Below are 56,641 nucleotides of genomic sequence, written 5' to 3'. Positions count from 1 at the left end.
ACATCACCGTGCTGCGCGAGGAGAGCGACGTCGTCGCCTTCAGCCGGCAGCCGTGGCGCGACGACCTGATGGCCGAGGAGTTCGTCGAGGGGCCGATGTACCACGTCGACGCCGTACTCGGCGAGGACTACCGCTTCGTCGCCTCCTCCCGGTATCTGCGCAGTTGCCTCGGCGTCTTCTCAGGGCAGAACAACGGGTCGGTGCAGCTGCGCCCGGACAGCCCGTTCGCCCGCAGGCTCGAGGCGTACCTCGACCGGGTGCTGGCGGCCTTCGACACACCCGCCACGAGCGCGTACCACTTGGAGGTCTTCCACACCCCCGACGACGAACTGGTGCTGTGCGAGATCGCCTCACGGGTCGGCGGGGACCGGATCCCCGCGCTCACCGCGCTGACCTACGGCGTGGATCTGCACGCCACCGTGCTGCGCCGCTCGTGCGGCCTGCCCGTCGCCCCCGCGCCCCGGACCCCACCGGCCCAGGTGCACGGGTCCGTCTCCGTGCTGCCCCAGGGACGCCCCGTACGCGCGCCGGGCAGGCCGCCCTTCCCCTGGGTGCGGCACTACGAGGTGAACGACACGCTCAAGCCCGGCGAAGCCACCCTGCACAGCGCCCACCATCTGTGCTTCGCCATCGTCAGCGGCGAAGGACCCGAACAGGTCGAGGAGCGGCTGCTGGAGACCGAGCGCTGGCTCATGGAGAACCTCACCGACGACGAGGGCGTCGCGGACAGCGAGAAGGGACACTGACATGCCGTACAAGATTCTCGTCCTGGTGTCGGGAGCGCCGGAGTTCGAGCTCGACAACCAGTCGCTCGTCCCCAGCGCCCTGCTGCGCGACGGACACGAGGTGCACATCGGCACCGTCCACACGCTGGCCCTGCACGACTCGGTACTGGCCTGCGACCGGACGCGGCTCTCTGCCCCGCTCGCGCCGGGCGACCCCATGCCGCCGCCGCAGGCCCCGCAGGGCCCGGTCGAGGACTTCGACCTGGTGTGGGTGCTCGCGGGCCCGCACCCCGACGCGGGCACCGAGTACTTCCAGCTTCTGTGGCTGCTCAACCAGCGGGTCCCGTTCGTCAATGAGGCCACCGCGCTCTACTTCCTCAACTCGAAGACCACGCTCGGGGCCCTGGTCCCGCCGGAGAACCGGCCCAGCTCGTACGTGTCGAACGACTTCGGCTTCCTGAACGGGCTCGTCCGCGGCGTCCCCGACCGCCCGTGGGTCCTCAAGCCGCCGAACGAGGGCTGCGGCGCCGATGTCTACGTCGTCAGCGACGACGACCGCAACGCCGCGGCGCTGCTCAGCTCGGCCACCGGCAACGCCACGTCGCGGTACGACAGTTACGGCCGTGCCGTCATCGGCCAGGCCGAGCGCTACGCGGTCCTGCAGGAGTACCTGCCGCACGCGCGCACCCACGAGAAGCGCGTGCTGCTCGCCGGCGAGCAGCCGGTCTCGGGTTACCTCCGCTTTCCCCGGGAGGACGACAACCGTGCCAACGCCACGATCGGGGCCCGCTACGAACGACTGCGGCTCACCGCGGACGAGGAGAGCCTCGTGCGCGGCATCGGGAAGCAGCTGCGCGAGCACGGCATCCACTTCGCGGGCGTCGACCTGGCGTATCCGCACGTGATCGAGATCAATCTGGAGAACCCCGGCGGCCTCTGCTACCACCGGCGCGTGACGGGGGAGGACCAGTCGACCGACGCCGTGCGCGCGGTCCTTGACTCCCTGCGCACCGCCGGGAAGCTGCTGTGACACGGACGGACAGCCACCCTTGAGGACGTTCAGGGCCCCCGGTCGCCGATGAGGCGCCGGGGGCCCCGGGGCGTTCAGTGGATGCGGCGCACGCCGGGCAGGGAGCGGTGCCGGATGTCCCACAAGTTGCGGCGCACGTACGTCCGTTGGAGCCAGCGGTCCCGGCCGTCGTAACGCGCGGTGTAGCGCGAACGGGCGTGCACGCCCTTGCGGTTGTGGAGCAGCAGGGCCTGCCCGGGGGCGAGCCGCACCTCGTGGGCGACCGCACGGCAGGCGGTCTGGAACGTTTCGAGCGCCGCCCGCCCCGCCGTCGTCAGCGGCCGGACCCCGTTGGCCGCGCTGACCACTTCGGGGAACTCGCCGGGACCGCGCAGGACCGGCACCGGGTCGGAGTACGCCTCGTGGCCCTCCACGAGCGCGCTCACGAACCCGCCGGGTGCGTTCATGCGGAAGACCGGGGAGCGCAGGACGTCGAGTGTCGCCCCGTCCAGCAGGCCGACGACGTCGCGGGCGTCGGCGTAGTACGTGGCCGCCGCGCCCTCGCGGTCGGCCCGCAGACAGTTCAGGACCACGAAGTCGGGGCCGGGCCGGCTGTAGCACTCCTGGCGGTCGTGCACCAGGTCGTTGTGGAACGTGAGGAAGACCGTCGAGCCCTGGCTGGTCTGCGTCGCGGCACCGCGTGCGACGGGGACGACGTCGTGCACGAGGCGTCCTTCCCGCTCGGAGAGGAACCCCACGGGCTCGCCCAACAGCCCGCTCAGGCCGAGCAGTACGCCCTCCGCGACGAAGGTCCGCTTCCCCAGGCTCGGCCCACCGTCGCGCGGGGTCGGTGGCAGCAGCCGGTCGACCGGAAGGTTGCGCACGAACGTCACGCCCGGGGCGTCCGGGTGGCGGCCGAAGTCCAGCAGGCTCCGCAGCGCGTCGAGGGGGAGCTGCGCGAAGGCCTGGTGGCAGTGGGCCGAGGCCTCGTCGATGTCCTCGAACGGATCACGGTCACGGGCCAGCCGGTCGCCCAGCAGGTCGCGGACTTCGTCCGGAAGCCGCACCTCCGCGAAGGTGGCGGTGGAGAATCCGCCGCCGCCCGGTGAGCCGGGGACATCGACGCGGGCCATGAGGTCCTCTCTTCAGGTCTTCAGTAAGGCTCGACTTCAGTAAGGCCGGTCTTCAGTGGAGGCTGCGTCAGCGGAGACTGCGTCAGTGGAGGCTGCGTCAGTAGAGGCTGGAGAAGAGCACGCCGATGAACCTGGCGGGCTCGTCGGTGTCGTTGCGGAACGTGTGCGGGTAGCCGGCCGACCATTGGGCGCAGTCGCCCGCGCGCAGCTCGTAGTCCACACCGTTGTAGCGAGCCACCAGGGTGCCTTCCGTCATCATGATGAGATCGGTCCCCTCGTGCTGGAGTTCCTCGCCGAGCTCGCTGTGCGGCCGGAAGTGGGCGGTGATCACCTGGTAGCCGAGTTCGGGGGAGCGCAGGACGTGGTACGTCACGCCGGGCGCACGCTCGAGCACCTCCTGGGTCTGGAGAGGGAACACGGAGGGTGTGGCCCGGCCCCGTGAGAAGCCGAGGAACGACCCGACGTCGTGGCCGAACACGGCCGCCAGACGACTGAGGCGCTCCAGGGCGATGTCGGTCTCGCCCCTCTCCAGCGACGCCAGGAACGACACCGAAAGACCGCATTCCGCGGCGACCTGACGCAGCGACATGCCGCGCTGTGTACGCAGCCGGCGCAGGACCTCGCCGGGGCGGGGATAGCCGAGCTCGGGCTGCTGCTCCGCGGCGCCGGGGGAGGAGGGGGCGGATTCGAGCATGTGCACGTCCTAGGTCGCTGTGAGTGAGTGCACCGCTCCCGCCTCGCGCTCGCGGCTGGGAACGACTGCGGGCCCAGACGTCGACACGGGCAGGGGCTGCGATGCCCGGGGGGTGGTCGGAACCTGTTCCAGGAGCCCGGATTTGGCGATCATGACACCCAGCTGGAATCGACTGCGGGCGCCGAGCTCCTGGTAGATCTTGGCAATGTGGTTACGGCAGGTGCGGACACTGACTCCTATCCGCCGGGCGATGACTTCGTCCGTCTTGCCTTCGGCGAGGAGCTGGATGATAGCGCTCTGGACGTCGGAGACGAGGGTGCTGACCTCTGTCGTGCGGCACTGCCCCTCGAACTCCTTCGCCACGCGCCAGGTCCGCTCGAAGACCTCCACCATGAAGCGCACAAGGCCGGGCTGTTGCACGACGACGGCGAGGTGCTCCTCCTCCAGCGGGACGATCGCCGTCCGCCGGTCGAGAATGATCACGCCCTCGAACGGTCCCGCCAGCGTCCGTGCCGCGCCTCCGCCGTCGGCGAGGGTCGCCACGAACCTCCGGATCGCGGGATCGAAACGGGTGGCGTGGTGATGGATGACGCGGACGTCCACGTTCCGGCGCTGCAGCACCCCCACGGCTGCCTCGGCGCAGCGCTGCGTCGCTCCCGCCCACCATTGCGTGCCGGGGCGGGCGAGCAGCACCTCTCCGGTGCACTCGGACAGGGCGGTCGAGATCTCCTCGTGCAGGACGTGCTCCCCGGCGAGGGTCCGCAGTGCCTCGCCGAACGGCAACTGCCCCTGCCCGCCCGGCACTTCGCCCACGGGCTCCTCGTGCGCGTGGTGGAAGCCGACCAACTCGGCCTGGATCTCCCGCGATCGCCGTTCCATGCGCTGGATCTGCTGCTGCAGCGGAGCGAGTCGACGGAAGGCCGCCGCCTGCGGGGCGACGGGCTCGAAGGCGTTCTCTTTTCCGGGCAGACGTTGGAGCAGCATGGCCTCGGTCAAGTGCCGTACTGCCCGGTCCGTACGTTCGGCGCTCCAGCCGAGCCGGCCCGCGGCCCACTGCGGCCGCAGTACGCGGTTGCGTGTCGCCAGCTGGTAGAGCTCTTCCTGGTCTTCCTGGTCTTCGGTTCCCCCTAACCCATGGGACTGGTGCGCCTGAAGGTTCGCGTCCATCGGGCCCTCTCCTGTCTCCGGGCGTGCTAAATAAAGCACGTTTGTGCTTCATATCGTACGGCGCATCGGTGTACCGGTCAACGGCAGCCGGATGATCCCGGGGTCCCCTCCATGCGGCTGCAGCTTGCTGCAGACCCGCTTCCCCGCCTGTCGACGGGCGATATCTCGTACTAGCGTGCATTTTTATGAACACTCCCAAGATGCAGTCGCGCGTCGCGCGGGACCGGGAATCGCCGGTGAACGGGGGCCCACCGGAGCCGCGCCCGGTGGGAATCGAGGCCGCCGCGACCGCCCCCGTGGCACGCGGTGGCGCGGCCGCCCGCGCCGCCCTCGTGGTGGTGTGGAGCTCCGGGTTCATCTCGGGCACGCTCGGGCTGCGGCACGCGGCGCCCTTCACCTTCGCCTGCCTGCGGTTCGTCATCGCCGGCGGCCTGCTGCTCGCGATCGCACTCGCCCGGGGTGTCCGACTGCCCCGCGGCCGGCCGCTGTTCCACCTGGCCGTCGCGGGCGTGCTCGTCCAGGGGCTGCAGTTCTCCAGCATCTACGTCGGCATGGACCTCGGCGTCCCGTCAGGGGTCGCGGCGCTCGTCATCGCCCTCTACCCCCTGGTCGCCTCGCTGATCGCCGTACCCGTCCTCGGTGAGCACATCACCAGGGGGCAGGTGCTCGGCCTCGCGCTCGGCCTCGGCGGAGTGGTGCTCGCCGTCTGGGACAGACTGCACGTGGGCGGCGGCCACCTGGCCGGGATCGCCTTCCTGTTCCTCGGCCTCCTCGGCATCTCCGCGGGCACGGTCTGGCAGAAACTGCACTGCCAGGGCATGGAACCGGTCAGCGGCAACGCCGTCCAGCTCATCGCCGCCGCGGCCGCCACGCTCGTCCCCGCGCTGCTCGCGGAGGGATTCGACGTCACCTTCGCCGCCGGGTTCTGGCCGGTGCTGCTGTGGGCCGCGCTCATCAACTCCATCGTCGGCGTCGGCCTCCTCTACCACCTGCTCCAACGCGACGGCACGAGCCAGGTCAGCAGCCTCTTCTACCTGGTCCCCATGGTCACGGCCGCCTTCGCCGCGGTACTGCTCCACCAGGACCTCGGCCCCCTCACGCTGGGCGGCCTCGCCCTGGCCACGGGAGGCACACTCCTGGCGAACCGGATCGGACACGGGGCTCGGCGGTCATCGGGTTCCGGGTGAACGGTCGTCCGGGGGTGCCGCCGTAAGGACGTGCCCTGCCAAATGGGAGTTGGACCGTAGAGCCGTCTGTTCGGAACCCATCCGCAACCGGAGCGGAACCTGCGGTCAGGCCTGTCCGGCCCAATGCTCCTCGTAGTGCCTGGCGACTGCGATCAGTGCGTCATCCAGCCCCAAGAAGTTCCTTCCGAGCGTTCGGTTGACGAATTCATGAGGCATCACGCCGTACGCCGCCCAGTCGCCGCCAAGGGGAGCGGCCCATCCAATCGCCAGATTCGGGTCTTCGGCGCGCCACATCTGGAATGTCTCGCCCTCCGGGTCGTGCCGGAACTTCTCGTTCGTCACGGTCAGCCCCATCGATGCAAGCCGGGCTCCGAGTTCCCTGCTGACTTTCGGCACAGCGCCGCCTCTCTTCGCAGTCCTTCTGGCACGGACCGAAACCCGCGCCAACTCGCGCTATGGGAGCGGTGGTTGGAGCGATCTGCGGTCGTGATTCAACGGAGTGTGGCATGTGTACGGCTCGACCAACACCGTGCCTCACACGCTCCAGTGGGGGCTGGCCCGTGTACGTGACCGATCGACCGACGGTCCCGGCGGGACGGCTGTCCTCCAGGCGGTGCCGGGCGAGCAGTGCGGCGGCGATGAGTGGAATCGAGAGCAGGAACGGGATGCGCCAGCCGTACGACTCCAGCTGTGCGTCGCTCAGTACCGTCGTGACGGTGCCGGCGACCAGGGCCGCGGTGCCACCGCCGACAGCGACGCCGACCGGGGTGAAGGCGCCGAAGAAGCCGCGCTTGCCGGGCGGGGCGGACTCGGCGAGATAGGTGGCCGAACCGGTCACCTCACCACCGGCGAAGAACCCCTGGACGAGCCGGACGAGGAGCAGAGCCAGGGGCGCGGCCGTTCCCACGGATGCCGCCGTGGGCAGCAGGCCGACGGCAGCGGTGGCGCTGCCCATGCCGACCACGGTGACCACGAGGACGGGCTTGCGTCCCAGCCGGTCGCCGAGCCTGCCGAGGACGATGCCGCCGATGGGGCGCATGAGGAAGGCGCTGCCGAAGACGGCGAGCGTGGCGAGGAGGGAAGCGGTGGGATTGTCGCTGGGGAAGAAGTGCGGCCCGATGACGACGGCGAGGTAGCCGTAGACGCCGAACTCGTAGTACTCGATGGCCGTTCCGGCCGCGGCGGCGAAGGCGGCCCGGCGCGGACGCCGGTCGGCCGTCTCGCTGCGGGGCTGGGCGCTGGGCGCCGGTGGGTGCGTTGGTACCGTCGTCATGGGAGTCCTCCGGATCTGACATGTCCTGTGCCGGGATGTGCTGTCAGTCGTGCGGGGCTCGTCTGCTGTGAGGCGGACGGGACGTGCGCGGCCCGGGGCCCTTCACGGAGGTCGTCGGAGGGATGCCAGTCCCTCCGACGACCGCCGCGTCACTGCCGGTTCGGGCCGTGTGCCGGGGATCGCTCAGACGGCGAAGAGCTGTGACAGGTCGGCGAACGCCTTGAACTCCAGGGCGTTGCCCGCCGGGTCGAGGAAGAACATGGTCCACTGCTCGCCGGGCTCGCCCTCGAACCGCACGTAGGGGTCGATGACGAAGTCGGTGCCGATGTCGGTGAGTCGGCCCGCGAGCTCCTTGAACTCCTCGACGGGCAGGACCAGTCCGAAGTGGGGGACCGGTACCTGGTGGCCGTCGACGGGGTTGGTGCCGGCGACGCCGTCACGGGTCTTCTTCGGGGTGCCGTCGCCGACCTGGTGGGTGACGACCTGGTGGCCGCCGAAGTTCCAGTCGATCCACTTGGTGTCGGAGCGCCCCTCGCTGAATCCGAGGACCTCACCGTAGAACTTGCGGGCGGCTTCGATGTCGTCGACGGGGACAGCCAGGTGGAAGGGGACGAGGCTCATGTGCTTTCTCCTTCTGTGAAGTCGTTCCGGGACACGTTCCGGGAACTCGTTTTATGGGTAATTACGGGTCTTTCATTGGCGGTTGGCCGGCCGGTGGTCAGCCAATGGGGAGGAGCCGCAGCTCGTCACCGGGGACGCTCTGGGCAACCAGATCGGTGTCGGCATCGGTGACGACTCCGACGACGGGGTAGCCGCCGGTCACCGGGTGGTCGGAGAGGAAGACGATGGGTTCTCCGGACGGGGGTACCTGGATCGCCCCGCGGACGGTGCCCTCGCTGGGAAGGTCGACGGAACCGATCTCCAGCGGCGGGCCGGTGAGTCGGGCGCCGACGCGGTCCGCCTGAGCCGAGATCCGCCAGCTCGTGTCGGCGAGGCGCCGCAGGTCGGCGGCGTCGAAGAGGTCGTGTCTCGGCCCCCAGCGGAACCGGGCCGTGACCCGGCCGCCGCACGGCACCCGGCTGAAGGCCAGTTCCAGGGGGACGTCGGGGACCGTACGGGCGGAGCCGAGACGCAGTGTCGAGCCGCTGCGGACGGCTTCCGGGCCGAGCCCGGTCAGGGAGTCACGCGCGGCCGAGCCGAGTACGAGGTCCGCCTCGATGCCCCCACTGATCGCCACATACGTACGGCAGCCGACCCACGGACGCCCCAGCGTGAGCCGGGAACCCGCCGGCACGTACACGCGGACGGGATCCGCGACGCGCGCACCGTCCAGCGTGACCGGCACAGGGGCGCCGGTGACGGCGACGTAACGGGAGACGGACAGTGTCAACTCCAGCCCACCGAGCGTGACTTCGAGAGCGGGAGTGTTCTCCGCATTGCCGACCAGGCGATTGGCCAGGGTAAAACTGCGGCGGTCGGCGGGGCCCGCACGCGGAACACCCAGATGGGCCAGGCCCGTTCGGCCGAGATCCTGGATGCTCGTTGCGACACCTGCCCGCACGATGTTCAGTTGGGCGACGGGGCGGCCGGTGCAGGGGGCGGCCGTGGGGCTGGAGGGCGGGCTGAGCAGCGTGGTCATGGTGACACCACCTCGAACACGACGCGGTCGCCCACGGCGAGACGGTTCGGGGGCTGCGCCTCCACGTCCCACAGCCGGACGTCCGTGGTGCCTATCTGGTGCCAACCACCGGGGGTGCCACCGGGGTAGACCACGGTCTGGTTTCCGGCGATGGCCACGATCCCGGCCGCCACCCGTGCGCGCGGGCTCGACAGGCGTGGCAGTCGCAGCGCCTCCGACACCCCGTCCACGTAGGCGAATCCGGGGGCGAAGCCGAAGAACGCCACTGTGTGTTCACCCTTCGCGTGCAGCCGGGCCACTTCCTGCGGGGACAGGCCGGTGCGTTCGGCGACGGACGGCAGGTCCGGGCCGTCGTAGCGCACGGGGACGGTGACGGTACGGCTGTGGACCCCAATCCCGGTGCCCACCCCGGTGTGACGCTCCCTCAGTACGGCGCGCAGATCGGCGGCCAGCCGCTCCATCCGGGCGATGTCGTCCGCCACCACCAGCACCGTCTTGGCGGCCGGGACGACCTCCTGTACGTAGCGTGACCAGGACTGTTCCCGGATCGCCTTCGCCACCGTCGCCGGGGCCCGTTCCGCGCACTCAACGAGCCAGCCGCGATCGCCCGCGCGCCGCAGCGCCGTCATGAAGGAACTCCCGTGCCCACCAACTGTCCGGGCTCCACCAGGTCGATCCCGCGCAGCGCTGACTCCGTACGGACGGCGGCGGCCAGGCCGACCGCTCCGGGAGTGTCGCTGTGCACGCACAGCGCGGCCACGGCGCCGTCGTCCGGGGCGACGCGCACGGTACGGCCGCTGACCGCGCGCACGGTGCCCTCCTCCGCCATCTGCGCGGCCCGCTCCGCGGCCTCGGACGGATCGGTGATCAGCGCGCCCGGGGCGGACCGGGGAACCAGGAGGCCCTCGTCGGTGTAGCCGCGGTCGATGAATCCCTCCGCCAACGGCCGCAGTCCTGCCACGACGGCCCGCGTCCAGACCTCGGTGCGCGGCTGGCACAGCAGCGGCAACTCCCTGTCGTACAGGGCCACGGCCTCCACGAGCGCCTCGGCGTGCCCGGGGTGCCGCGCCGAGACGTTGTAGAGCGCGCCGTGTGCCTTGACGTAGCTGACGCGGCTGTCGGCGAGACGGGCGAAGGCTTCCAACGCGCCTATCTGGTACAGGAGTTCATTGACGAGGGTCGGTGGCGGGACGTCGATGAAACGTCGCCCGAAACCCGCCAGGTCCCGGTAGGAGACCTGCGCGCCGATCGCCACACCGCGCTCGGCGCTCTGCGCACACGTGCGGCGCAGGATGTCGGGGTCGCCGGCGTGGAACCCGCAGGCCACGTTGGCCGCCGTGACCTGATCGAGCAACTCGCCCTCGTCGCCGGGTCCCCATACGCCGAAGCCCTCTCCGACATCGGTGTTCACCGCGACCGCCGTCACCGGTTGGACCCCGCCCAGTACTGCTGCAGGGCGCCGTTGCTGTTCTCCCACGCCGCGTGCAGGCCCTGCTGGCCGCCGTCGATGTGCGCCACGATCTGCCGGGCCAACTCCTCGGCGTTGCCGTCCTTCACCGCCTGCACCATTGCGGCGTGTTCGTGCTGCACCCGCTCGTAGGCCGAGGTGCCGTGCACGTAGAAACGCGAGTAGGGCTCCAGCCGGTGGTACATCTGCGAGATGACCTCGTAGCGCAGCGGCAACCTGGACATGCGATACATGTCCAGGTGGAAGGCGAGATTGGTACGGGACCAGGCGTCGGCGCCCGTCTCGTGGACACGGTCCATGTCGGCGACCATCTCCTCGAACCGGCCGATGTCCCGGCGGGAGGCGCGGTCGGTGACGTGCTCGGCGAAGCTCGGCTCGACCAGTCGGCGCAGCGTGTAGATCTCGTCGATCTCGTCCAGGTCGAGCGCGGTCACGAAGGTGCCCCGCCCCGCGGAGCGCAGCAGACCCTCGCTGATCAGTGTGCGCATGGCCTCCCGCAGGGGGATCCGGCTCACCCCGAACCGGTCCGCGAGCTCCTCCTGGACGAGACGGTGCCCCGGCGGATAGATGCCCTCGACGACCAGCCGACGCAACTCGTCCGTGACGGCGTCCGTGCTCATCGCGTCGGCGCGCCGTGTTCGATCAGCTCCACTCATATCCAATGTATACATTGGATCCGGTGGATACGGAAAGGGGTGCGGGCAGAGTTAACTGCTCAACGTGGTGGAGGGGCCAGGGCCGGGAAGCAGCGGTCACTGGTCCATGACATCGCACACCCCTGCCAGGCTTCCGTCGGTCACCACCGGCGAGAGCGGCGGCACCGACCGCAGCCCGAAGGGAGGATCCACGCATGGAGAGCTCCAACAGTTCGAAGAAGGCGCTGGGTGCGCAGGGCCCGCCACGGCGGTGCACCCTGCCCGCGTCACGGCCGCCCCGTTTCGTCGGACACGGGTGATCACTCAAGCTGGTGAGCGCGCTCGGGACGGGCGGGACCCTCACCTACGAGTCATCAGCAGGCAGGCCGTCGCGTGGGCGCCGCCGGCCCGGACAGTGCCGGTGCCAGCCAGCGGTTGAGGAGGGTGCGTAGGCGGGTCTCGTCCTGTGGGGACTCCCCGGGGTGCTGGAGCAGCGATGTCAGGAGGCGCATGATCATCTCGGCGAGGCCGTCGAGGTCCTCCTCGCCGATGCCCGCGGCGGACCAGTCGACGGGGAAGCGCTGCAGCATCTTGGCGCCGTAGACGATGGTGTCGCTCGTGGTGGCGCCGCGGCCGAATGCGGTGGTGTCGCCGAGTTGCAGCAGAAGGCTCAGGCGTGGCTCGGTGGGGATGGTCCGTACGCAGAAGACCATGCCCTCGACCACGGCTTCGGCCGGGTCGGTGATGCCCTGAAGGTGCGTGATCATCAGGTCGACGAACGACTCGGCGCCCTGGGCCGCCACTTCGGCGATGATGTCGCTGAGACGCCCGAAGTGGCGGTACACGGTCTGGCGGGTGACGCCGAGTTCTCCGGCGACGTCGGACAGGGTCGTCTTCGTGACGCCGTGCCGGTCGACGCAGCGGGCCGTCGCGTCGATGATCCGCTGCCGCGCCTCCGCGTCCGAAGCGGGAGGTCGGCCTCCCCAGCCGTGGTGCCCCATGGCCTCAGGATCCCACAGGCTCCACGGCCCGTTGGGGCCTGGTCGCTCGGAGAGCGGCCACGACCAGGCCGGTCGCGACGACGGCGCACAGGACGGTGTACCAGAGGCTGCCGGTCGGTGTGCCCTGCTCGGTGACGCCGCCGGACGCCGCGACGTAGGCCGGCAACGCGACCAGCCAGAGCACGACAAGGACGCCGAGGTACAGGGCCGGGTAGACGCGTGCGAACAGTGGCGACGCGGACGTGGACGCGGGCGCGGGCGCGCCAGGGGGCGAGGTCGGGTCCGTGCGCCGTGCGCGCCAGGTGTCCGCGAGCAGATAGAGGCCGACGATCCAGACCAGGGCGATCTCGACGCCGAGGACGGCACGCTGGATGCCGATCTGGTCCCCGCCCCGGAAGAGGTTGCTGGGCACACCGGCGATGCCCATCGCCAGGGGTGTCAGGACACCGGCGGCGACGGTGCGCAGGCCGACCTGACGGCCGGTGAGCGTGGCCCGGCCGTCGCGCGCGCCGACCATCCGTACGACGAGGTAGGTCATCGCGCCGAAGGACACCGAGGCGAACAGGAACATGCTGTTCATCGGGACCGAGGCGAGCGCCGGCTCGTTGATCATCTTGTTGCCGGGGTTCCAGGCCCACCACTTCAGCTGCGGCCCGAGCTGATCGAAGATCTCGTAGAACACCTGGCAGACGAACGCGACGGCCATGGAACCGGCCAGCGGGCCGCGCCGGGCGAACAGGCCGAGGACACGGACCAGTTCGTACGCGAGCTGCGACAGCGCCGGGTAGAACGCCACGATGTACAGCGGCAGCCGGTCGTACATGAACTGCACGGTGAACACGTTGTGGGAGAAGATGAACCCGACGTGCTCCTGCAGCCCGAACCAGCTCGGGAAGTAGAGCGGCGGCTCGATCACCGCCAGATAGACGACCGAGGCGAACCACAGCGAGATGTTGACCGGGTCGCCGTCGCGGCGCCACCGCCGCCACGCATGGACGAAGGCGAACAACGCGCCCCCGATAACGAGCAGTTCGAGGAACGGCATGGTGCCGCTCTCGAGACCGAACGGGTTGCGGAAGTCCACGACGGGAGCCGCGTCGTGGCAGGAGAAGCCGAGCCCTTCCGCGAGGCGCTCGGCCGCGGAGTCGCATGAGTAGCCCATTCGTCACTCCTCCAGTCAGTCGAACTTGGTGGCTCAGTCGTTGACGAGGTCGGTCTCGCTGGCGGGCGAGCGGTCGTCCCGCGCGTAGGCGTGGGCGTTGGCCTTGGTGATTCCGGTGAAGTCGGTGCCGGGCGGGTCCTGTTGGTCGTCGAAACCGTGCGGCACGACCGTGCGCCCGAAGAGTTCGCGCACCTTGTAGCGTGCGATACGGAGCCAGAACCGTGGGTCGGTGGCCATCTCGCGGAGCGACTTGTCGAGGTTGAAGACCTGGGTGAACGTCCGCTCCACGTAGTCGTCCTCACGGCTCGTGGCGGTGATGGCGTTGAAGACCGGCCAGCTCAGGCGCGCGGCGATCCTGCGGCGCCAGGCGGGGACGACCTCGCTCCCGGTCGCGAAGTCATAGGCCTGGTCGCGGGCCATCGCGAGCATCCAGGGCACGTCGAGCGACTTCTTCTGCCGCGTGAGGAACTCGCGGAAGAAGGCGGCGTCGAGGGCGTCGCGGCCGCGCAGCAGCTCGGCCAGGATGAGCGCGGAACGGGCCGCCGAGCTCATCCCCTGGGCGTAGAACGGGTTGAACGCGCAGATCGAGTCGCCGACACTCACCAGGCCGAGGGGTGGCCGGTCCAGCAGGTCGAAGCGGCGCCACTTGTTGCCGGTCGAGCGGGTGAGGTGCACCTCGGAGGTGGGTGTGCAGTCATGCATCGCCTGCCCGAAGGGTGCCGCCCGCACGCGGTCCGCCGCGGCCTCGAAGGCGTCGACCTCGCGCGGCATCCGCAGGCCCCACGCCCCCATGCACACGATGGCCCGATCGCCCTCGATCGGGAAGAAGTTGCTGAGGAACTCGTGCTCCTCGGGGTGGTCGCCGGTGTCCTGGGTCGGGGTGACGACCAGGTGCTTCCACCACCACGACGCGGGGCGCCGGTCGGCGGGCGGCAGGTCGTACCACCGTGAGGTGTAGGTGACCTTGGCGTCGAGGGTCTTCTCCGCCGCCGCGGGCCACCCCGCCTCGCTGAGCCAGTCCGCCACGGAGGAGCCGCGCCCCAGCGCGTCGACCACCAGGTCGGCGGGAAGGGAGCCCGATTCGTCGCCCGTACGGAAGTCAACTCCCTCTACGCGTCCGGCCGTTGTGCCGCCCTCGGTGGTACGCAGCCCGGTGACGCTCACGCCCTCGCGGATCTCGATGGCCGGGAGTTCGCGGGCCTTGTCGCGCAGGACCCGCTCGATGAGCACGCGGGAGCTGTAGACCATCGTCATCGAACTGGACTTGCGCGCGGCCCAGCCGTCGTTCTCGCAGTACGCCGCGTCCAGCGACGGCATCAGGAGCATCCCGCCGGCGGCGATCAGCGCCTCCTCGAAGCCGGGGAAGATCTCACCGATCGCGCGGCGCCCGGAGTTGAGCAGGAAGTGCGGGTGCTTGCTCTGCGGCACGCCGCGTCGGTGCTCGGCGTCCGGCGGGAGTTGGTCCCGCTCCAGGACGATCACCTTGTCGAAATGGTTCGCCAGCACTCCCGCGGCACACAGCCCCGCGACGCTTCCGCCGAGCACGACGGCCGTCTTTCCCCGCATGATTCCTCCATTCATACACGTCATGACTGAATGTGTGATTGGTGGCAGCGGAAGCTAACAGGTGCGCCTCGAAGGTGCCAGGCTTTATGCGGGGCCTGTTGGACGACGTGACCGCAACGGTCCGAGTGGGTCGGCGTGGTGGCTCGTGGTTCAAGACGGTTCGGATACCGGTGTTGCCGGGATGTTCGGGCCTCGCGCGGTGCTCAGTGCAGGTTGAAGACGCGTCGTGCGTTGTCGGACAGGAACAGGTTCGTGGCTTCCTCGTCCAGGTCCAGTTCGCCGAGGTGTTCCAACGCCCGGCCCGGAGTGATCATGGGGTAGTTGGTGCCGAACAGGACCTTCCTGCGGCCCCGGCCGCGGAGGTAGTCGACCAGTTCCGGCGGGTAGCGGCGGGTGGTGTACGCGCTGGTGTCGATGTGGACGTTCGCGTGCTTGTCGGCGACCGCGATCATTTCGGTGGTCCACGGGTAGCCGATGTGTCCGCACACGATGGTCAGTTCGGGGAAGTCGAGCGCGACCTGGTCGATGTACGGGATGGGGCGGCCGGTCTCCGACGGGCGCAGCGGGCCGGTGTGTCCGACCTGGGTGCAGAACGGGATGCCGAGGTCGACGCAGGCGGCGTACAACGGGTAGTACAGCCGGTCGGTGGGCGGGAGTTGCCACAGCCACGGCACGATCCGCAGGGCCACGAAGCCGAGTTCCTCCACGGCGCGGCGCAGTTCCCGCACGGCCTGGACCGGCCGGGTGAGGTCCGCGCCGGCCACCCCGCGCAGCCGCCCCTCGGACTCGGCGACGAACGCGGCCACTTCGTCGTTGCTGATCAGCGGCCCCTGCGGTCCGTACCAGGCCGCCGACAGGCCGATCTCGACGTCGGCCGCGGCCATCGCGGCCACCGTGGCCTTGACCGGCAACGGCTCCTCCAGCAGGCCCTGCCCCGTCCACCGGCGCAGCGACTCGAACATCTCGTGGTTGGAGTGACGCAGCGTGGGGTGCTGCATCCACGCATCGATGACCGGCATCAGGTTCCGTGCCCTCTCTTCCGGCGGCTTCGGCGCCACTGCGCCGAAGCCTGCTAAGCGAACGCTTACCCGCACCCTAGTAGGCGCGTTATCGCTCGTCGAGGACACCAGGGGTGTCGTGCAGGACCACGCTCTGTTGCAGCGGGACGCGACCCACGTCGATGTCGTGCATCGGTGATGTCCGATCGCCGACGCCGAAGGAGATACCGAACAGCAGCTTCAGCTCCGAGGGGACACCGAGGGATGCCCGGACCGTGTCGGCGTATTGGCCGACGATGGCCTGCGGGATGCCGTGGTAGCCCCGTGCGGTCAGGGAGAGCAGGAAGTTCTGGGCGTACATGCCGATGTCGCCGGCCGTCCGCACCCCGTCGCCGAGTATCGGCATGAACAGCAGGGCGACATGGGGTGCTCCGTAGAACCTCAGGTTCTCCCGTACGACCTCCCTTCGGCCTTCCCGGTCCGAGCGCTGGATGCCGCGAGTTCCGTAGACGACGGCCGCGTGCTGGTGTGAGCGCTGTTGGTAGACGCCGTTGCCGTAGCCGGTGGCGAAGTCGGCCGAGGGCCGATCCTCTTCGTACGCCTTGAGGAGGGCCTCGCTCAGCGAGTCGCGTGCTGCGCCCGAGGCGATGTGGACGTGCCACGGCTGGGTGTTGCTGTTCGAGGGTGTCGTCCGGGCGTCTTCGAGGATGCCTCGGATGTCCGCGGCGGGCAGGGGGGTGGGCTGGAACTGCCGGGGCGAGTGCCTGGCCCGGACGAGTTCGGTGAAGGACGGAGCAGGGGTGGGCAAGGCGGTTCCCTTCGAATCAGTGATGCCTGCGGCGTCGGGCGCCGTCACCGGTGGGCGGCGCGGTTCATCTCGACGACGTCGTCCACGGTGGGGTTGGCCCCGAGGGTGGCGAAGCGTTCCATCATGCTGTCGCGGACGGCCGCGTCCTTGTCCCGGTCGGCCGCGGCCAGGGCGGCCGGCAGCTCGTCCAGGGTGAGTTCGGTGCAGTACGCGGGGCCCATCGGCTGCTGACGCCAGGAGTCGGCCAGTGCCCCGGCGTCGTACGGGTCGAAGCCGGTGTCGTCCACCAGGGACATGGCCACCCGCTTGGCCTCGTCGGAATCGCCGGCGACCGGGATGGCGATACGGCCCGGTGTGCCCGCCGGGAGGCCCCTGGTGCGCTGGGTCTCGGCGAGGGCCGCGTTCCACGCCTTGACCACCGGGCGGCCGAGGAGTTCGGAGGTGTGCGCGCTCTCCACGGCGCCGTTCTCGACGGCCTCGATCCGGCCACTGAGGTGCGGGTAGTAGTTGGAGGTGTCGATGACCACCGTCTCGGCGGGCACGGAGGCGAACAGGTCGGCCAACTGCCCCGCCACGCCGAAGGGGATCGCCAGGATGACGGCGTCCTTGCCCTGGACGCTGCCCTCCAGCGGCACGGCGCGGGCGCCGGTCTCCAGCACGTCGGGCGCGATGGCCTGACGGCCGCGGGCGTCCGCGACCTCGACGTCGTGACCGGCTCCGCTGAGCTTGCGGGCGAGGTTCCCGCCGATTGCGCCGACGCCGATAACGGTGAGTTTCATGATTTGTCCCTTGGAAAGTTGCACTGCTTCAGGGCAGCGCGAGGCGATGGGTGTGCGAGGCGATGGGTGTGCGGGGTGATGGGTGTGCGAGGGGATAGGTGTGCGGGGGAGGGGCGTCCGGCGGGTTACGCCTGAGTGCCCTGCTGGCGGTAACCGGTGGCGATGAGCGCGCGGACCCGGTCCAGGGACTCCTCGTCGGTGGCGCCCGCGCCCTTGAGCCAGGCGACCGAGACGGCCGCGAGGAACAGGTCGTATCCCCGCACCGACTCGCGTACGTGCCCCGCCCGTTGCGCGGCCCGCACGTACTCCTCCGTGGCGGAGATGACGGTGTCACAGGGGAGGGTGAGTGGATTGTCCGGATCCTGCGCCCTGGCCGCGGCCATGAGTGGCTCCGGCAGCCCGCTGAAGGCGCTGAAGTACTCCTCCAGCGCACGCAGCCACTGCTCCAACGCCGCCACGGGGTCACCGAGTTGCGCGATGTCCGCCTGGCGGGCCACCAGCTCCTCGGAGCGCGTCTGCAGCACGGCCGCCAGCAGTGCCTCCCGGGTGGGGAAGTGCCGGTACAGGGTGCCGGCTCCCACGCCCGCCTCCTTGGCCACCGCCTCCAGGGATGTGCCGACCCCGTGCGTGAGGAAGTGACGCTGCGCGGCCTCCAGGAGGGCGGTGCGGTTGCGCTGGACGTCCGCACGGGGCTTGCGTGCCTGCTGTCCGTTGGCGCTCATGCGTCCTCCCGGGCGGTGCGATGGTGCGGCCTTCACAAAACGGAGGCTGTCTCCGTTCTCATTCGAGAGTAAAACGGAGACAGCCTCCGGTCAAGTTCAAGTCGGCCGGACCTCCGGCGCCGCAGCTCAGGGCCGGCCGCCCGGTCACGGCTTCGCGCCTTTCGCCGCACCGTTCGCCTCAGCGCGCTGTCCAGCCCCCGTCCACGTACAGCTCCGAGCCGGTGACGAAGCTCGCGTCGGGTGAGGCGAGGAAGGCCACCGCGCCCGCCACCTCGTCGGTGCGGCCGAGGCGTCCCATGGGGGTGCCCTCGACCATGGCGGTGTGTCGCGGGGTGCCCTGCCACAGTTCGCGCGAGAGGGGTGTCTCGATGAATCCGGGGTGGATCGAGTTGACCCGCACGCCGCGCTGGGCCCAGTGAAGCGCGGCGTTCTTGGTCATCAGCCGGACCGCGCCCTTGGCCGCGTGGTACGAGAACTGGCTGCCGAAGCCGCCGACCGTTCCGAAGATCGAGGCGACGTTGACGATCGAGCCGCCGCCGGAGCGCTCGATCGCCGGCCCGGCGTGCTTCATGCCGAGCCAGACGCCGGTCTGGGTGACCGCGATGACCTTGTTCCAGGAGTCCTGGGTCTCCGTCTCCACCGTCCGCATCTCGGCGATGCCCGCGTTGTTCACGAGCACGGACAGGCCGCCCAGTTCACGGACCACCCGGTCGACGGCGGTGCGCCATGCCTCCTCGTCGGTGACGTCGAGGGCCAGGCCGATCGCCCGCGCCCCCGCGTCCGTCAACTCCTTTGCCAGCGCCTCGCATCGGCCCGCGTCGATGTCGGTGACGGCCACCGCGGCGCCCTCGGCGGCCAGTCGGCGCGCGACGGCCTCACCGATGCCGCCGGTGGCGCCGGTGATCAGGGCGATCTGTCCGGTCAGTCGGTCACTCACGGGCTCTCCTTGATTCGGGTCTCGGTTCTCGGGGTGGGTGTCCAGTGCCTCGGCGCGGTTCGGCGCGGTTCGACGCGGTCCGAGACGGTGACGTCGGCCGACTCGGTCGCCCGCGTCGGGGCCCGGCCGCGATTCAGTCGGGGATCAGCGCCGCCCGGCCCTGCGTCAGACCCTGCCGCAGGCGGGCGAACGCCTCCGGTGCCGCCGAAAGCGGAAACCGTTCCGTCTCGACCTTGAGTGCTCCCTTGTGGGCCAGCGCGACGACCTCGGCGAGCTCGGCGCGTGGTCCCCAGAAGGGCAGGGAGAGTCGGAAGCCGGTCGGCAGGAACCCCGGCTTACGTACGGTGAGTTGGCCGCCGCCGCTGCCGACCAGCGCGAGCTCGCCACCTGGGCGCAGTGCCGCGACGCCGAGCTCCAGGGTCGCCGTGGTTCCGGCGAAGTCGAGCACGGCGTCCACGCCCGCCCCGCCGGACTGGGCGCGCAGCACGCGTGCCGTGTCCGCGCGCGGCAGCGTGGTGAAGTGTGCGCCGCAGCGCTCCGCGAGGGTCAGGGCCGCTTCGCGGACGTCCACCGCGAGCACGCGGCTCGGGGTCGTCGCGCGCAGGATCTGGACGGCCACGTGGCCGAGCCCGCCGACGCCGACGACCGCGACGGTGGAGTCCTCCGTGAGCAGGTGTCGCAACCCGGCGATGGCGTGGTAAGAGGTGAGGCCCGCGTCGGACAGCGGCGCCGCCTGGTCGGCCGGCAGGTCGCCGATCGGCACCAGGTGGCGGGCCGAGTCCACCAGCACGTGCTCCGCCATCCCGCCGTCCCTGCCCAGGCCGACCCCGTGCCAGGACAACGTGGACCGACGGTCGCAGTAGTTGTCCTGGCCGAGTGCGCAGCGCCCGCAGGCTCCACACCCCCAGGGGCCGTACACCACGCAGCGGTCGCCCAGGCTCAACGCGCCGGAGTCGGCCTCGGGGCCGAACGCTTCCACGTGCCCCGCAACCTCGTGTCCGAGGGTGAAGGGTGGCTCGTAGGGGAGTGTGCCCGCGGGCGCGTCGACGACATGCACATCCGAGTGGCAGAGCCCGGCGGCCTCCACTCGGAGCAGTACTTCGGCCCCTCGGGGCGTCGGTCGCTCGACCTGTGTGAGCACGGGCTCCCGCTCCCATGCGGCAAGGCGTACCGCTTTCATGTTCACCGTCCAGGCTCTTGTCAGTTCGACGCCGGTGACGGTAACAGAGACGAAGTCAGTTCAATAAGGGTCGAGCAGGAGGAGTCCAGGATGAGTGGCGACGCGGAGCAGGCGGGTCGGTTCGCGGGCAAGGTCGCGTTGGTGACCGGGGCCGGCTCGGGCATGGGGGCAGCGGTGGCACGGCAGTTGGCCGCCGAAGACGCGCGGGCGGTGGTGCTGTCCGACGTGAAGGCCGAGGGTGCCGAGGCCGTGGCCGACGGGCTTCGGGGCGCGAGCGTGGTTGCACTCGACGTCGCGGACGCGGCCGCGGTGGAGGCGGCCGTCGAGGGAGTGGTGCGGGAGTACGGGCGGCTCGACGTCCTGGTGCACGCCGCGGGGGTCGACGACCCCAGGGCCAAGCAGCTGATAGCGGACGCGCTGGTGGAGGACCGTCCGCCGGAGATCACCGACCGGCTCGAGGACGCGGACTGGCGGCGCGTCATGCGGATCAATCTGGACGGCACGTTCCACGTACTGCGCGCCGCGGTACGGGTGATGAGGCCGCGAAAGGCCGGGGCGATCGTGGTCATCGGCTCTTCGTCGGTCTTCGACACCCCCGTCGGCTATCCGCACTACGCCGCGTCCAAGGCGGGGGTGCACGCGATGAGTCAGGCCGTCGCCAAGGAGGTCGTCTCCGCGGGAATCCGGGTGAACGTCGTGGCGCCGGGGCCGACGGACACCGGCATGGCGGCGCGTACCCCTGCCGCGCTGCGCAGTGGATTCGCCGACCCGCGGGTGCGCCCGTACGCGACGGCCGAGGAGATCGCCGACATCGCGCTCTTCCTGGCGAGCGACGCCGCGGCGAACCTGATCGGCGCCGTGCTGCTGGCCAACGGCGGCCGGTTCACCGCCTGACGAAGGAGGCGGGCGGCGCTCCGAGGAACTCGTGCACGGGTCTTGTCCGCCGGGGTCGCGCATGCCTACGGTGCATGAATTGAGTTCAGTTTTGTGGAGCGCCTCGGTGGCGCCCTGGCGCGAGGAGACGGTCGACGTGGATCAGCTTCCGCTCGTCCTGGTGAGTGGTCTCGCCAGCGGCGCGGTGTACGGACTGATGGGTCTGGGGCTCGTGATCATTTATCGGGCGACGGATGTGGTCAATTTCGCGCTCGCGAGCCTGGCGACCATCGGTCTCTACGCGGCGTTGGCGCTCCACGACCAGGGCGTGCCCCTGGTGCTCGCCGCCGCGGCCGCGATCGTGGTGACCGCGTCGGTGGGTCTGGCCGCCCGGGAGACCGTGATCAGGCCGTTGGCGCAGGGCGAGTTGCTCTCGGCGCTCGTCATGACGATGGGCCTGTCGCTCATCGCGGAGAGCGTCATCAGCTCGATCTGGGACGACCAGCCGCGGGCCTTCCCGAGCCTGGTGGAGGGCTCCGTCGCCATCGGAGGCTCGGCGATCCCCGCGCAGAGTCTGCTGACCCTCGCGGTGGCGGCCGTGGCGATGGCCCTGGTGGCGTTCCTCTTCGGACGCACCACCATCGGCTCCGCCATGCGCGCCGTCGCCGAGTCGTCCGAGACCGCGCAGATCCTCGGTCTCGGCTCGCAGCGCATCGCGCGGATCGCCTGGGCGCTCGGCCTCGGCCTGGCCGTCATCGCCGCCGTCCTGTACGCGCCGCGGGCCGGGCTGATCCCGACCGTGCTCAGCGCGCCGCTGTTCCGGGCCTTCGCCGGGATCTTCCTCGGCGGCCTGACCAGCATGTACGGAGCCGTCATCGGTGGCCTGACGGTCGGCGTGCTCGACAACCTGGCCGCGAGCTACGTCTCGGCCGGCTACCGGGACACCTTCGTGTTCACGTTCACCATCCTCGTGCTGCTGATCCGCCCGCAGGGGTTGTTCGGCGTGCGCACGTTCCAGCGGGTCTGAGGGAGCGCACCATGTCCGCCATCAGTCGTTCCACCCTCGCCAGAGCGGCGCTCGGCCCGCTCGCCGCGGTCGTACTGATCGCCGTACTGAACTCCGGGGCCATTCCGCCCTATCAGGCCTACTCCGTGGGGCTCGCGGCCGTCTACACCGTCCTCGCCCTCTCGGTCGGGCTGCTCGCCGGCTGGTCAGGAATCTGGTCGATCGCCCATCCCGCGTTCTTCGCGCTGGGCGCCTACTTCGCCGCGTACGGCAGCGGCCACGGCTGGTCGGTGGAGGCCGTGGTGCTCGGCGCGGTCGGCTGCGGCGCCGCCCTCGGGGCGTTCCTGGGCAGCGCGGGCGCCCGGTTCTCCATGCTGTACGTGGCCCTGCTCACCCTCGCGTTCACCATGGTGTCGCTGGAGGTGATGGGGCAGTGGACCGAGGTGACCGGCGGTGACCAGGGCATCCCGATGACGAAGCTGCACAGCGCCCTGGGCCTCGGCACGTTGGCCAGCGCGGGCACCCAGGCGCAGTACATCGCCGTGGGCGTGGCCGGCGTCGCGCTCGGGGTGGGTGCGCTGGCCCGGCCCGGCGCCCTGCGGATGCGGCTCGTCGCGGCCAAGTCCCATCCGATGGCGGCGCGTTCGATCGGCATCGCGCCCGAGGCCCAGTCGGCGCTCGCCTTCGCGGTCAGCGCCGCGTTCGCCGCGCTGGCGGGCGTCCTGCTGGCCCTGGTCGTCGGTTTCGTGAGCCCCGACCCGTTCTCCCTGACGCTGGCGATCTCACTGATCGCCTCGGTCGTCCTCGGCGGAGCGGGCACCTTGCTGGGCGCGGTCGTCGGCGGCCTGTATCTGACGTGGGCGCCGACGGCCGCCGAGAGCGCGGGCGTGCCGCAGCCGATCCTGCAGGGCGTCGTGCTGATCGCGGCGCTGCTGTTCCTGCCGGGCGGCGTCGTGCTCGCCGCCGGACGCCTCGTACGCCGACTCCTGCGACGGCCCGGCCGGTCGGCGGCGAACCCGGTGGAACCGGCCGTGGACCCGCCCGAGGCGGTACCCGCACCCGCGGCCACCGCCCCCGAACTCCTGCGCCTCGACGACGTGGCCGTCACCTTCGGCGGACTCAAGGCACTCGAAGGCGCGTCCCTGTCCGTACGGGCCGGCGAGACCGTCGCGATCATCGGCCCCAACGGGGCGGGAAAGACAACACTGTTGAACGCCCTGTCGGGACTCGTCGGCGGCGGACGGGTGGCGGGCGGCGCCAGCTATCGCGGCAAGCCCCTGCTGAAGAGCCGCGCCACCGCCCGCCGACGGATCGGCATCGGCCGCACCTTCCAGCACGCCGAGACCTTCCCCGAACTGACGGTCCTGGAGAACGTGCTCTGCACCCGGCGACGTATCACCGCGGAGCACCGCGCCGCCGCCACCGAACTCCTCGAACGCGTCGGCCTCGCGCACGTCGCCGACCGCCACCCGGACGAGCTGCCGTTCGGTCTGCACAAACGCCTCGACCTGGCCAGAGCGCTCGCCGAAGAGCCCGAACTGCTCATCCTGGACGAGCCGTTCGGCGGTCTCGACGCTACCGAACGCACCCTCCTGGCACGGCAGATCGTGCGCCAGCAGGAGCGCGGCACCGCGGTCGTCATCATCGACCACGTCCTCGACGACCTGTTCGCCGTCGCCCACCGCGTGGTCGCCTTCGACTTCGGACGGCCGATCGGCGAGGGCGAGCCCGGCAAGATCCTGGGCGACCCCCGGGTGCGCTCCTCGTACCTGGGCGAGGGCGGCGACCGGGAGGAACTCCCGCCCCGCGACGGCACCGAACGCGCCGCGGTACGACTCGACGGCGTGGGCCACAGCTACGGCGGGGTCACCGCCCTGCACGGCGTCGACCTCACGATCCCCCAGGGCAGCGTGATCGGCGTCGTCGGCGCCAATGGCGCGGGCAAGAGCACCCTGGGCCGGATCCTGCACGGCACACTCCCGCCCACCCTCGGCGGGCGCACGGTGGCCGACGACCTGCGCTCGGCGCTGGTGCCCGAGGGGCGCGCCCTGTTCAAGACGCTCTCGCTGCGGGAGAACCTGGAGGTCGCCGCGTACGCCGCCGGGATCAAGGGGGCGGAACTGCGGACGCGGCTCACGGAGACCGCCGAGTGGCTGCCGCCGAGGCTGCGCGAGCGGATGGGGATGCCCGCGGCCGGTCTCTCCGGCGGCGAGCAGCAGATCCTGGCGGTCGCCCGCGCCCTGATGGCCGGGCCCGACCTGCTGATCGTCGACGAACCGGCGCTCGGTCTGTCCCCGGCGATGGTCGACGAGGTGTACGCGCGCCTCGGCCGCCTCGCCCACGAGGGACTGACGGTCGTCCTCCTCGAACAGTCACTGGGTCGCGCCGCGTCCGCCTGCCACGAGGTGCTCGTCCTGCACGAGGGCGGCATCGCCGTCCGGGGCGAGCCCGCGGACCCGGCGTTCCTCGCCCGGGCCGAACAGGCCTACTTCGACGGACAGGACGGTGCCTCCGTCCCCGTCCCGCAGAGCTGACCTCAGCTCGTACCCACCCCCTGAACTCAGGAGAGCCGCATGACCACCGAAGCCGTCGACCTGCTGATCATCGGCGCGGGCATGGCGGGTCTCACCGCAGGCGCCCGCGCCGTCCGGGACGGACTGACCGTGGTGGTCACGGAGACCGGCACGGACGTCGGCGGCTCGGCACGCTTCGCCGGCTACGCGTGGACGGCCCCGGACCACGCCACCATGGACGCCCACAATCCGCACGGAGACACCGCGCTCAAGCGGGCCCTGGTGAACCGCTTCGCCGACGGCATCTCCTGGATCCGCTCCCTCGGAGTGGAGGCCAAGGACGCGCAGCGCATCCTCAGCTTCGGCCGCGGCCACCAGTTCGACACCAACCACTACGTCGACACCTGCCGCCGCCTCGTCCTCGACGCCGGCGGCGAGGTACTCCTGGAGACCGCCACCGAACAACTGGTGGTCGAGAACGGTGCCGTGGCGGGAGCCGACGTGCGGGCGGCCGACGGCACACGCAGGCGGATCCGGGCCCGCACCACCCTCCTCGCGACCGGCGGATTCCAGGGCGACCCCGCCCTGCGCACCGCACACGTGCATCCCCTGGCCGACCGGATGCAGCTCCGCTCCAACCCGCACAGCACCGGCACCGGTTACCGGCTGGCCACGCGCGCGGGCGCCGCCACCGGAGGCGACGACGCCGGCTTCTACGGGCACCTCATCCCCAGCGGCATCCCCTTCGCCGACGGCGCCGACTTCGTGGACATGTCCCTCTACTACAGCGAACACGCCCTGCTGCTGAACCTGCGCGGCGAGAGGTTCGTCGACGAGACACGAGGCGACCACCTCACCGCCATGGAACTGCTGGAACAGCCGGAAGGGCGCGGCCTGTTGATCGCCGACACCCGGGTGTTCCGCGACTGGATCGTCGGCTCGTACGTCGAAGGAGCCGTCGCCGTCGACAAGTTCGCCCTGGCGAGCAAGCGGGGCGGCCGCGTGGGCCTCGCCGAGGACCTCGACGAACTGGCGTACCTGCCCGAGGAGTGGGGCTACGACGCACGCGTCGTCCGCGACGCCGTCGCCCTGTTCAACCAGCAGTCCGCACAGGGCCGCGAGTTGGCCCCCGGCCGGGAACTGGACCACCTGCCGCTCGACGAACCGCCCTACTACGTCATCGAGACGGTCCCGGCCATCACCTTCCCCTTCCACGGCGTACGGATCGACGACGGGGCCCGCGTCCTGGACGAGGACGGCCGCCCCGTCCCCGGGCTCCTCGCGGCCGGGTCGGACACCGGAGGCCTGTGGCACCGCGCGTACGCGGGCGGCCTCGCGTCGGCCCTCGTCTTCGGGCTGACGGCGGCCGAGACCGCTGCCGACAAGACACACCACGCGTGACCCGGCCGTCGGTCACCCGCACACCCGAGCACGTAGGAGACCCCATGCACCTCCGTCACCCCGAGATCGACCCCCAGCTGCTGTCCGAGACCGAGGAACAGCGGCAACTGCGCGCCGTCCTGCGGGACTTCTTCGCCGAAGCGAGCGGTCCGGAGGACGTCCGCAAGCACCTGGCCACGCCACGCGGGTACGACGAGGCCGTCTGGGGGCGGCTCGCGGGGGAGATCGGTGTGCACGGTCTCGCCATTCCCGAGGAGTACGGCGGATCGGGCTTCACTTTCGCCGAACTCGCCGTGGCCCTGGAGGAGTCGGGACGCGCCCTGTACTGCGCGCCGCTGCTGCCGACGGTGGTTCTCGCCGCGCAGGCCCTGCTCGACGCCGGGGACCGGCAGGCCTGCGAGCGCTACCTGCCGCGGATCGCGGACGGCACCCTCACCGCGACCGTGGCGGGCTTCCAAGGCGACGCGGCGCCCGCCATCAGCGCCGAGCCCACCGGTTCCGGAACGGTGCTGCGCGGCGCGGCGGACTTCGTGCTCGACGGCGCCGGGGCGAACTTGATCCTCGTGAGGGCCCAAACCCCGGACGGCCCACGGGTGTTCGCCTGCGAACCGGCGCCCGACACCTGCGTGCGCACCCCGCACCGCGTGCTCGACGAGACGCGACGGCAGGCACGCGTGGAGTTCCACGGCGCGCCCGCCACGCCCGTGGGGGAGTCGGGGAACACGGCGGTGGCGCTCGACGCGGGGCGGGCCGGACTCGCCGCCGAGCAGGTCGGCGGCAGCGGCCACGCACTGGACGCCACCGCCGAATTCGTCGCGCAGCGCCACCAGTTCGGGCGTGCCATCGGCTCGTTCCAGGCCGTCAAGCACCGCCTTGCCGACGTGCTCGTCGCTCTCGAAGCGGCGCGCTCGGCGGCCACGTACGCGACCGCCTGCGTGGCCCTCGGCTCGCCCCAGCTCCCAGTGGCCGCGAGCGCCGCCGCCGCGGTCTGCTCCGAGACCTTCCGCCTGGCCACGGCCGAGTACGTGCAACTGCACGGCGGGATCGGCTTCACCTGGGAGCACCCGGCGCATCTCTACGTACGCCGCGCGCGCAGCGCCGAGGTGCTGTTCGGCACGGCGGAGCAGCACCGGGCCCGGCTCGCCGCGCTCGTCGGCCTCGACCAGCGATCCGCGGCCTGAGCCGACAGGAGAGGACCACATGACCGGACACGACACACCCACCCTCGCCGCACCGTTCACCCTCGGCGGGCACACCCTCCGCAACCGCCTCGTCGCCACCGCGCACGCCACGGCGGCCGTCGCCGACGGCGCCCCCACCGACGCGGACGAGGCCTACTGGCGGCGCCTCGCGCAGGGCGGCGCGGGCATGGTCGTCACCGGTGGCACCGCCGTGGCCCCCGAATCGACCCTGCCACAGCGGTACTTGACGGAGGCCTGGCGCCCAGACATCAAGGACGCCGTGCGCCGCCGCGCCGAGGCCATCACCGACAACGGCGCCGTCGCCATCGCCCAGCTCGTCCACCTCGGCCGGGAGACCCTGGGCGCGGGCACGTACTACGCGCCCGTCTCCGCGGCCGGCGTCCGCTCGCCCCGCGAGGCGAGCGCGCCCCACGGGCTGACCACCGAAGAAGTACGCCATGTGGCCGACGCGTTCCGGATCTCGGCGGCCAACAGCGTGCAGGCCGGCTTCCACGGCGTCGAACTCCACGCGGGGCACGGCTACTTGCTCGCCCAGTTCCTGTCCCGGGTCACCAACACCCGCACCGACGAGTACGGCGACCGGATCGCCCTGCTGGCCCAGATCATCGAGGCGATCCGCACCGAGATCGGTGAACTCCCTCTGGGCGTAAGGGTGTCGGTGGAACCGGGAGAGAACTCCGGGCTCGGCCTCGAAGACCTCGTCGAGCTGTTGCCACGCCTCGGCGCCGCCGCCCCCTTCACGTACGCCAATGTCACCACCGGGGTCCGCAACACCTACGTCCCCGGCATGGCCACCACCCGCCCGCCGCTCCTCGAATCCGTGGCCCGGCTGCGTACCGCGGTCGACGTTCCCCTGCTGATCAGCCAGGGGTTCCGGTCGGCCGCCGACATCGGGCGGGCACTGGAGGCGGGGGCCGATCTCGTCGGCATGACACGGCCGTTCATCGCCGACCCCGACGTCGCCCGCAAGATGGTCACCGGTGACGAGAGGGCCATCCGCCCCTGCACGGGCTGCAACGAGGGCTGCCGCACCTTCGAACCCACCGGTTCCTGCTCGGTCAACCCCGAACTCGGCCCGCCAGGCGCCGCCGCCCGTCCCGCCGTCCCGCTGCTGCTCACCCGGCTGCTCACCCGGCGCGGACCGAGGCACGAATCCGTCGCGGTCGTCGGGGCGGGCCCCGCCGGCATGGAGTGCGCGATGGGGCTCGCCGGGGCCGGCCACGACGTGGTCGTCTTCGAGCGCGCCGCGCAGGTGGGCGGCCAGGCCCGGCTGGCCGGACTCGCCGTGCACCGCACCGGCTGGCGGGCGCTCGTCGACTTCCAGCAGGGCCGCCTCGCCGACCTCGGGGTCCCGGTTCGCCTCGGCACGTCACCGACCGCCGCCGAACTCGCCGCGTACGACCAGGTCGTGTACGCCACGGGCGCCGAAGAGGCCGAGACGCACATCCCCGGCAGTCCGCCGGCGCTCACCAGCACGGACTTCATCGCCCGGTACGCCGACGTCGTCCAAGGCGCCCGCAGGGTCGCGGTCCTCGACGACGGATTCGGCTGGTGGCAGGGGATCAGCGCGGTCGAGTGCGCGCTGGCCGCCGGGGCGAGAGAGGTCACCTTCGTCACCCCCGGCACCGGATTCGCGACCGGCCTCTCGCCGGAGAACCGCACCCAGTTGATGAACCGGCTCGCCGGTGCGCGCCTGCGGGTCCTCCCGATGACGACCGTGACGTCGACGACCGGCGACCGTGAGGTGTGGTTGCGCGGCGTTCTCGACGGCCAGTCGTCCAGCCTCGGTGCCGACGTCCTCGTGACCGTCGGTGAACGCCGCCCGCGCCCCTTCGACCACGTACCCGCCGAAGGGCAGACCGTCCGCGCGGTCGGCGACTGCGTCGTACCCCGCCGCATCGCGCACGCCGTCGCGGAGGGACGCGCGGCGGCAAGGGAGGTGGCGCGGACCGACGGCACGTTCCCCTCCCTCACCTGAGGCGAAGGCATTACCTAAGGAGAAGGCAATGACACGTCGCACAGTGATCGTCGGTGGAGGCTCCGCAGGCTGTGTGCTGGCCGCCCGGCTCAGTGAGGACCCGGCGAACACCGTCGTCCTCGTCGAGGCCGGGCCCGACTATCCGACGACGCAGGAGATGGCGAAGGCCGCACCGGAGCTGCTCGACGCCGACCGGATCGGCGTGCCCACGCACGACTGGGGCTACGCCTCGACCGACGAGGTCGAACGGGCCGACGGCAGCCCGCTGTTCGGGCTCGTCGAGCGGGGCGTCGTCCCCGTGCTGCGCGGCAAGGTCATCGGCGGCTCCTCGGCCGTCAACGGCGCCAACGCCCTGCGGCCCACCCCCGAGGACTTCGCCCGCTGGACCGGACTCGGCAACGACGAGTGGTCCTGGGACCAGGTCCTGCCGTATCTGAGGAAGTTCGAGGACGACCCGGCCGGAGCCGCCGACAACGATCATCTGCACGGCACCGGCGGCCCGGTGCACATCACACGCTTCACCGAAGACGACGGGCTGCTGCCGATCGGGTCCGCGTTCCTGGAGGCGTGCGCGCAGGCCGGCCACCCCGTCCACCAGGACATGAACGGCGCCGAGCGGCTCGGCGCAGGACCGCTGCCCCTCAACCGGCGCGACGGTGTCCGCCAGAGCACGGCCGTCAGCTACCTCGCCGCCGCCCGCGGCCGCGCCAACCTCACCGTCCTCGGCGAACGCACCGTGGACCGCGTCGAGTTCGCCGCCGACGGCACCACGGCCCGCGCGGTGCTCCTCGCCGACGGCACCCGCATCGAAGGCGACGTGATCGTGCTGGCGGCGGGTTCGCTGGGCAGCCCGGCGATCCTGATGCGCTCGGGCATCGGCCCGCGGCGCGTCCTCGACGAACTGTCCATACCGGTGGTGAGGGCCCTGGAAGGAGTCGGCCGGAACCTGCGCGACCACTCCATGGTGTACCTGACGTACGCGGTCGACGAGGAGGCCGTCGGCGCGATCACGCCGCCGCTGCAGACCGTGCTCACCCTCCCCGCGGGCGGTGCGGGGCAGGGCCGCGAGGTCGACCTGCACGCGGTGACGCTCACGATGGAACCCGGTGAACTCCTCATCCCCTTCGTCCTCTACCGCCCGTACTCGCTCGGCAGCATGGAGATCACCTCACGGGACCCGGACACCGCCCCGCGCATCCACCTCGGCCTGTTCGATCACCCCGACGACCTGCGCCGCATGATCTCCGGCATCCGCGAGATGCGGAAGGTCATGGAAGCGGCTCCGTTGCGCCCGTTCGTGAAGGCCGAGACCTGGCCGGGCCCCGAAGCGACCACCGACGCCGACCTGGCCCGCGCCGTCCACGAGGGCAAGAACACCTGCTGCCACGCCGTCGGCACCTGCGCCATGGGCGGCGCCGACACCCCCACCGCGGTCGTCGACCAGCGCGGCAAGGTGCACGGCGTCGACGGCCTCTACGTCATCGACGCCTCGATCATGCCGGACATCCCGGCCGAACCGACCAACACGACCGTGATGGTGATGGCGGAGCGTTGCGCGGACGAACTGCGGCGAAACGCCTGACCGTTGACGGAACGCGGGCCCACGACACGGCCGACCGCCGATCTCAGGCGGTCGGCCGTGTCGTACGCGCTCAGGCGTCGGCCAGGGCACGGCCACCCCTGGTTGCGGTGGGATCAGGGGGCGGCGGTCGTCCGCTGAGCGTACTTCTCGGAGGCGGCGCTGATGGCGGCCATGGTCTGCTCCTTCCACTCGCCGTTCCGTACCCAGGAGTTGTGCTCGCGGATGGGCTGCAACTGGCCCCGGAACTCCGGGATGACGTACTCGGCCCAGAGTTCGAGCGCGCGCTTCTGCTTGTCGAAGGCGGTGAAGTCGGTCAGCGTCGTCACGAAGCTGCCGAAGCCACCGGTCTGGTCCGCCAGCTTCCGGATGAGTTCGATGGCTGTGTCGGGCGTCCCGATGAGTACCGACCCCGACTCGATCGCCTCGTCGATCATGCCCTCGACGTCCGGTTTCGTGGAGGCCGGCAGCGGCGAGATGTGCGCGAGGTAGTTCCAGATCTCCTCGAAGCCGTAGGCACAGTCCTGGCGCGCCTGCTCCTCGGTCTCGGCGATGTGGGTGATGGCGGAGAGGCGCCAGTTCCTGCGGTCGATCGTGCGACCGTGGTCCGCGGCCTCCCGCTCCGCGACGCCCCAGTGGGTGCGGAGGGCCTCGAAGGCCACCGGTGAGCTCGCGGAGAGGTTGATCATGCCGATGCCGAGCCTGCCCGCCGTCACCGGACCGGACGGCGAGGTGACGGCGGCGACGACCACGTCGAGTTCGGGGACGGTGTAGGGACGTAGCTGCAGCTTGGCCTCGCGCAGGTCGTACCACTCGGTCTTCTCCGTGACGGTCTCGCCGCGTAGGAGCCGCATGATGACGTCGGCGGCCTCGAGCATCCGGTCGCGCTGGGTGGCAGGGTCGATGCCGAGCATGTAGGCGTCCGAGATCAGCTGTCCCGGTCCGAAGCCCATCATCGCGCGTCCGTGGGTGAGGTGGTCGAGCATCACCAGCCGCTCGGCGAGCAGGAACGGGTTGTGGTAGGGCAGCGAGTTCACGGCGGTGCCGAGCTTGATGGTTCGCGTGGTGCGCGAGGCCGCCGCCAGCATCAGTTCCGGGGACCCGATCGGCTCATGGCCTCCGGAGTGGTGCTCGCCCAGCCACGCCTCCTGGAAGCCGAGCCGGTCGGCCATCTCGATGATGGCGAGGTCCCGCTCGAACAGGACGGTCGGGCTGACGCCTATCTTGTGGAAGGGGGCCATGAAGACGCCGAAGTTCGTCGGGTAGTGCGATGCGGACATATGCGATGAGCCTCTCGGTGGCGGGTGTTCACGGGAAGGGGTACGGGCGGCAGCGCGCGCGTCAGGGCGACGGAGGCACCACACTGCCGCCGAAGGCGACGACCAGCGGGATCGGGTCGAAGTACTCACAGAAGCGGACGATCCTGCCGTCCCGGATGGTGAAGCAGGTGATGTAGTCGTTCTTGTACTCGACCGGCCGCACCATCTTCATGTCGCTCTTGTAGAAGGCGACAACCTGACCGGCGTCGGAGTGCAGCGTCTCGAGGCGGATGTCGTGGAGGCCCTCGGTGACGATGGCCTCAGGCAGGGGAGCGAGGAACTCCATGACGGCCTCGACGCCGTCGATACGGCGTGGGAATCCCGGCGGCGCCCATCGCATCTCGAAGATTACGTCGGGGGCGAGCAGTTCCCGTTTGACGTCGAAGTCCCAGTCGTTGATCGCCTGGAGATACCGCTCGGCGATCGCCATGTTCGCCTGTCGCAGCGCGTGTTGTTCCACAAGACTCCCTCTCACTGGCTCTGTTCCGGTGTCTGGGGTGCCTGGTGCGGGGCGGCGACTCGGATGCGGCGCGGTGCCGGGCTCCTTGCACCATGGCCTTCATGCCCGTGCGCCGAGCAGGGCAGGACTATGGCCTGGACGCACGGTCCACGAGTTCGTCGTCCAGCCGTCCCATTCGGCCGCGGAAGTAGGCGAGCGGCGAACCCCCGCCAACGCGCGCCCGGACGACCTCCGCGAGGAAGACCGTATGACTCCCGCCGCTCACCTGCTGCACCACCCGGCACTCGAGGGTGGCGAGGGAGCCGTCCAACAACGGTGGCCCGTCAGGGCGCCCGGAGAAGGGCACGTCGGCGAACTTGTCGCCGCCCTTGCCGGCGAACCGCTCGGCCATGGCGGACTGGTCCTCGCTGAGGATGTTCACGGCGAACGTGCGCGAGGCACTGACCGCCTGCGCGGTCACGGACTGCTGATTCATGCAGATCACGAGCATCGGGGGCGCCAGCGACAGTGAGCTGACCGCGCTGACGGTCGTGCCGCAGGGCCTTCCGCCATGGCGCGTGGAGACGACGGTGATGCCGCTTGCGAAGTGCCCGATGACGTACCGGAAATCATCGGGAGATACCGTCTGACGGGCCGCCCCGGACGACCGTGTCATCGCATCGTCCTGCCGCGTCTCGCAGTGGGCGCGCAGCGACGGGCCGGCTGCCAGCCATCCTCCGGCTCGGGCGTAGCCGATCATCGCGTCGAAGCCGGCCTGCCACTCGGGGTCCGCGGCGTGTTCGCCGCTGAGCTGTCGCAGGGCTTCGACCTCCAGGTAGGCATGCCCGTCAGCACCGACCTTCCCCAGGCCTGTCAGCGCCAGCGCCTGCGCCAAGCCTTCGTTGCCGCCGTCATCGCTCACTACGACGACTTTGAGGGACCCGAAGTCGCCTGCCTCTCGTAGGGCCGAGGAGGCGGCTGATGAACGGAGGTCAACTTGGACGTACATGGATGGTTCCCTCCTGATCGAAGGTCGTCCGGTGGCTCGCGATCGGCTGCCCGGAGACTCCGCGAGCCCCGACAGAGCTAACCGAACCAAAGTCAGGTTGATTTAAGGGTCTGTCCCGCATCCAGTCAACAGGAACGACCAAAGTCAACCCGCACACCTACAGGCGTATTGACGTCATCCGAGTATGGAGACCGGTCCTTTGCCAGAAGTGAAACAAATTTGGTTCAGCTTGTGGGGCCCGCCGCTTCCTCGTATCCGTGCGCTCAGCTGTCGTACACGTAGAATCCGCGCCCGCTCTTTCGCCCCAGATGCCCGGCCGCCACCATCCGCTGGAGCAGTGGGGGAGCGGCGTACAAGGGTTCCTTGAACTCCTCGTACATCGACTCGGCCACCGCCTGTGCCGTGTCCAGGCCGATCAGGTCGAGCAGCCGCAGCGGACCCATCGGATGGGCGCAGCCCAGCTCCATGCCGCGGTCGATGTCCTCGGGGCGGGCCGCGCCGGCCTCCACCATGCGGACCGCGGCGAGCAGATACGGCACCAGCAGGGCATTGACCACGAACCCCGAACGGTCGGGCGCCTGAATGGCCTCCTTGCCGAGTAGTTCGGTGGCGAACGCGCGGGCGCGCGCCACCGTGTCCGCGCTGGTGGTCAGGGCGGGAATGACCTCGACGAGCTTCTGTACCGGTACGGGGTTGAAGAAGTGCAGGCCGACGACGCGGGAGGCGCGGCCGGTGGCCACGGCGAGGTCGACGACGGGGATCGATGAGGTGTTGGTGGCGAGGACGGCCTCGGGGTCGGCGAGAACCTTGTCCAGTTGCCGGAAGAGGTCGAGCTTGATCTCCCGGTTCTCGGCGACGGCCTCGATGGCGACCTGCCGGTCGGCCAGGTCGCCCAGGTCGTGGGTGAAGGCCAGCCGGGCCAGGGCCTGATCGCGCTCGGCCTCGGTGAGTTTGCCGCGCCGCAGTCCGCGGTCCAGGGATGCGACGAGGCGGGCCCGGCCCGCGGCGGCGAGCTCGGGCGTCGACTCGGCGACCGTGACGTCGATGCCGCGCAGTGCGGCGACCTCGGCGATGCCGGAGCCCATGAGGCCGCAGCCGACGACGCCGAGGCGGGAGAGGGTAGGGATGTCAGGCATGAAGTTCCTTTTTGAAGTGGGGAGTTCAGCGTTCGTGGGCGGAGAGAACGGTCATGGCCGCGGCGGCCCGCGTGTCCTTGCCGCGGTCCCGCAGCCACTCCCGGAGCGCAAACTTCTTGATCTTGCCGCTGGCTGTGTACGGCAGGGCATCGACGAGGAAGAGGCTCTCGGGGATCTTCTGCGTGGCCACCTCACGGGCGGCCAGGTGCGCGCCGATGTCCTCAAGGGTGAGTTCCGCCTCCCCGCCGGTCACCACGAACGCGCAGGCCCGCTCGCCCGTGCGCGCGTCGGGTCCGGCGACGACGGCGACCTCGGTGACGGCGGGATGGTCTCCGAGGAGGTTCTCCACCTCGTGGACGCTGATCTTCTCGCCCGAGCGGTTGACGATGTCCTTGATGCGGCCCTCGATGTGGAGGGCACCGTGTTCGTCGAACCGGGCCAGGTCGCCGCTGCGGAACCAGCCGTCCCGGGTGAACGCGGCCTCGTTCAGCCGCTCGTCGAGATAACCGAGGCAGGTGTCGGGTCCGCGCCAGAGTACCTCGCCGAGGACGCCCTGCGGCGCCGTCGCGCCCGCATCGTCCGAGACCACGACCTCGGTCGGGGCGAGGGGCGTGCCGTCGGTGCGGGTGCGGATCCCGGCAGGGTTCCACCGGTCGGCCGCGGTCACCGAGGGGCCTTCGGTCGCCCCGTACATGCGGGTCACCACACCGAGGCGGTCCGCGGCCCGGCGCGTGAGGTCGTCGGGTATCGCCGCGACGCCGCAGACGAGGTATCTGAGCGTCGGCGCCGTCACGTCAGCGGCCTCGGCGGCGGCGAGCAGGCCCATCAGGAACGGCGTCGAGAAGATCGCGAAACTCGCCCCGTTCCCGTTGATCCGGCGCAGTGCGACCGCCGGGTCCCACACGTCCTGGAGGACCACCGGGGCACCGAGCAGAAAGGGCAGTACGAGGGCGCAGTTGACCCCCGTGATGTGGGTGACCGGGGAGGGGGTGAAGATCACGTCCCGCTCGTTGAGCGCGAACTGGTCGATCATCGAGAAGTTCTCGAAGACCAGGGTGTTGTGGCTGTGCAGCACACCTTTGGGGTCGGCGGTCGTGCCGGAGGTGTAGAGCAGGAGGCAGACCTGGTCGGGATCCGGCGCGGGCAGCGCGTCCACCGTCGCCTCGGGATCGGGACCCGCCGAGCCGAGGAACGCCTCCCAGGATGACGACGTACCGTCGCCCGGCGTCGCCGTCGACGACCACCACGTCCCGCAGTTCGGGAAGGTCGTCGCGCAGTCGCCGGTAGAGGTCCGGATAGTCGAAGCCCCGGTATCGGCCCGGCACGAACACGACCTTCGTCCGCGCCTGGCGCAGGATGAAGCGGAGCTCGTGACCCCGGTAGATGGGCACGATCGGATGGGCGACGGCGCCCACCTTCATGATCGCCTGGAAGAGCACCACGGCCTCGGCCCGGTTGGGCAGTTGGAACGACACGACGTCGTCCTGGCCGATGCCGCGGGCGTGCAGGGCGGCGGCCAGCGCCGTCACCTGCAGGTCGACCTCGGCGAACGTCAGACGCCGGTCACCGTCGACGACGGCGAGCGCGTCCGGCCACAGGGCTGCCGCCCGGCGCAGATACCCGGCCACCGGGCGGTCCCGCCAGTCCCCGCGGGCGCGGTACTGGGCGGCGCGTTCGGCCGTGGGCAGACGCGTCGGCCGCATGGGTGCCTCCTGGGTCGGTTGTCTCTGGTCGGTCGTCCGGGAATGTGCCAGCGGCCGGTTCACACACGGGTCTCAGACATTGCGCCGATACGCGCCGCCCACCTCGAAGAACGCCTCCGTGATCTGCTGAAGCGAGCAGACACGCGCGGCGTCCATCAGAACGGCGAAGGCGTTCTCGCCGCTGGTCGCGGCGCGCTTCAGACGGTCCAGGGCGACCTCCGCGTCCTGGGCGTGCCGGGTCTGGAATTCCCGCACCCGGTCGAGCTGGGACTCCTTCTCCCCCTCGGTGGCGCGGGCCAGCTCGACCGTGGCCGGGGCCGTGTCCTCGGTGTGCGGCTTGAGGAAGGTGTTGACGCCGATGAGCGGCAGCGTGCCGTCGTGCTTGCGTTCCTCGTACAGCATCGACTCGTCCTGGATACGGCCCCGTTGATAGCCCGTCTCCATCGCGCCCAGCACACCGCCGCGCTCGCTGATCCGCTCGAACTCGGTGAGGACCGCCTCCTCCAGGAGGTCGGTGAGTTCGTCGATGATGTACGAGCCCTGCAGCGGGTTCTCGTTCATCGCGAGGCCCCACTCGCGGTTGATGATCAGCTGGATGGCGAGCGCCCGCCGCACGGAGTCCTCGGTCGGGGTGGTCACCGCTTCGTCGTAGGCGTTGGTGTGCAGGCTGTTGCAGTTGTCGTAGAGCGCGATGAGTGCCTGGAGGGTGGTGCGGATGTCGTTGAAGTCCATCTCCTGGGCGTGCAGGGAGCGGCCCGAGGTCTGCACGTGGTACTTGAGCTTCTGGCTGCGCTCGTTCGCCCTGTAGCGGTCCCGCATCGCCACCGCCCAGACGCGCCGGGCCACCCGGCCGAGCACCGAGTACTCCGGGTCCATGCCGTTGGAGAAGAAGAACGACAGGTTCGGCGCGAAGTCGTCGATGTGCATGCCGCGGGCCAGGTACGACTCGACGTAGGTGAACCCGTTGGCGAGCGTGAACGCGAGCTGGCTGATGGGGTTCGCCCCGGCCTCGGCGATGTGGTAGCCGGAGATGGACACCGAGTAGAAGTTGCGGATGTCCTGCTCGATGAACCACTCCTGGATGTCGGCCATCATGCGCAGGCTGAACTCCGTGGAGAACAGGCAGGTGTTCTGTCCCTGGTCCTCCTTGAGGATGTCGGCCTGCACGGTGCCGCGCACAGTGCTCAGCACCTGTGACCGGATCTCCCGCTCCCGCTCGGCGTCGGGTGCGTGGCCGTGCTCGGCGGCGTACGCGTCGAGCTGCTGGTCGACGGCCGTGTTCAGGTAGAACGCGAGGATCGTCGGCGCGGGACCGTTGATCGTCATGGAGACGGAGGTGGTCGGCGCGACGAGGTCGAACCCTTCGTACAGCGCCTTCATGTCCTCCAGCGTCGCCACCGACACACCGGAGGTACCCACCTTGCCGTAGATGTCGGGGCGCCGGTCGGGGTCGCGTCCGTAGAGGGTGACGGAGTCGAAGGCCGTGGACAGGCGCGTCGCCTCGGAGCCCTCGGACAGCAGCTTGAAGCGGCGGTTGGTGCGGAACGGATCGCCCTCCCCGGCGAACATCCGCGCCGGGTCCTCGCCCTCCCGCTTGAAGGGGAACACCCCCGCCGTGAACGGGAAGGAGCCTGGCAGGTTCTCCGCCCGCAGAAAGCGCAGCAGCTCCCCGTGGTCGGCGTACCGCGGCAGTGCGACACGGGGGACCGGCGTGCCCGACAGCGACTCGCGCACCAGCGTAGTGCGCAGCTCCCGGTCGCGTACCGAGACCACCAACTCGTCGCCGGAGTAAGCCTGTACGGTCGCCGGCCACTGTTCCAGCGCGCGGCGGGAGGCCTCGTCGAGCCGTTCGTGTGCCGTGCCGAGCAGCCGGTCGACACCGTCCGTGGACGACTGCTCGTCCGCCAACTCATTGCGTACCGACGTCAGTTGCTGGACGCGGCGTGCGATATCGGCCTGGTCGAGGGTGCGCGCGTGATACGTGCGCACCGTCTCCGCGATGTCGGCCAGATAGCGCGAGCGCTGCGGCGGCACGATCTGCGCCGCGCCGCTGGAGTGACGTACGGACACCTCCGGCAACGCCCCGGCGCCGACCGGCAGGCCGCGCTCGGCGAGCAGGGTGCGCAGATGCTGGTAGAGCGCGGTGACACCGTCGTCGTGGAAGGTCGCCGCGCTGGTGCCGAACACCGGCATGTCGTCCGGACGCGACCCGAACGCCTCCCGGTTGCGCACCAGTTGGCGTCCCACGTCGCGCAGGGCGTCCGAGGCGCCGCGCCGCTCGAACTTGTTGATGGCGACGACATCCGCGAAATCCAGCATGTCGATCTTCTCGAGCTGCGAGGCGGCGCCGAACTCGGGCGTCATCACGTACAGCGACACGTCCGCGAAGGGCACGATCGCCGCGTCACCCTGGCCGATGCCGGGTGTCTCGACGACGACCAGGTCGTAGCCGGCCGCCCGGCACGCGGTGATCGACTCGCCGAGCCCGTCGGGGAGTTCGCCCCTGCCGCGGGTGGCCAGCGAGCGGAAGAAGACCCGGTCGCCGTCCAGGGAGTTCATCCGGATGCGGTCGCCGAGCAGTGCGCCGCCGCCGCGCCGCCGCGTCGGGTCCACGGCGAGCACGGCCACCCGCAGCGTGTCGCCCTGGTCGGTGCGGAACCTGCGCACGAGCTCGTCGGTGAGCGAGGACTTGCCGGAACCGCCCGTGCCCGTGATGCCGAGCACCGGCACCTGGCGGGCCGCGGCCGCCTTCTCCAGTGCCCGCAGGTCCGCGGGCGGCACGGCCTGGGCGGCGGCGCCGGACAACACCCGTGCAAGGGCGGGGCGTTCACCGGCGAGCACGCGGTCGAGCTCGGCCGGCGACTCCTCCCAGGGGGCGGTGTCGCACGCCTCGATCATCGACCGGATCATCCCGACGAGGCCGAGGCGCTGTCCGTCCTCCGGCGAGAAGATGCGCACCCCGGCCCGCGCGAGCCGCTCGACCTCCTGCGGCACGATCACGCCCCCGCCGCCGCCGAACACCCGCACGTGCCCGGCGCCGCGCTCCCGCAGCAGCTCCATCAAGTACTCGAAGTACTCGATGTGACCGCCCTGGTAGGAGCTGACGGCCACGCCCTGGACGTCCTCCTCCAACGCGGCGTCCACCACCTCGCCGACCGAGCGGTTGTGCCCGAGGTGGATCACCTCCGCGCCCTGGGCCTGAAGGATGCGCCGCATGATGTTGATCGACGCGTCATGGCCGTCGAAGAGGCTCGATGCGGTCACGAAGCGGACGGGATGCTGTGCGCGGTACGGCCGCGCCGCCGCGTCGCCTGCGGACATGGGCACTCCAGACTTCCCCTCACGCGTCGGCAGGGGCGGATACGGGTGGGCGGATACGGATGGGCGGACGCTTCCCATACTGAACCGAAGTAGGTGCAAGTCTCAAGGAAAATATTGAAGTCAGTTCAGTTCGGTGTCAGTCTCAAGGGGTCGTACGTGTCGCACGGGGACGAATCCCAGGAGGAACGATGCTGGCCGCCAGGCTGTACGGAGCCAAGGATCTGCGGATCGAGGAGATGCCCGAACCCGAGCCGGGCCCCGGCGAGGTGAAGATCCGCGTGGCGCACGCGGGGATCTGCGGAACCGACGTGCACGAGTACTTCGAGGCGCCTCGTGCCACCCACGAGCCCAACCCGCTGACCGGGGCCACCCTGCCGCAGACGCTGGGCCACGAGTTCGCCGGAACCGTGGTCGCCCGCGGCGAGGGCGTCGACCGGGCCGCGCCCGGCGACCGGGTCTGCGTCCGGCCGATACGCACCTGCGGGGTCTGCTCTCGGTGTACTGAGGGTCTCGATCACCTGTGCGCGAAGCTCGCCGCGATCGGGGTGACCTCGCCCGGCGGCGGACTCGCCGAGTACGTGGTCGTGCCGACCGGGTCCGTGCACCGGCTGCCCGACGGGGTCTCGCTGGAACAGGGCGCGCTGGCCGAGCCGATGGCCGTGGCCCTGAACGCGGTGGAGCGCGCCGGTGTGCGCGGCGGCAGCGCCCTGGTGACGGGCGCGGGGGCGGTCGGCATGGGGGCGTTGTTCGCGCTACAGGCGAACGGGGTCGACGACGTGCTCGTGGTGGAACCCTCGCCGTCCCGCCGGGCCGCGGCCGAGCGGCACGGCGCCCGCGTGCTCGATCCGGGCGCGGTCGACGTGGTCGACGAGGTCATGCGGCACACCGGCGGCCGCGGTGTCGACGCCGCCGTCGAGTGCGCGGGCCGGCCCGACGCGCTGAACACCGCCATCCGCTCGCTTGCCGCCCGGGCGCCGGTCGTGATGGTCGCCCTGTACTCGGGCCCGGTCGCCATCGACGCCTCCGTCGTGCGTCTGGCCGAACTCGCGCTGCTCGGCTCCGAGGCGTACCCCGACGGCGTCTTCGAGCGGGTCTTGGACCACATGGCCGGCGGCCGCTTCCCGGTCGACGGCTGGCTGGAGCACATCCCCCTCGCGGACGCCGTCGCGGGGCTGCACGACGTGCGCGACGCGCGGCGGACCAAGGTGCTCGTCGACATCCCTGTGCGTAACGGGAGTTGACCCGGAGCGGTGGCGGGGGCGACCCAGGGCGGTAGCGGGGGTCGGCCCGGAGCGGCGTCGAACCGAATCCACTGAACCAGTTTCGAAGTGGGCCTTGACAGTGGATCACCAGCTCCGCAGACTCGTAATGAATTCAGTTCAGTTTGAACGAAGGGGATCAGAGATGGCAGTGGAAGACGAGATCCAGTTCGAGCGTGACGGCCACGTCGCCCGTGTCTGGCTCAACCGCCCGTGGAAGAAGAACTGCGTCACGGTCCCGATCCTGGACCGCCTCGACGAGATCATCACCGAGGTCGACGCGGACCCCGAGCTGCGCGTCCTGGTGTTCCGCGGTCGCGGCGGCACCTTCTGCTCGGGCTTCGACCTCGACAGCCTGAAGGCGGAGTACGTCGGCAAGTCGAACGCCATCGACGTCGCGGTCAAGTCCGCGAAGGTCTGCGACCGCCTCTACTCGATGAAGACGCCCTCGGTCGCGGTCCTGGAGGGCCACGTCACCGCCGGCGGCTTCGAGATCATGATCTCCTGCGACTTCGCGATCGCCGCGGACGACGCCAAGATCGGTGACTTCCACATCAACCGCGCACTCTACGGCGGCGCGGGCCCGATCTACCGGGTGCCGCGCATGATCGGCATCCGCAAGACCAAGGAGCTGATGCTCACCGGCAAGCTGCTGTCCGGCATCGAGGCCACCGAGTTCGGCCTGATCAACGACCACGCGCCGACCGAGAAGCTGGACGAGACGGTCGAGGAGTTCATCTCCCACCTCACCGACAAGAGCCCGTTCACGATGTGGCTCACCAAGATGACGATCGACCGCAGCCTGGACGCCGACACCCAGTCGCTGATGGTCATGGAGCACCTCGCCGTCGGCGTGGCGCTCAACTCCGAGGACGCCGCCGAAGGTGTCTCGGCGTTCCTGGAGAAGCGCGAGCCCAAGTGGTCGGGGCGCTGATCCGGATGACGACGCTTCCGCGGAGTCCGGCCGCCGGACCCCAGGGCTCGTACGGCCTCAAGGGCTCGCACTGCTCCGGCTGCTCGGTGACCGTGTACCCCGCGGACGAGTCGTGCCCGCGCTGCGGAGGGCCGGCCGCCGATGCGGTCCTGTCCGGCGCGGGCACGCTGTGGACCTGGACGGTGCAGCGGTACGCGCCCAAGTCCCCGCCGTACAAGGAACCGCCCGGCGGCTTCGTGCCGTTCGCCCTCGGCTACGTGGAGCTGGACGAGGGTGTCCGGGTGGCCGCGGTGCTCGACGTAGGCGACATCGACGACCCGGACGCGGTGCGGATCGGCATGCCCCTCACCGTGGTCACGGGCGACGGGGTGCCGAGGGCCCGGCCCACGAACACCGTTGAGGAGGAGGGCTCATGAGCGCCGACGACGTCATGATCTGCGGCGCCGGACGCACCCCGTTCGGCCGCTCGGAGGCCAGCGGCCGACAGCTGGCCGTCAGCGCGGTGGGCGCCGCGCTCGCGGACGCCGGGATCGAATGGTCCCGGGTGCGGGCCGCGTTCGGCGGCAGTGACAGTGCCGGCCTCGCCGACACCCTGGTGGCCCAACTCGGCCTGACTGGACTGCCGTTCGTGAACGTCAAGAACGGCTGCGCGACCGGCGGCAGTGCGCTGGTCTCCGCCGTCAACGCCATCCGCTCCGGCATGGCCGACGTCGTCCTCGCCGTCGGCTTCGACAAGCACCCGCGCGGTGCCTTCGACCCGCGCCCCGAGGACTGGGGCCTGGGCGAGGAGTACGGCAGCGACGGCCTGATGGTCACCACGCAGTTCTTCGGCATGAAGATCCAGCGCTATATGCACGACCACGGGATCACCCCGCAGACCCTCGCGCTGATCGCGGAGAAGGCGTACCGCAATGGTGCCCGCACCCCCGAGGCCTGGCGCCGCAAGCCGGTCTCCGCGGCGGAGATCCTGGACTCCGGCATGGTCAGCGACCCGCTGACCCGCTACATGTTCTGCTCCCCGGGCGCGGGCGCCGCCGCCCTCGTCCTCTGCTCGCCCGAGGTCGCCCGCACGCTGGACGCCCCTTCGGTGACCCTGCGATCCGCGGCCGTACGCACCCGGCGCTTCGGCTCGTTCGAGGTGTTCAGCCCCTGGATCCCCGGGGGCGAGCTGACCAGCGTCAGCCGCGACGCCTCGGCCGCAGCCTTCGAGGAGGCGGGCATCGGCCCCGGCGACGTCGACGTCGCCCAGCTCCAGGACACCGAGAGCGGCGCCGAACTCATGCACCTGGCCGAGTGCGGCTTCTGCGAGGACGGCGAACAGGAACGCCTGATCGCCGCCGGCGCCACGGAGATCGACGGGCCGCTTCCGGTCAACACCGACGGCGGCTGCATCGCCAACGGCGAACCCATCGGCGCGTCAGGACTGCGCCAAGTCTACGAAGTCGTCACGCAGTTGCGGGGTGCGGCCGGAGAACGGCAGGTGCCCGGAGCACCCAGGGTCGGCTTCACCCATGTGTACGGCGCCCCGGGCGTGAGCGCCTGCACGGTGCTGTCCCGATGACTGGCTGTGCCGATGGCCTGCTGTCCCGCTGTCCCGCTGAACGGAAACGGAGGTGAGGAAGACATGACCGGAGCAACGGGAACACCCGAACCCGAGGAGTTCCGCGACCGGGCCCGGCAGTGGCTCGCCACAGCAGCCCGGCCGCGCGCCACCGACGGCGCCTGGGGCAGCGGCTCCGACTCGGTCGCGGTCTTCGAGAACTGGACGGACGACCAGGAGCGCGCACACACCGCCCGCACCCAGGAGTGGGAGCGCACCCGGTACGACCAGGGATGGGGCGCGCTCAACTGGGAGGCCGCCTACGGAGGACGTGACCTGCCCGCGTACTACGAGCAGCTCTACCGCTCCGAAGAAGCCGCCTTCGACGTGCCGCACCGCACCGAGATCTTCCCGGTGACCCAGCAGCTCGTCGCCCCCGCGATCGGCATCTGGGGCACCGACGAGCAGAAGCGGCGCTGGCTGCGCCCGATGCTGCGCACCGACGAACTGGCCTGCCAGCTCTTCTCGGAGACCGAGGCCGGCTCCGACCTCGCCGCGGTGCGCACGAAGGCGGTGCGCGACGGCGACCACTGGGTCCTCGACGGGCACAAGGTGTGGACCTCCGGGGCGACCGTCGCGACCTGGGGCGTGGCGGTGTGCCGCACCGACCCCGACGTCCGCAAGCACGCGGGCATCACCGTGTTCCTCGTCCGCATGGACGCGCCGGGCGTGACCGTGCGGCCGATCCGGCAGATGACCGGCGGCGCCAGCTTCAACGAGGTCTACCTCGACGGCGTCGTCGTCCCCGACACCGACCGGCTCGGCCCGGTCGGCGAGGGCTGGCGGGTCACGCTCGGCGTGCTCGCCGCCGAACGGCTCGACTCCGGCAACCTCGGCCTCGACAACGCCGACCGGGCGCTCGACCTGGCGCGCAACCTGCCCCGCCCGCTCACCGGCGCCGAACAGCAGCGATCCGCCGACCTCTACGTACGCGCCCTCGTACAGCGCCTCATCGGGCTGCGGGTGACCGGCGCCCTCGTCGCGGGACGCGAACCCGGCGCCGAGGCCTCGGTCGGCAAGCTGTACGCCACCGAGACGATGCGCCGCACCAGCGACCTCGTCTCCGACCTGCTCGGACCGTCCCTCGTCGCCGACACGGGGGAGTGGGGCACGTACGCCTGGACGGAGCACCTGCTCGGCGCGCCCGGCTACAGCATCGCGGGCGGCACCGACGAGATCCAGCACAACATCCTCGCCGAGCGCGTGCTCGGCCTCCCCAAGGAGCCCGTCCGATGAGCACGGTCACCCCCGTCGCCGCACTGGCCCTGCGGGTCCGCGACCGGCTCGCCGAACGTCATCCCGGCGCGCCCGTAGGGGAGTTGGCGACGCTGCCGGGCGGACACTCCGGACTGACGTACTCGGTCACGGCCGGGGAGGCGAAGTACGTCGTCAAGGCGGTGCCTCCGGGGCAGCGGCCGATCGGGCGCAATGATGTGCTGCGCCAGGCGCGGGTCCTGCGCGCGCTCTCCGGATCGGCCGTGCCCGTGCCGGGGGTCGCGGTCATCGACGAGGAGCAACCGGCCTGGTTCGCCATGGAGTTCGCCCCCGGGGTCGCCGTCGAACCCGTCCTCGACGAGCCCGAACTGCCCGCCGCGACGGCGCGGGCCCGGATGCTGGACAGCGCCCGCGTCCTGCGCGCCCTGCACGACACCGACGTACGGGACCCCGATCTGGAGGCGCCCGAACCCCTCGACGCGGCCGGCGAGCTGGAACGGTGGAGCCGCACCATGCACGCCGTCCCGGCCGAACTACGGCCCGGAGGCGAGGAGTTGCTCGCACGCCTCGCCGAGGACGTGCCCGGCGGCCTCCCGCCCGTGCTGCTGCACGGCGACTTCCGGCTCGGCAACGTGCTGTACGAGGGCGAACGCGCCGCCGCCGTCGTCGACTGGGAAATCTGGAGCGTCGGCGACCCGCGCATCGACCTCGGCTGGTTCCTGCTCTTCGCCGACCACCACAACTTCCCGCAGCTGGGACGGGAGGTGCCGGGCCTACCCACCGAGGCCGAACTCCTCGACGCCTACCGCGACGGCGGTCCCGAGCTGCCCGCGATGAACTGGTTCCGGGCGCTCGGCCGCATGAAGATGGCCGCGATCATGGGCCACAATCTGCGCCGGCACCGCGAGGGCAAACACCACGACCCGGACCAGGAGCGACTGCCGCCGACCATCGCCGCGATGATCCGCACGGCGCGCGACATCCTCGGCTGACCCCAGCGGCCCGTTCAGACCCACCACAGGAGCCATCGTGGATTTCGGATTCTCGCCGCGCGCGAGTGAACTCCAGGACCGCATGCGGTCGTTCATGGAGCAGCACGTCCTTCCCGCGGAAGCGGTGTACGACCGGCAGCTCGCCGAGGCGGACGACCCGCACGCGCTGCCGCAGGTGATGACCGAGCTGAAGGAGAAGGCCCGCGCCGAGGGCCTGTGGAACCTCTTCATGGCGCACGGCGACTGGGGCGCAGGACTCACCAACCTCGACTACGCGCCCCTCATGGAGCTGGCCGGGCGCTCCATCATCGGCCCCGAGGTGTTCAACTGCTCGGCGCCCGACACCGGCAACATGGAACTGCTCGCCCTGTTCGGCACTCCCGAGCAGCAACAGCGGTGGCTGCGGCCCCTGTTGGACGCGGATATCCGCTCCTGCTTCGCCATGACCGAGCCGGAGGTCGCCAGCTCCGACGCCCGCAACATCCGTACCCGCATCACCCGCGACGGCGATGAGTACGTCGTCAACGGCCGCAAGTGGTACACCTCCGGGATCCTCGACCCCGACTGCGAGCTCATCATCCTGATGGGCAAGACCGACCCGGACGCGCCCACCTACCGGCAGCAGAGCATGCTGCTCATCCCCCGGGACACCCCGGGCGTCACCGTCCTGCGCGACCTGCCGATGTTCGGGTACTCCGACCGGCTCGGCCACGGCGACGTGCTCTTCGAGGACGTCCGGGTACCCGTGGAGAACATCCTCGGGGGAGAGGGTGAGGGCTTCGCGCTCGCGCAGGGGCGGCTCGGCCCGGGACGCATGCACTACGCGATGCGTGCCGTCGGATTCGCCGAGCGCGCCTTGCAGTTGATGTGCGAACGCGTCACCGCGCGCGAGGCCTTCGGTGGTCCCCTCGCGGACCGCGGTGTCGTCCGTGAATGGATCGCCCGCAGCCGCATCGAGATCGAGCAACTGCGGCTCCTGGTCCTCAAGTCGGCCTGGCTGATGGACACCGTCGGCAACGCCGCCGCCCGCATGGAGGTCGCCGCGATCAAGGTCGCGGCCCTGGAGGTCGCCCACAAGGTCGTCGACCGCGCGGTGCAGGCCCACGGTGCGGCCGGGGTGAGCGACGACACCGTCCTGGCCCGGCTGTACTCCATCACGCGGGCCCTGAAGATCGCCGACGGCCCCGACGAGGTGCACCTGCGGACCGTGGCCCGGCAGGAACTCGCCCCGTACAAGAAGAAGGCAGGAGCCGCGTGAGCACCCACACCCCGCCCCACACCCCGACCGACACCCTGAAGGACAGGGTCGCCGTCATCACCGGCGGATCCCGTGGCATCGGCCTCGGCATCGCCGCCGCCTACCGCGCGGCCGGCGCCCACGTGGTGATCGCGGCCCGCAAGGCGCCCGGACTCGCCGAGGCGCGCGAGGAGTTGCTGCGCGTCAAGGGCGACGGCGACATCCACACGGTCGTCGCCAACGCCGGCGAGCCCGATCAGGCCGAGGCCTGCGTCGACGAGACCATGACCCGCTTCGGCCGCCTCGACATCCTCGTCAACAACGCGGCGACCAACCCGTACAACGGCGACCTCATCGACCTGGACCTGCCGCGCGCGGAGAAGACCGTCCGCGTCAACCAGTACGGCATGCTCGCCTGGACCCGGTACGCGTGGCGGTCCTGGATGGCCGAGCACGGCGGAGCGGTCGTCAACATCGCCTCCGTCGGCGGCCTCATCGTCGACCCGCACATCGGCTACTACAACGCCACCAAGGCCGCCATGCTGCACATGACCCGGCAGCTCGCCTACGAACTCGGGCCGAAGGCACGGGTGAACGCCATCGCGCCCGGCCTCATCAAGACGGAGCTGGCGCGCGCCGTGTGGGAGGTCCGCGAGCCGCTCCTCACCGCCAAGCTGCCCATGCGGCGCCTCGGCACCGTCGAGGACGTGGCGAACGCCGCCCTCTTCCTCGCCTCCGACGCCTCGTCCTGGATGACCGGCCAGACCCTCGTCCTCGACGGCGGCGCGACCGCCCTGCCGATCGGGGTCGACGAATGAGCGACATTCCGCGCCCTGCCGCCGAACTGTTCTCCCTGGAGGGCAGGACGGCCCTCGTCACGGGCGCCTCCGCCGGGCTCGGCGCCCGGTTCGCGGCCGTCCTCGCGCAGGCGGGCGCCACCGTGTTCGCCGCCGCACGCCGCATCGACCGGCTGAAGGAACTCGCCGACACCGACGCCCGCATCCACCCCGTGGCCTGCGACGTCTCGAACGAAGCCGACCGTACGAAGCTGGTCGACACGGCCCTCGCCGCCACCGGCCGCATCGACATCCTCGTCAACAACGCCGCTACGTCAGGTGAGACGCGCGCCGAGGACGAGACCCCGGAAGCCTTCGCCGACGTCCTCGGTGTGAACCTCACCGCGCCGTTCCACCTGGCGAGGCTCACCGCCGAGGCGCCGGGCGACGGCTCCGCCAAGAGCGTCATCAACGTCTCCTCCATCCTCGGCCTGGTCTCCGCGGCGCCCCTCGGCGGCGCGAGCTACGCGGCGTCCAAGGCCGGACTGATCGGCCTGACACGGGAGTTGGCCGGGCAGTGGGGCCGCTCCGGGACCCGCGTCAACGCGCTCGCCCCGGGCTGGTTCCGCACCGAGATGACCGCGGACCTCTTCGGCGACGAGCGCTCCAGCCGCTGGGTCGACCGCAACACCCAGCTCGGGCGCGGCGGCGACGCCCAGGAACTCGACGGCGCGCTGCTGTTCCTCGCCTCGGACGCCTCCACGTACTGCACCGGTCACATCCTGACCGTCGACGGCGGATGGACCGCGCGATGACGGCCGCGCTCACCACGGTCACCACGGACATCGACGACGGCGGCCTGGCCCGCGTCACCCTGTGCCGGGGCGACGCAGGAAACGCCATCGGCCTGCGGACCGCGCGCGGACTCCTCGACGCGGCACGCGCCTGCGAACGCGCGCCCGTGCGAGCCGTCCTGCTCACGGCCGAAGGGAAGTCCTTCTGCGTCGGCGGGGACCTCAGGGAGTTCTCCACGCTCTCCGGCGAGGCACTGGAGAAGCACCTCATCGCGGTCACCGACGCGCTGCACGAGGCGCTGCGCACCTTCGCCGCCCTCGACGCGCCCATGGTGGCCGCCGTGCAGGGCGCGGTCGCGGGCGCGGGCATCGGCCTGGCCGCGGCGGCCGATGTGACCCTCGCGGCCGACAGCGCCACGTTCACCGCCGCGTACACCGGGATCGGCTACTCGCCGGACGCCGGAGCGAGCTGGTTCCTGCCGCGCCTCATCGGCCCCAAGCGGGCCCTCGACCTGCTGCTCACGAACCGTAGGACATCGGCAGCCGAGGCCGCGGAGCTCGGTCTGGTGAGCCGCGTCGTGCCCGCCGGACACCTGCCCGAGGAGGCCGCGAGGACGGTCGAGGCGCTGCGCCGCGGACCCACCGCTGCCTTCGGTGCCACGCGGCGGCTCGTCGCCGCCGGGCTGATCTCGCCGCTGGGCCCGCACCTGGACCGCGAGGCCCGCGCGCTCGCCGCCGCGGCCGCCTCCGACGAGGGCCGCGAGGGCGTCGCCGCCTTCCTCGGCAAACGCGCGCCCGACTTCACGGGCACCGCGTCCGGCACCTGATCAGGACCCCGCCCCTTCGTATCTCGTGGAGCCCACCATGCCCGCCATGTCACAAGCTTTCATCGTCGGCGCCGTGCGCACCCCGGTAGGCCGGCGCAAGGGCGCGCTCAGCGGCGTCCACCCCGCCGACCTCGGCGCACACGTGCTGCGCGCCCTGCTGGAGCGCAGCGGGGCCGACCCGGCGGCCGTCGACGACGTCTACTTCGGCTGCGTCAGCCAGATCGGCGCCCAGAGCGGGAACATCGCCCGCACCGCCTGGCTGTCGGCGGGCCTGCCGCAGCACGTCCCCGGCACCACCATCGACCGGCAGTGCGGATCGTCCCAGCAGGCCGTCCACTTCGCCGCCCAGGCCGTGGGCTCGGGCGCGGCCGATCTGGTGGTCGCGGGCGGGGTCGAGGTGATGAGCCAGGTGCCCATCGCGAGCCCCATGTTCGTCGGTGAACAGGCCGGTCTCGGCAGCCCGTTCGCCGGTGACGGCTGGCGCGAGCGCTTCGGGGAGCAGGAGGTGTCGCAGTTCCGCGGGGCCGAGCTGATCGCCGAGAAGTGGGGCATCACCCGCGAGGACATGGAGTGGTTCGCTCTCGGCAGTCACCAGCGGGCACTTGCCTCCACGGCGGCCGGCGACTTCGACGACGAGATCGTCCCTGCCTTCGGGCTCACCACCGACGAGGGCCCGCGCGCCGACACCACCCCGGAGAAGATGGCGGGCCTGAAGCCCCTCACCGAGGACGGCAGGCTGACCGCCGCCGTGTCGAGCCAGATCTCCGACGGCGCCGCCGCCCTCCTGATCGCCTCGGAGGACGCGGTACGCCGCCACGGGCTGACCCCGCTCGCCCGGGTGCACAGCACGGCGGTCGTCGGCTCCGACCCGATACACATGCTGACCGGTCCGATCCCCGCCACCGAGAAGGTCCTCGACCGGGCAGGACTGACGATCGACCGGATCGACCTGTTCGAGATCAACGAGGCCTTCGCCTCCGTCGTCCTCGCCTGGCAGAAGGAGACCGGTGCTCCGCACGAGCTGGTCAACGCCTTCGGCGGGGCGATCGCGCTCGGGCACCCGCTCGGCGCGACGGGCGCCCGGCTCATGACCACGCTGGTTCACCAGTTGCGCAGGACGGGCGGTCGCTATGGTCTGCAGACGATGTGCGAGGGCGGCGGCATGGCCAACGCGACCGTACTCGAACGGGAGTGATCGATCCGGTTGGCAACTGAGTTCAACTTGGGTTTACTCTCGGGTACGACCACGGTGGGGACGGCCAGGAGAGAAGTCATGACAAGGATCGTTGAACCGGAGGCGGGGCCCAGGTCGAAGCGGGCCGCCATCCTCACGGCCGCTGTGGACTGCTTCGGGGAAGCCGGGTTCGAGGCCACGAAGTGGTCGACGGTGGCGGAGCGCGTCGGGATCGGCCAGACCGCCCTGTACCACTACTTCGAGTCCAAGACCCACTGCCTGCTCACGATCATGCGACTCGAACTGGAGCGCTCGCACGACCGGTTCGTCGAGGCGACCAAGGACGTCGAGGAGCCCGTCGAGGCGCTGCGGGCCGCGGTCCGGGCGGCGTACGTCGTCTCCCCGCACGAGGTCCTGCAGATGCGCATCCTGCAGAACCACATGGACCTGCTGTCGGGTACCCGCAAGTCCAAGCGCGAGGAGGCCGAGCGGGTCGCGGCCCGCCAGCTCGTCCAGGTCGTCGAGAGGGACTGGACGAACCTGTTGGTGAAGGGCATGTCGCAGGGCTCGTTCCCGCTGCGGGACGCACAGCTCCTCGGCGGCAGCGTGCTCGGCCTGATCGTCAGCGTATGGCGCTGGTACCGGCCCTCGGGGCCCACGCCCCTGTCGGAGATCAGCGAGTTGATCGAGGGCGCCTGCGTACGCATGGTCGCTTCCTGACCCCATAGTCGTTTCCTGACCCCATAACGGCACACCCGGCGCGGCCCCCGACGGACATCCGTCGGGGGCCGCGCTGTTGTCCGAGGCCGTCCCCGTCAGGGGTGCGGCGATCCGTACGTGTCCGGCCATTGCCAGCCGCGTTTCCCCGGGATTAACATCCGAACTGAATTGAACTTAACTCAGGTTGATCTGAGGGAGGGGTCATGCGACGACGCAGGACTCGCGTACTCATCGCCGCGTTCGCCGCGACGCTCGCCCTGCTGGCCAACGCCTGCGGCACGGGAAACCCTTCGGCGGTGGACGACAAGGTCATCAAGATCGGTGCGTGGTACCCGCTCACCGGCCCGCTCGCGTCGTTCGGGATCCCCGAAAGGGCGGGAGCCGACGCCTACTTCAAGTCGGTCAACGCGCGGGGCGGCATCAACGGCCGCAAGATCGACTGGATCGTCAAGGACAACGCCAACGATCCGCAGCAGACCGTCCAGATCGCCCGCAGGCTCGTGGACCAGGAGGGGGTCCAGGCGATCGTCGCGACCAACGGCACCTCCCAGACGCAGGCCACGTTCCCCTTCGTGCTGGAGCAGTCGAAGGTGCCGGTCCTCAACACGCTGGGCGGCGACGCCTCCTGGTACGAGCCGGCTCGCGACGGCCTCTTCGGCCTGCAGACGCTGTACGAGGACCAGGCGGCCGCACTCGGGCAGTGGGCGGTGCGGGACGGCGCCAAGAAGGTCGTCGTCGTGCACAGTGATCCGAAGGCCTTCGTGAACGTGGGCAAGGAGATCGAGCCCGCCGCCCGCAAGACCGACCCGTCGGTCAAGGTGAAACGGCTGACGGTGAAGTACCAGACCTCCGACTACAGCCCGGTGATCAGCAAGGTCAGGGCCGAGAAGCCCGACGCGGTCGTGCTGATCCTCACCGCCGCCGAGACCGCCTCCTACCTCAAGGAGGCGCGGCTGCAGAGGCTCAACGCCCAGGTGTACGGCTACGCGCCCGTGGCCGCGCAGGCCACGCTGAACCTGGCAGGAAAGGCGGCCGAAGGGGTCAAGGCGCTCCAGTTGGTCAGGTCGCCGCACGACGACGACCCGGCCATCAAGGAGTTCCGCGCGGGGATGGCGAAGCACGAGCCGGGCCAGCCCGCCGACTTCATCACCCTGTGGGGCTGGGAGGCCGCGAAGGCCTTCGTCGAGATCGCCAAGACCATCGACGGGCCGGTCACCAGCGAGTCCCTGACCCGGGCCTACGAGAAGGCGCGGCACGTGGACACCGGTGTGGGTCCCGTTCTCAACTTCGGCCCCGGCCGGAACCTCGGCACCCGCGACGTACAGAAGGTCGTCGTCTCGAACGGCCGTTGGGAGTCCCGGGGCGACTTCTTCACCCCGCCGAAGCGCGACTGACCCCCGGCACACCGCGCACGGTGCCACCATCGAACGAAAGGACCGACCATGGCCGACGTACTGCTCGCCTACATGGCGCGCATGGACAGCGACAACCCGGAGGCGGCACTCGACCTCCTCGAACCGGACTTCCGTTTCCACATCGCCCTGCCGGGCCACGAGGCGACGGGACGGTCCAAGGCGGACTTCGCCGCCTACATCGGGGGCCGCAACGCCGTGGACAGGGAGCACCGCATTCTCCGGAGCAGCCGCGACGGCGATCTGGAGACCGTGTACGGCGTGGTGACCGAGTCCGGGAAGTCCGTCGGGTCCTTCCTGTCGGCCGCCGTGGTCACGCCCGAGGGGCGGATGGCCCGCTATCAGTCGTACTTCACCACGACGTACGACCTCATCGACCTCCCGGAGTGAGACATGACCGAGACGCCCACCGCCCCCGCCGCGGCCCCTTTTCTCACCGCGTGGTTCGAGATCCTCGACAGTGACACACCGAACCGGATCCTCGACCTGATCAGCGACGACTTCTCGCTCTCCATCCTGTTCTCCACCGGCGACGGCAACGCGACCGACTTCGCCGGTGACCGCGCCGCGCTCGTCGGCTACCTGGAGCAGCGGGAGCGGGGCACACGTACCCACCATCTCCTGTCCGCGACCACGCTCGGCCAGGACGAGCTCTTCCTCGGCGAGGTGCGGCGCGCGGGTGTCCCCGAGGCGAGCTTCGTGGCCGCCGGACGTGTGGACGACAAGAACCGGCTGCAGCGACTGCTGATCGGCCGGTCGTCCGACATCCGGTTCGACTGACCTGCCGCGCCTTCAACTGACGTAGTACGAAAGGTAGTTGTGTACAACCTCGTCCTGCTGGCCGCCCGGCCGCCCGAGTGGACGCACGAGCGCTTCATCGACTGGTGGCGCGGCGACCACGCCGAACTGACGTACCGCCTGCCCGGGTTGCGGTCCTGGCGGCACACCGAGATCGACCAGGCACTGGAACCTCGCTCCGAGGGCTGGGACGGCATGTCCGTGCTCGGCTTCGACTCCCCGGAGGACCTGAGGAAGGCCCTCAAGAGCCAGGAGTGGGCCGACGCGATCGCACAGGTGGGGGACATGAAGGGACGCCGTATCGCGGTCATGGGGCACGAGGCGGAGATGTTCACCGGCTGACCCCGCCGCGGCACGCACCACACGGTCATCACGGAGTTCGGTACGGCGTAGCGAGGAAGTGGGATGCGACAGGTAGTGCGGGAGTTCCAACACAGGGCCGAGCAGGAGGACTTCGTCGCCGTCGTCGACGACACCGGCCCACATACGGCGCGCGAGCTGCTCGCCGAGGCGGCCCGGCTCGTCGAGGTCATGTGCCCCGGCGGGACCGACGGCGCGGGCGCCACCGTCGCCCTCCAGGCCGACAACTCATGGCGCACCGTCGCCGGCAGCCTCGCCGTGGGCCTGACGGGAGGCGTCCTCGCGGTGGTCAACCGGCACACCACACATGCGGAGTTCGCCGCGGCACACGAGGACATCCGGCCCGACATCGTGGTCGCCGAGCCCTCGGCGATGGACGAGTGGGGTGTGTCGGATCTGGTGCCCGAGGGCGGCCGGGCGGGCACAGTGCTCGACGGCTGGGCCTGCCGGTCCGCGCCCGGACCGTACGACGCGGCCCGCTGGTCGGGCGGCGCCCTCATCGGGCTGACGTCCGGTTCGACCGGGCGGCCCAAGGGAGTGGTGCAGTCCGAGGAGGCCCTGCGGTACGCGGGGACCAGCACCATCGAGATCAACGGGCTGACGCGCGGGGACGCGGTGGCCGCGATCGTGCCGCTGTCGTCGACGGCCGCGTACTGCTTCGGCGTCTACCTCTCCCTTCTGCTGGGCGGCCCGCTCGTGCTGACCGCCAAGTGGGACCGGGCCGTGGCGCTGCGGCGGATGGCCGAGAACGACGTCCGCTGGAGCATGTGCGTCCCGACGATGGCGCTCCAGATGGGCGCGGAGGCGGCCGGATCCGGGGTGCTCGGGGGAGTGCGGGCGATCACGGTCGGCGGCGGGCCGATGGACCGCGGCGCCCTCGCCCGCGCCGAACAGTCCCTGGGCACGAGGATCCTGCGCGTCTTCGGCATGTCCGAGTGCCTCGGTCACACCTCGCCGGGCCCGGACGACCCCGAGGAGATCCGGCTCGGCAGGGACGGCCGCCCCTTCCCCGGGACGGACCTGCACGCACTCACCCCCGACGGCGCCCGGGCCCCCGCGGGTGTCTCGGGCCGGGCGCAGGTGCGCGGCCCCTCCCTCTTCCTCGGCTACGCACGCGACGGCCGGGTCGAGCCGCCGGAGCTGACGGAGGACGGCTACTTCCCCACCGGTGACCTGCTGATGACCCACGAGGACGGCACCGTCACCATCATGGGCCGCGAGAAGGACATCATCATCCGCGGCGGCCGCAACATCGACATCACCGAGATCGAGCGGGCGGTGGCCGCCTACCCGCGCGTGGCCAGAGCGTGCGTAGCCGCCGTACCGGACGAGGTGCTGGGCGAACGCATCGCGCTGCTCGTCGTCACCGAGGACGGCGGCGCCGTCGACCTGGCGGAGATCACCGAGCACCTGGAACACGTGGGTCTTTCCAAGAACAAGTGGCCCGAATTCGTCTACGGCATCGAGGAGTTGCCGCAGACCAAGGTCGGCAAGCTCGACCGGTCGGGGGCCGGTGCACTGGCCCGCAGACTGCGTGCACGCACCCCCGAACGGGCCTGACCGCCGGGCTCACCGAGGGCCGCGCCGGCACCCGAGCGGCGCGGCCCGCACCGCACCACCCGTACCACCGACCACGGCGCAACAGCCGGCAAGGGAGAGTCATGACAGCGCGGTTCGACCAGGGCCCCTGGGCCGCAGCCGGAGTCCAGACGGTGCAGCCCGGAGTGCACCGCGTTCCGCTGCCGCTGCCCAACGACGGCCTGCACGCCGTCAACGTCTACCTGCTCGAGAACCTGGCGGAGGACGACGGCATCGTCATGATCGACGGCGGCTGGGCGATCCCGGAGGCCCGCAAGGTGCTGGAGGAGGCCCTCGCCGCCATCGGCCGCGACCTCGGCGACATCAGCCACATCCTCGTCACCCACATCCACCGCGACCACTACACCAACGCGGTGGAGCTGCGCCGACTCCTGGGCTCGCGCGTCTACTTGGGCGCGGGGGAGCGGCCGGGCCTGGAGATGCTCGGCCGGCTGGGCAGCGACTCACCGGCGGGCTCGCTGGACACCCTGCGCCGGGCGGGCGCCGGTGAACTGGCCGACCACGTCCAGGCGATGGACCACGGCGGCTACGACCCGAGCGTGTGGGAGGCCCCCGACCGCTGGCTCGGCGCGGAGACTCTGTGCTTCGGCGACCGCGAACTGCGGGTCGTGCCAACTCCCGGACACACCAAGGGACATGTCGTCTTCCTCGACGAGCAGCGGGGGCTGCTGTTCTCCGGGGACCACGTCCTGCCGCACATCACCCCGTCCATCGGCTTCGAACTGACCGAACCCGGCGGCCGTCCCCTCGCCGACTACCTGGACTCGCTGCGGCTCATGACCCGCTACGCCGACACGCGTCTGCTGCCCGCCCACGGCCCGGTCACCGACAGCGCCCACACCCGGGTCGCCGAGCTGCTGACCCACCACGACGACCGGCTCGCCAAGAGCCTGGCCGCCCTGGGGGACGCCACGCTCGACGCCCACGCGGTGGCGCGCGCCCTGGGCTGGACGCGCCGCGAAGTCCCCTTCGCCGACCTCAGCGCCTTCAACCAGATGCTGGCCGTCAACGAGACGGCGGCGCATCTGGACGTCCTGGTGCTGCGGGAGCGGGCCGCGGTCGCGTTCGTGGACGGGGTGAACCAGTACACGCGGGTGAGCTGAGCGACGGCGTGGCCGTGGCCGGTCAGCGGGGCTCCTCGCCCTGGGCGACCTCTACGTTGTGGTGGAAGGTGGCGGCTCCGACGGCCCCGGTGGTGACGGAGAGCGCCGCGCAGCAGGCGAGGAGGACGGCGATCCAGCGCGCCGCACGCGGGTGGGGTGCGGGGGCGAGCAGGGCAGTGACCCGCTGGGGGACGGGGCCGGTGGTGGCTGCGGGGGCGAAGTCCGGGCGTGCGGGGTGCGGGGAGCCGGCGGTGTGGCCGGCGAGTGCGGCGCGGGCGA

General features: G+C 70.8%; 52 protein-coding genes and 2 pseudogenes (1 of these 54 cut by a window edge). 28 read left to right on the top strand and 26 right to left on the bottom strand.

What is annotated here, in order from left to right; genetic code table 11:
- Together OKJ99_RS22330 and OKJ99_RS22325 are read left to right on the top strand one after the other, a co-directional pair.
- Window positions 1–746, top strand: the 3' portion of a protein-coding gene (locus OKJ99_RS22330) for an ATP-grasp domain-containing protein (RefSeq protein ID WP_326019012.1). The gene continues 487 nt to the left of window position 1, outside the view; the window shows 746 of its 1,233 coding nt (coding positions 488–1,233); the start codon falls outside the window, past its left edge; the stop codon is at window positions 744–746.
- A gap of 1 nt (window position 747) precedes the next feature.
- Window positions 748–1,755, top strand: coding sequence for an ATP-grasp domain-containing protein (locus OKJ99_RS22325; RefSeq protein ID WP_326019010.1), 1,008 nt, complete (start codon window positions 748–750; stop codon window positions 1,753–1,755).
- A 74-nt stretch (window positions 1,756–1,829) separates the two neighbouring features.
- On the opposite strand, the gene OKJ99_RS22320 is transcribed toward OKJ99_RS22325, so the two are convergent.
- The 3 genes from OKJ99_RS22320 to OKJ99_RS22310 form a co-directional block, all read right to left on the bottom strand.
- Complete coding sequence (locus OKJ99_RS22320) at window positions 1,830–2,867, bottom strand: TauD/TfdA family dioxygenase (RefSeq protein WP_326019009.1); 1,038 nt, start codon at window positions 2,865–2,867, stop codon at window positions 1,830–1,832.
- A 97-nt stretch (window positions 2,868–2,964) separates the two neighbouring features.
- The gene (locus OKJ99_RS22315) at window positions 2,965–3,561 is read right to left on the bottom strand and encodes a cupin domain-containing protein (RefSeq protein WP_326019007.1); all 597 of its coding nucleotides are present in this window, start codon (window positions 3,559–3,561) and stop codon (window positions 2,965–2,967) included.
- Window positions 3,562–3,570: 9 nt separating this feature from the next.
- Window positions 3,571–4,728 carry a helix-turn-helix transcriptional regulator gene (locus OKJ99_RS22310; RefSeq protein WP_326019005.1) on the bottom strand — a complete coding sequence of 386 codons (1,158 nt, stop codon included), beginning with the start codon at window positions 4,726–4,728 and terminating at the stop codon, window positions 3,571–3,573.
- A 185-nt stretch (window positions 4,729–4,913) separates the two neighbouring features.
- Here OKJ99_RS22310 and OKJ99_RS22305 point away from each other — a divergent pair, with 185 nt between their 5' ends.
- On the top strand, window positions 4,914–5,915 hold the full coding sequence (locus OKJ99_RS22305) for a DMT family transporter (RefSeq protein WP_326019003.1): 1,002 nt from the start codon (window positions 4,914–4,916) through the stop codon (window positions 5,913–5,915).
- A 205-nt stretch (window positions 5,916–6,120) separates the two neighbouring features.
- Here OKJ99_RS22305 and OKJ99_RS22300 read toward each other — a convergent pair whose 3' ends face one another.
- From OKJ99_RS22300 to OKJ99_RS22230, 15 genes are all read right to left on the bottom strand, one after another.
- Complete coding sequence (locus OKJ99_RS22300; RefSeq protein WP_326019001.1) at window positions 6,121–7,188, bottom strand: MFS transporter; 1,068 nt, start codon at window positions 7,186–7,188, stop codon at window positions 6,121–6,123.
- A gap of 183 nt (window positions 7,189–7,371) precedes the next feature.
- The gene (locus OKJ99_RS22295) at window positions 7,372–7,809 is read right to left on the bottom strand and encodes a VOC family protein (protein WP_326018999.1); all 438 of its coding nucleotides are present in this window, start codon (window positions 7,807–7,809) and stop codon (window positions 7,372–7,374) included.
- Between the two features lie 97 nt (window positions 7,810–7,906).
- Window positions 7,907–8,827, bottom strand: a complete 921-nt coding sequence (locus tag OKJ99_RS22290) for a 5-oxoprolinase subunit C family protein (protein WP_326018997.1) — start codon at window positions 8,825–8,827, stop codon at window positions 7,907–7,909.
- Window positions 8,824–9,456, bottom strand: a complete 633-nt coding sequence (locus OKJ99_RS22285) for a 5-oxoprolinase subunit B family protein (RefSeq protein ID WP_326018995.1) — start codon at window positions 9,454–9,456, stop codon at window positions 8,824–8,826. The genes OKJ99_RS22290 and OKJ99_RS22285 overlap by 4 nt, the downstream gene beginning before the upstream one ends.
- Window positions 9,453–10,253 carry a LamB/YcsF family protein gene (locus tag OKJ99_RS22280; protein WP_326018993.1) on the bottom strand — a complete coding sequence of 267 codons (801 nt, stop codon included), beginning with the start codon at window positions 10,251–10,253 and terminating at the stop codon, window positions 9,453–9,455. The genes OKJ99_RS22285 and OKJ99_RS22280 overlap by 4 nt, the downstream gene beginning before the upstream one ends.
- Window positions 10,250–10,951, bottom strand: coding sequence for a GntR family transcriptional regulator (locus OKJ99_RS22275; protein ID WP_326018991.1), 702 nt, complete (start codon window positions 10,949–10,951; stop codon window positions 10,250–10,252). The genes OKJ99_RS22280 and OKJ99_RS22275 overlap by 4 nt, the downstream gene beginning before the upstream one ends.
- Before the next feature lie 353 nt (window positions 10,952–11,304).
- Window positions 11,305–11,931: a TetR/AcrR family transcriptional regulator gene (locus tag OKJ99_RS22270; RefSeq protein WP_326018990.1), complete on the bottom strand. Its 627-nt coding sequence runs from the start codon at window positions 11,929–11,931 to the stop codon at window positions 11,305–11,307.
- A gap of 4 nt (window positions 11,932–11,935) precedes the next feature.
- Entirely contained in the window at window positions 11,936–13,093 is a 1,158-nt protein-coding gene (locus tag OKJ99_RS22265; RefSeq protein WP_326018988.1) for a hypothetical protein, read from the bottom strand.
- 33 nt (window positions 13,094–13,126) lie between these two features.
- Window positions 13,127–14,659 (bottom strand): FAD-dependent oxidoreductase, encoded by a 1,533-nt coding sequence (locus OKJ99_RS22260; RefSeq protein ID WP_326018986.1) that lies wholly within the window; start codon window positions 14,657–14,659, stop codon window positions 13,127–13,129.
- Window positions 14,660–14,862: 203 nt separating this feature from the next.
- Complete coding sequence (locus OKJ99_RS22255) at window positions 14,863–15,678, bottom strand: amidohydrolase family protein (protein WP_326018984.1); 816 nt, start codon at window positions 15,676–15,678, stop codon at window positions 14,863–14,865.
- Between the two features lie 88 nt (window positions 15,679–15,766).
- Window positions 15,767–16,465, bottom strand: coding sequence for a nitroreductase (locus tag OKJ99_RS22250; protein WP_326018983.1), 699 nt, complete (start codon window positions 16,463–16,465; stop codon window positions 15,767–15,769).
- A gap of 44 nt (window positions 16,466–16,509) precedes the next feature.
- Window positions 16,510–17,244, bottom strand: coding sequence for an NADPH-dependent F420 reductase (locus OKJ99_RS22245; protein WP_326018981.1), 735 nt, complete (start codon window positions 17,242–17,244; stop codon window positions 16,510–16,512).
- A gap of 125 nt (window positions 17,245–17,369) precedes the next feature.
- Window positions 17,370–17,966, bottom strand: coding sequence for a TetR/AcrR family transcriptional regulator (locus tag OKJ99_RS22240; protein ID WP_326018979.1), 597 nt, complete (start codon window positions 17,964–17,966; stop codon window positions 17,370–17,372).
- Window positions 17,967–18,144: 178 nt separating this feature from the next.
- The gene (locus tag OKJ99_RS22235) at window positions 18,145–18,903 is read right to left on the bottom strand and encodes an SDR family NAD(P)-dependent oxidoreductase (RefSeq protein ID WP_326018978.1); all 759 of its coding nucleotides are present in this window, start codon (window positions 18,901–18,903) and stop codon (window positions 18,145–18,147) included.
- A 133-nt stretch (window positions 18,904–19,036) separates the two neighbouring features.
- Window positions 19,037–20,083 carry an NAD(P)-dependent alcohol dehydrogenase gene (locus OKJ99_RS22230; RefSeq protein WP_326018976.1) on the bottom strand — a complete coding sequence of 349 codons (1,047 nt, stop codon included), beginning with the start codon at window positions 20,081–20,083 and terminating at the stop codon, window positions 19,037–19,039.
- Window positions 20,084–20,173: 90 nt separating this feature from the next.
- On the opposite strand from OKJ99_RS22230, the gene OKJ99_RS22225 reads away from it, so the two are divergent.
- The 7 genes from OKJ99_RS22225 to OKJ99_RS22195 all read left to right on the top strand — a co-directional run bounded on the left by OKJ99_RS22225 (window position 20,174) and on the right by OKJ99_RS22195 (window position 30,638).
- A complete protein-coding gene (locus tag OKJ99_RS22225) occupies window positions 20,174–20,977 on the top strand; it encodes an SDR family NAD(P)-dependent oxidoreductase (RefSeq protein ID WP_326018974.1) in 804 nt (267 codons plus the stop codon).
- Window positions 20,978–21,056: 79 nt separating this feature from the next.
- A complete protein-coding gene (locus OKJ99_RS22220) occupies window positions 21,057–21,983 on the top strand; it encodes a branched-chain amino acid ABC transporter permease (protein ID WP_326018972.1) in 927 nt (308 codons plus the stop codon).
- Between the two features lie 11 nt (window positions 21,984–21,994).
- A complete protein-coding gene (locus OKJ99_RS22215) occupies window positions 21,995–24,496 on the top strand; it encodes an ATP-binding cassette domain-containing protein (RefSeq protein WP_326018971.1) in 2,502 nt (833 codons plus the stop codon).
- Window positions 24,497–24,535: 39 nt separating this feature from the next.
- Window positions 24,536–25,876: an FAD-dependent oxidoreductase gene (locus OKJ99_RS22210; RefSeq protein ID WP_326018969.1), complete on the top strand. Its 1,341-nt coding sequence runs from the start codon at window positions 24,536–24,538 to the stop codon at window positions 25,874–25,876.
- A gap of 44 nt (window positions 25,877–25,920) precedes the next feature.
- On the top strand, window positions 25,921–27,057 hold the full coding sequence (locus OKJ99_RS22205; protein ID WP_326018967.1) for an acyl-CoA dehydrogenase family protein: 1,137 nt from the start codon (window positions 25,921–25,923) through the stop codon (window positions 27,055–27,057).
- 19 nt (window positions 27,058–27,076) lie between these two features.
- Entirely contained in the window at window positions 27,077–29,056 is a 1,980-nt protein-coding gene (locus OKJ99_RS22200) for an oxidoreductase (protein WP_326018966.1), read from the top strand.
- 28 nt (window positions 29,057–29,084) lie between these two features.
- Window positions 29,085–30,638 carry a GMC family oxidoreductase gene (locus OKJ99_RS22195; protein WP_326018965.1) on the top strand — a complete coding sequence of 518 codons (1,554 nt, stop codon included), beginning with the start codon at window positions 29,085–29,087 and terminating at the stop codon, window positions 30,636–30,638.
- 113 nt (window positions 30,639–30,751) lie between these two features.
- Here OKJ99_RS22195 and OKJ99_RS22190 read toward each other — a convergent pair whose 3' ends face one another.
- From OKJ99_RS22190 to icmF, 7 genes and pseudogenes are all read right to left on the bottom strand, one after another.
- Entirely contained in the window at window positions 30,752–31,915 is a 1,164-nt protein-coding gene (locus OKJ99_RS22190) for an LLM class flavin-dependent oxidoreductase (protein ID WP_326018964.1), read from the bottom strand.
- A gap of 61 nt (window positions 31,916–31,976) precedes the next feature.
- Window positions 31,977–32,414: a nuclear transport factor 2 family protein gene (locus OKJ99_RS22185; RefSeq protein ID WP_326018963.1), complete on the bottom strand. Its 438-nt coding sequence runs from the start codon at window positions 32,412–32,414 to the stop codon at window positions 31,977–31,979.
- Window positions 32,415–32,541: 127 nt separating this feature from the next.
- On the bottom strand, window positions 32,542–33,315 hold the full coding sequence (locus OKJ99_RS22180) for a flavin reductase family protein (protein ID WP_326018961.1): 774 nt from the start codon (window positions 33,313–33,315) through the stop codon (window positions 32,542–32,544).
- 350 nt (window positions 33,316–33,665) lie between these two features.
- Window positions 33,666–34,538, bottom strand: a complete 873-nt coding sequence (locus tag OKJ99_RS22175; protein WP_407700743.1) for a 3-hydroxybutyryl-CoA dehydrogenase — start codon at window positions 34,536–34,538, stop codon at window positions 33,666–33,668.
- Window positions 34,539–34,563: 25 nt separating this feature from the next.
- A complete protein-coding gene (locus OKJ99_RS22170; RefSeq protein ID WP_326019068.1) occupies window positions 34,564–35,835 on the bottom strand; it encodes an AMP-binding protein in 1,272 nt (423 codons plus the stop codon).
- Window positions 35,774–36,241 (bottom strand): annotated as a pseudogene (locus OKJ99_RS43780) (AMP-binding protein); the annotation flags it as partial. The gene OKJ99_RS22170 and the pseudogene OKJ99_RS43780, both read right to left, overlap by 62 nt.
- A 72-nt stretch (window positions 36,242–36,313) precedes the next feature.
- On the bottom strand, window positions 36,314–39,562 hold the full coding sequence (icmF, locus tag OKJ99_RS22165; RefSeq protein WP_326018959.1) for a fused isobutyryl-CoA mutase/GTPase IcmF: 3,249 nt from the start codon (window positions 39,560–39,562) through the stop codon (window positions 36,314–36,316).
- 188 nt (window positions 39,563–39,750) lie between these two features.
- Here icmF and OKJ99_RS22160 point away from each other — a divergent pair, with 188 nt between their 5' ends.
- The 18 genes from OKJ99_RS22160 to OKJ99_RS22075 all read left to right on the top strand — a co-directional run bounded on the left by OKJ99_RS22160 (window position 39,751) and on the right by OKJ99_RS22075 (window position 56,362).
- A complete protein-coding gene (locus tag OKJ99_RS22160; protein WP_326018957.1) occupies window positions 39,751–40,803 on the top strand; it encodes an alcohol dehydrogenase catalytic domain-containing protein in 1,053 nt (350 codons plus the stop codon).
- Window positions 40,804–40,966: 163 nt separating this feature from the next.
- Window positions 40,967–41,755: an enoyl-CoA hydratase/isomerase family protein gene (locus OKJ99_RS22155; RefSeq protein ID WP_326018955.1), complete on the top strand. Its 789-nt coding sequence runs from the start codon at window positions 40,967–40,969 to the stop codon at window positions 41,753–41,755.
- Between the two features lie 5 nt (window positions 41,756–41,760).
- Window positions 41,761–42,171, top strand: coding sequence for a Zn-ribbon domain-containing OB-fold protein (locus OKJ99_RS22150; RefSeq protein WP_326018953.1), 411 nt, complete (start codon window positions 41,761–41,763; stop codon window positions 42,169–42,171).
- Window positions 42,168–43,316, top strand: coding sequence for a thiolase family protein (locus OKJ99_RS22145; protein WP_326018952.1), 1,149 nt, complete (start codon window positions 42,168–42,170; stop codon window positions 43,314–43,316). Before OKJ99_RS22150 ends, OKJ99_RS22145 begins: the two co-directional genes overlap by 4 nt.
- A gap of 63 nt (window positions 43,317–43,379) precedes the next feature.
- Window positions 43,380–44,591 (top strand): acyl-CoA dehydrogenase family protein, encoded by a 1,212-nt coding sequence (locus tag OKJ99_RS22140; protein WP_326018950.1) that lies wholly within the window; start codon window positions 43,380–43,382, stop codon window positions 44,589–44,591.
- On the top strand, window positions 44,588–45,562 hold the full coding sequence (locus tag OKJ99_RS22135; protein WP_326018949.1) for a phosphotransferase family protein: 975 nt from the start codon (window positions 44,588–44,590) through the stop codon (window positions 45,560–45,562). The genes OKJ99_RS22140 and OKJ99_RS22135 overlap by 4 nt, the downstream gene beginning before the upstream one ends.
- 37 nt (window positions 45,563–45,599) lie before the next feature.
- Window positions 45,600–46,820, top strand: a complete 1,221-nt coding sequence (locus OKJ99_RS22130) for an acyl-CoA dehydrogenase family protein (protein ID WP_326018947.1) — start codon at window positions 45,600–45,602, stop codon at window positions 46,818–46,820.
- On the top strand, window positions 46,817–47,617 hold the full coding sequence (locus OKJ99_RS22125) for an SDR family oxidoreductase (RefSeq protein ID WP_326018946.1): 801 nt from the start codon (window positions 46,817–46,819) through the stop codon (window positions 47,615–47,617). The genes OKJ99_RS22130 and OKJ99_RS22125 overlap by 4 nt, the downstream gene beginning before the upstream one ends.
- Entirely contained in the window at window positions 47,614–48,390 is a 777-nt protein-coding gene (locus OKJ99_RS22120; protein ID WP_326018944.1) for an SDR family NAD(P)-dependent oxidoreductase, read from the top strand. The genes OKJ99_RS22125 and OKJ99_RS22120 overlap by 4 nt, the downstream gene beginning before the upstream one ends.
- Window positions 48,375–49,196, top strand: coding sequence for an enoyl-CoA hydratase/isomerase family protein (locus tag OKJ99_RS22115; RefSeq protein WP_326018942.1), 822 nt, complete (start codon window positions 48,375–48,377; stop codon window positions 49,194–49,196). The genes OKJ99_RS22120 and OKJ99_RS22115 overlap by 16 nt, the downstream gene beginning before the upstream one ends.
- A gap of 46 nt (window positions 49,197–49,242) precedes the next feature.
- Window positions 49,243–50,391 (top strand): acetyl-CoA C-acetyltransferase, encoded by a 1,149-nt coding sequence (locus tag OKJ99_RS22110; RefSeq protein ID WP_326018940.1) that lies wholly within the window; start codon window positions 49,243–49,245, stop codon window positions 50,389–50,391.
- A gap of 78 nt (window positions 50,392–50,469) precedes the next feature.
- On the top strand, window positions 50,470–51,090 hold the full coding sequence (locus OKJ99_RS22105; RefSeq protein ID WP_326018938.1) for a TetR/AcrR family transcriptional regulator: 621 nt from the start codon (window positions 50,470–50,472) through the stop codon (window positions 51,088–51,090).
- Window positions 51,091–51,293: 203 nt separating this feature from the next.
- A complete protein-coding gene (locus OKJ99_RS22100; RefSeq protein ID WP_326018936.1) occupies window positions 51,294–52,484 on the top strand; it encodes an ABC transporter substrate-binding protein in 1,191 nt (396 codons plus the stop codon).
- A gap of 48 nt (window positions 52,485–52,532) precedes the next feature.
- Window positions 52,533–52,892, top strand: coding sequence for a nuclear transport factor 2 family protein (locus tag OKJ99_RS22095; RefSeq protein ID WP_326018934.1), 360 nt, complete (start codon window positions 52,533–52,535; stop codon window positions 52,890–52,892).
- A gap of 3 nt (window positions 52,893–52,895) precedes the next feature.
- A complete protein-coding gene (locus OKJ99_RS22090; protein WP_326018932.1) occupies window positions 52,896–53,282 on the top strand; it encodes a hypothetical protein in 387 nt (128 codons plus the stop codon).
- Between the two features lie 39 nt (window positions 53,283–53,321).
- Complete coding sequence (locus OKJ99_RS22085; RefSeq protein ID WP_326018930.1) at window positions 53,322–53,642, top strand: EthD family reductase; 321 nt, start codon at window positions 53,322–53,324, stop codon at window positions 53,640–53,642.
- Between the two features lie 63 nt (window positions 53,643–53,705).
- Window positions 53,706–55,220 (top strand): class I adenylate-forming enzyme family protein, encoded by a 1,515-nt coding sequence (locus OKJ99_RS22080; RefSeq protein ID WP_326018928.1) that lies wholly within the window; start codon window positions 53,706–53,708, stop codon window positions 55,218–55,220.
- Window positions 55,221–55,321: 101 nt separating this feature from the next.
- Complete coding sequence (locus tag OKJ99_RS22075) at window positions 55,322–56,362, top strand: MBL fold metallo-hydrolase (protein ID WP_326018926.1); 1,041 nt, start codon at window positions 55,322–55,324, stop codon at window positions 56,360–56,362.
- A gap of 22 nt (window positions 56,363–56,384) precedes the next feature.
- On the opposite strand, the pseudogene OKJ99_RS22070 reads toward OKJ99_RS22075, so the two are convergent.
- Window positions 56,385–56,641, bottom strand: a pseudogene (locus OKJ99_RS22070) (M56 family peptidase); the annotation flags it as partial.

This window comes from Streptomyces endophyticus, assembly GCF_035798155.1.
Lineage (GTDB): Bacteria > Actinomycetota > Actinomycetes > Streptomycetales > Streptomycetaceae > Streptomyces > Streptomyces endophyticus.
Note: the sequence above shows the minus strand (reverse complement) of the source record. Positions and strands in the feature narration are given on the sequence as shown.

Excerpts from the sequence above, each read along its gene's own strand:
- OKJ99_RS22325 (WP_326019010.1), top strand. The coding sequence starts at position 748 with ATGCCGTACAAGATTCTCGTCCTGGTGTCGGGAGCGCCGGAGTTCGAG.
- OKJ99_RS22320 (WP_326019009.1), bottom strand. The coding sequence starts at position 2,867 with ATGGCCCGCGTCGATGTCCCCGGCTCACCGGGCGGCGGCGGATTCTCC.
- OKJ99_RS22315 (WP_326019007.1), bottom strand. The coding sequence starts at position 3,561 with ATGCTCGAATCCGCCCCCTCCTCCCCCGGCGCCGCGGAGCAGCAGCCC.
- OKJ99_RS22310 (WP_326019005.1), bottom strand. The coding sequence starts at position 4,728 with ATGGACGCGAACCTTCAGGCGCACCAGTCCCATGGGTTAGGGGGAACC.
- OKJ99_RS22305 (WP_326019003.1), top strand. The coding sequence starts at position 4,914 with ATGAACACTCCCAAGATGCAGTCGCGCGTCGCGCGGGACCGGGAATCG.
- OKJ99_RS22300 (WP_326019001.1), bottom strand. The coding sequence starts at position 7,188 with ATGACGACGGTACCAACGCACCCACCGGCGCCCAGCGCCCAGCCCCGC.
- OKJ99_RS22295 (WP_326018999.1), bottom strand. The coding sequence starts at position 7,809 with ATGAGCCTCGTCCCCTTCCACCTGGCTGTCCCCGTCGACGACATCGAA.
- OKJ99_RS22290 (WP_326018997.1), bottom strand. The coding sequence starts at position 8,827 with ATGACCACGCTGCTCAGCCCGCCCTCCAGCCCCACGGCCGCCCCCTGC.
- OKJ99_RS22285 (WP_326018995.1), bottom strand. The coding sequence starts at position 9,456 with ATGACGGCGCTGCGGCGCGCGGGCGATCGCGGCTGGCTCGTTGAGTGC.
- OKJ99_RS22275 (WP_326018991.1), bottom strand. The coding sequence starts at position 10,951 with ATGAGTGGAGCTGATCGAACACGGCGCGCCGACGCGATGAGCACGGAC.
- OKJ99_RS22270 (WP_326018990.1), bottom strand. The coding sequence starts at position 11,931 with ATGGGGCACCACGGCTGGGGAGGCCGACCTCCCGCTTCGGACGCGGAG.
- OKJ99_RS22265 (WP_326018988.1), bottom strand. The coding sequence starts at position 13,093 with ATGGGCTACTCATGCGACTCCGCGGCCGAGCGCCTCGCGGAAGGGCTC.
- OKJ99_RS22260 (WP_326018986.1), bottom strand. The coding sequence starts at position 14,659 with ATGCGGGGAAAGACGGCCGTCGTGCTCGGCGGAAGCGTCGCGGGGCTG.
- OKJ99_RS22255 (WP_326018984.1), bottom strand. The coding sequence starts at position 15,678 with ATGCCGGTCATCGATGCGTGGATGCAGCACCCCACGCTGCGTCACTCC.
- OKJ99_RS22245 (WP_326018981.1), bottom strand. The coding sequence starts at position 17,244 with ATGAAACTCACCGTTATCGGCGTCGGCGCAATCGGCGGGAACCTCGCC.
- OKJ99_RS22240 (WP_326018979.1), bottom strand. The coding sequence starts at position 17,966 with ATGAGCGCCAACGGACAGCAGGCACGCAAGCCCCGTGCGGACGTCCAG.
- OKJ99_RS22230 (WP_326018976.1), bottom strand. The coding sequence starts at position 20,083 with ATGAAAGCGGTACGCCTTGCCGCATGGGAGCGGGAGCCCGTGCTCACA.
- OKJ99_RS22225 (WP_326018974.1), top strand. The coding sequence starts at position 20,174 with ATGAGTGGCGACGCGGAGCAGGCGGGTCGGTTCGCGGGCAAGGTCGCG.
- OKJ99_RS22215 (WP_326018971.1), top strand. The coding sequence starts at position 21,995 with ATGTCCGCCATCAGTCGTTCCACCCTCGCCAGAGCGGCGCTCGGCCCG.
- OKJ99_RS22210 (WP_326018969.1), top strand. The coding sequence starts at position 24,536 with ATGACCACCGAAGCCGTCGACCTGCTGATCATCGGCGCGGGCATGGCG.
- OKJ99_RS22205 (WP_326018967.1), top strand. The coding sequence starts at position 25,921 with ATGCACCTCCGTCACCCCGAGATCGACCCCCAGCTGCTGTCCGAGACC.
- OKJ99_RS22200 (WP_326018966.1), top strand. The coding sequence starts at position 27,077 with ATGACCGGACACGACACACCCACCCTCGCCGCACCGTTCACCCTCGGC.
- OKJ99_RS22195 (WP_326018965.1), top strand. The coding sequence starts at position 29,085 with ATGACACGTCGCACAGTGATCGTCGGTGGAGGCTCCGCAGGCTGTGTG.
- OKJ99_RS22190 (WP_326018964.1), bottom strand. The coding sequence starts at position 31,915 with ATGTCCGCATCGCACTACCCGACGAACTTCGGCGTCTTCATGGCCCCC.
- OKJ99_RS22175 (WP_407700743.1), bottom strand. The coding sequence starts at position 34,538 with ATGCCTGACATCCCTACCCTCTCCCGCCTCGGCGTCGTCGGCTGCGGC.
- icmF (WP_326018959.1), bottom strand. The coding sequence starts at position 39,562 with ATGTCCGCAGGCGACGCGGCGGCGCGGCCGTACCGCGCACAGCATCCC.
- OKJ99_RS22160 (WP_326018957.1), top strand. The coding sequence starts at position 39,751 with ATGCTGGCCGCCAGGCTGTACGGAGCCAAGGATCTGCGGATCGAGGAG.
- OKJ99_RS22155 (WP_326018955.1), top strand. The coding sequence starts at position 40,967 with ATGGCAGTGGAAGACGAGATCCAGTTCGAGCGTGACGGCCACGTCGCC.
- OKJ99_RS22150 (WP_326018953.1), top strand. The coding sequence starts at position 41,761 with ATGACGACGCTTCCGCGGAGTCCGGCCGCCGGACCCCAGGGCTCGTAC.
- OKJ99_RS22145 (WP_326018952.1), top strand. The coding sequence starts at position 42,168 with ATGAGCGCCGACGACGTCATGATCTGCGGCGCCGGACGCACCCCGTTC.
- OKJ99_RS22140 (WP_326018950.1), top strand. The coding sequence starts at position 43,380 with ATGACCGGAGCAACGGGAACACCCGAACCCGAGGAGTTCCGCGACCGG.
- OKJ99_RS22135 (WP_326018949.1), top strand. The coding sequence starts at position 44,588 with ATGAGCACGGTCACCCCCGTCGCCGCACTGGCCCTGCGGGTCCGCGAC.
- OKJ99_RS22120 (WP_326018944.1), top strand. The coding sequence starts at position 47,614 with ATGAGCGACATTCCGCGCCCTGCCGCCGAACTGTTCTCCCTGGAGGGC.
- OKJ99_RS22115 (WP_326018942.1), top strand. The coding sequence starts at position 48,375 with ATGGACCGCGCGATGACGGCCGCGCTCACCACGGTCACCACGGACATC.
- OKJ99_RS22110 (WP_326018940.1), top strand. The coding sequence starts at position 49,243 with ATGTCACAAGCTTTCATCGTCGGCGCCGTGCGCACCCCGGTAGGCCGG.
- OKJ99_RS22105 (WP_326018938.1), top strand. The coding sequence starts at position 50,470 with ATGACAAGGATCGTTGAACCGGAGGCGGGGCCCAGGTCGAAGCGGGCC.
- OKJ99_RS22100 (WP_326018936.1), top strand. The coding sequence starts at position 51,294 with ATGCGACGACGCAGGACTCGCGTACTCATCGCCGCGTTCGCCGCGACG.
- OKJ99_RS22095 (WP_326018934.1), top strand. The coding sequence starts at position 52,533 with ATGGCCGACGTACTGCTCGCCTACATGGCGCGCATGGACAGCGACAAC.
- OKJ99_RS22090 (WP_326018932.1), top strand. The coding sequence starts at position 52,896 with ATGACCGAGACGCCCACCGCCCCCGCCGCGGCCCCTTTTCTCACCGCG.
- OKJ99_RS22080 (WP_326018928.1), top strand. The coding sequence starts at position 53,706 with ATGCGACAGGTAGTGCGGGAGTTCCAACACAGGGCCGAGCAGGAGGAC.
- OKJ99_RS22075 (WP_326018926.1), top strand. The coding sequence starts at position 55,322 with ATGACAGCGCGGTTCGACCAGGGCCCCTGGGCCGCAGCCGGAGTCCAG.